The 57,671-nt window shown below is 70.0% G+C and carries 48 protein-coding genes and 1 pseudogene (1 of these 49 running past the window's edge); 23 read left to right on the top strand and 26 right to left on the bottom strand.

The features are described from left to right. The 6 genes from QM641_RS03140 to QM641_RS03115 form a co-directional block, all read right to left on the bottom strand. A protein-coding gene (locus QM641_RS03140; protein WP_415113342.1) for a heavy metal translocating P-type ATPase crosses the window boundary here: on the bottom strand, nt 1–1,632 show its 5' portion. It extends 576 nt beyond the left edge of the window; the window shows 1,632 of its 2,208 coding nt (coding positions 1–1,632); it begins with the start codon at nt 1,630–1,632; its stop codon lies beyond the left edge, outside the window. Further along, the gene (locus tag QM641_RS03135; RefSeq protein WP_415113340.1) at nt 1,629–2,777 is read right to left on the bottom strand and encodes an FAD-dependent oxidoreductase; all 1,149 of its coding nucleotides are present in this window, start codon (nt 2,775–2,777) and stop codon (nt 1,629–1,631) included. Before QM641_RS03135 ends, QM641_RS03140 begins: the two co-directional genes overlap by 4 nt. A gap of 64 nt (nt 2,778–2,841) precedes the next feature. Further along, the gene (locus QM641_RS03130; protein ID WP_415113338.1) at nt 2,842–3,309 is read right to left on the bottom strand and encodes a hypothetical protein; all 468 of its coding nucleotides are present in this window, start codon (nt 3,307–3,309) and stop codon (nt 2,842–2,844) included. A 47-nt stretch (nt 3,310–3,356) separates the two neighbouring features. Then, on the bottom strand, nt 3,357–5,621 hold the full coding sequence (locus tag QM641_RS03125; RefSeq protein WP_415113336.1) for a heavy metal translocating P-type ATPase: 2,265 nt from the start codon (nt 5,619–5,621) through the stop codon (nt 3,357–3,359). Between the two features lie 31 nt (nt 5,622–5,652). Beyond that, on the bottom strand, nt 5,653–6,606 hold the full coding sequence (locus QM641_RS03120) for a hypothetical protein (RefSeq protein WP_415113334.1): 954 nt from the start codon (nt 6,604–6,606) through the stop codon (nt 5,653–5,655). Beyond that, complete coding sequence (locus QM641_RS03115; protein WP_415113332.1) at nt 6,606–6,815, bottom strand: heavy-metal-associated domain-containing protein; 210 nt, start codon at nt 6,813–6,815, stop codon at nt 6,606–6,608. The genes QM641_RS03120 and QM641_RS03115 overlap by 1 nt, the downstream gene beginning before the upstream one ends. A 407-nt stretch (nt 6,816–7,222) precedes the next feature. Here QM641_RS03115 and truA point away from each other — a divergent pair, with 407 nt between their 5' ends. Next, entirely contained in the window at nt 7,223–8,053 is an 831-nt protein-coding gene (gene truA / locus QM641_RS03110; RefSeq protein ID WP_415113330.1) for a tRNA pseudouridine(38-40) synthase TruA, read from the top strand. Between the two features lie 68 nt (nt 8,054–8,121). Next, nucleotides 8,122–8,811, top strand: coding sequence for an endonuclease/exonuclease/phosphatase family protein (locus QM641_RS03105; protein WP_415113328.1), 690 nt, complete (start codon nt 8,122–8,124; stop codon nt 8,809–8,811). A gap of 153 nt (nt 8,812–8,964) precedes the next feature. Here QM641_RS03105 and tatC read toward each other — a convergent pair whose 3' ends face one another. The 4 genes from tatC to QM641_RS03085 all read right to left on the bottom strand — a co-directional run bounded on the left by tatC (nt 8,965) and on the right by QM641_RS03085 (nt 11,875). Continuing rightward, complete coding sequence (gene tatC, locus QM641_RS03100) at nt 8,965–9,720, bottom strand: twin-arginine translocase subunit TatC (protein ID WP_415113369.1); 756 nt, start codon at nt 9,718–9,720, stop codon at nt 8,965–8,967. A 68-nt stretch (nt 9,721–9,788) separates the two neighbouring features. After that, entirely contained in the window at nt 9,789–10,070 is a 282-nt protein-coding gene (gene tatA / locus QM641_RS03095) for a Sec-independent protein translocase subunit TatA (RefSeq protein ID WP_415113326.1), read from the bottom strand. A gap of 54 nt (nt 10,071–10,124) precedes the next feature. Beyond that, on the bottom strand, nt 10,125–11,651 hold the full coding sequence (locus QM641_RS03090; RefSeq protein WP_415113324.1) for a sugar transferase: 1,527 nt from the start codon (nt 11,649–11,651) through the stop codon (nt 10,125–10,127). Continuing rightward, nucleotides 11,645–11,875 (bottom strand): hypothetical protein, encoded by a 231-nt coding sequence (locus tag QM641_RS03085; RefSeq protein ID WP_415113322.1) that lies wholly within the window; start codon nt 11,873–11,875, stop codon nt 11,645–11,647. Before QM641_RS03085 ends, QM641_RS03090 begins: the two co-directional genes overlap by 7 nt. Nucleotides 11,876–12,195: 320 nt before the next feature. Here QM641_RS03085 and QM641_RS03080 point away from each other — a divergent pair, with 320 nt between their 5' ends. Continuing rightward, entirely contained in the window at nt 12,196–13,221 is a 1,026-nt protein-coding gene (locus tag QM641_RS03080) for a DUF3800 domain-containing protein (protein WP_415113320.1), read from the top strand. A 56-nt stretch (nt 13,222–13,277) separates the two neighbouring features. Here the strand turns inward: QM641_RS03080 and lepB are convergent, their stop codons facing one another. Next, entirely contained in the window at nt 13,278–13,979 is a 702-nt protein-coding gene (gene lepB, locus QM641_RS03075; protein WP_415113317.1) for a signal peptidase I, read from the bottom strand. Between the two features lie 132 nt (nt 13,980–14,111). Here lepB and QM641_RS03070 point away from each other — a divergent pair, with 132 nt between their 5' ends. Next, nucleotides 14,112–15,173, top strand: coding sequence for a DUF418 domain-containing protein (locus QM641_RS03070; protein ID WP_415113315.1), 1,062 nt, complete (start codon nt 14,112–14,114; stop codon nt 15,171–15,173). 66 nt (nt 15,174–15,239) lie between these two features. Here the strand turns inward: QM641_RS03070 and QM641_RS03065 are convergent, their stop codons facing one another. Both QM641_RS03065 and QM641_RS03060 read right to left on the bottom strand, forming a co-directional pair. Then, nucleotides 15,240–15,707, bottom strand: a complete 468-nt coding sequence (locus tag QM641_RS03065) for a hypothetical protein (RefSeq protein WP_415113313.1) — start codon at nt 15,705–15,707, stop codon at nt 15,240–15,242. 200 nt (nt 15,708–15,907) lie between these two features. Beyond that, nucleotides 15,908–16,714 carry a helix-turn-helix domain-containing protein gene (locus QM641_RS03060; RefSeq protein WP_415113311.1) on the bottom strand — a complete coding sequence of 269 codons (807 nt, stop codon included), beginning with the start codon at nt 16,712–16,714 and terminating at the stop codon, nt 15,908–15,910. A 108-nt stretch (nt 16,715–16,822) separates the two neighbouring features. Here QM641_RS03060 and QM641_RS03055 point away from each other — a divergent pair, with 108 nt between their 5' ends. The 3 genes from QM641_RS03055 to QM641_RS03045 are packed head-to-tail and all read left to right on the top strand — an operon-like array spanning nt 16,823 to nt 20,587. Further along, a complete protein-coding gene (locus QM641_RS03055; protein WP_415113309.1) occupies nt 16,823–18,310 on the top strand; it encodes a polysaccharide biosynthesis tyrosine autokinase in 1,488 nt (495 codons plus the stop codon). A 7-nt stretch (nt 18,311–18,317) separates the two neighbouring features. Beyond that, the gene (locus tag QM641_RS03050; protein ID WP_415113307.1) at nt 18,318–19,388 is read left to right on the top strand and encodes a hypothetical protein; all 1,071 of its coding nucleotides are present in this window, start codon (nt 18,318–18,320) and stop codon (nt 19,386–19,388) included. Between the two features lie 50 nt (nt 19,389–19,438). After that, a complete protein-coding gene (locus QM641_RS03045; protein ID WP_415113305.1) occupies nt 19,439–20,587 on the top strand; it encodes a nucleotidyltransferase family protein in 1,149 nt (382 codons plus the stop codon). Between the two features lie 51 nt (nt 20,588–20,638). On the opposite strand, the gene QM641_RS03040 is transcribed toward QM641_RS03045, so the two are convergent. Both QM641_RS03040 and QM641_RS03035 read right to left on the bottom strand, forming a co-directional pair. Further along, nucleotides 20,639–21,427, bottom strand: a complete 789-nt coding sequence (locus tag QM641_RS03040; protein WP_415113303.1) for a hypothetical protein — start codon at nt 21,425–21,427, stop codon at nt 20,639–20,641. Nucleotides 21,428–21,680: 253 nt separating this feature from the next. Continuing rightward, complete coding sequence (locus QM641_RS03035) at nt 21,681–22,778, bottom strand: glycosyltransferase (protein ID WP_415113301.1); 1,098 nt, start codon at nt 22,776–22,778, stop codon at nt 21,681–21,683. A gap of 291 nt (nt 22,779–23,069) precedes the next feature. Here QM641_RS03035 and QM641_RS03030 point away from each other — a divergent pair, with 291 nt between their 5' ends. Continuing rightward, a complete protein-coding gene (locus QM641_RS03030; protein WP_415113299.1) occupies nt 23,070–28,019 on the top strand; it encodes a DNRLRE domain-containing protein in 4,950 nt (1,649 codons plus the stop codon). A gap of 23 nt (nt 28,020–28,042) precedes the next feature. On the opposite strand, the gene QM641_RS03025 is transcribed toward QM641_RS03030, so the two are convergent. The 3 genes from QM641_RS03025 to QM641_RS03015 form a co-directional block, all read right to left on the bottom strand. Continuing rightward, complete coding sequence (locus QM641_RS03025) at nt 28,043–28,870, bottom strand: polysaccharide pyruvyl transferase family protein (RefSeq protein WP_415113297.1); 828 nt, start codon at nt 28,868–28,870, stop codon at nt 28,043–28,045. Beyond that, on the bottom strand, nt 28,867–30,309 hold the full coding sequence (locus tag QM641_RS03020; RefSeq protein WP_415113295.1) for a lipopolysaccharide biosynthesis protein: 1,443 nt from the start codon (nt 30,307–30,309) through the stop codon (nt 28,867–28,869). Before QM641_RS03020 ends, QM641_RS03025 begins: the two co-directional genes overlap by 4 nt. Nucleotides 30,310–30,373: 64 nt before the next feature. Next, the gene (locus QM641_RS03015; RefSeq protein WP_415113293.1) at nt 30,374–31,753 is read right to left on the bottom strand and encodes an O-antigen ligase family protein; all 1,380 of its coding nucleotides are present in this window, start codon (nt 31,751–31,753) and stop codon (nt 30,374–30,376) included. 207 nt (nt 31,754–31,960) lie between these two features. Between QM641_RS03015 and QM641_RS03010 the strand changes: the two genes are divergently transcribed. Both QM641_RS03010 and QM641_RS03005 read left to right on the top strand, forming a co-directional pair. After that, nucleotides 31,961–33,964 (top strand): acyltransferase family protein, encoded by a 2,004-nt coding sequence (locus tag QM641_RS03010; RefSeq protein ID WP_415113291.1) that lies wholly within the window; start codon nt 31,961–31,963, stop codon nt 33,962–33,964. Continuing rightward, nucleotides 33,852–35,189 (top strand): acyltransferase family protein, encoded by a 1,338-nt coding sequence (locus QM641_RS03005; RefSeq protein WP_415113289.1) that lies wholly within the window; start codon nt 33,852–33,854, stop codon nt 35,187–35,189. Before QM641_RS03010 ends, QM641_RS03005 begins: the two co-directional genes overlap by 113 nt. A gap of 7 nt (nt 35,190–35,196) precedes the next feature. Here QM641_RS03005 and QM641_RS03000 read toward each other — a convergent pair whose 3' ends face one another. From QM641_RS03000 to QM641_RS02990, 3 genes are all read right to left on the bottom strand, one after another. Beyond that, nucleotides 35,197–35,994, bottom strand: coding sequence for a glycosyltransferase (locus tag QM641_RS03000; RefSeq protein WP_415113287.1), 798 nt, complete (start codon nt 35,992–35,994; stop codon nt 35,197–35,199). A gap of 244 nt (nt 35,995–36,238) precedes the next feature. Continuing rightward, nucleotides 36,239–37,381 (bottom strand): glycosyltransferase family 4 protein, encoded by a 1,143-nt coding sequence (locus tag QM641_RS02995; RefSeq protein ID WP_415113285.1) that lies wholly within the window; start codon nt 37,379–37,381, stop codon nt 36,239–36,241. A gap of 237 nt (nt 37,382–37,618) precedes the next feature. Next, a complete protein-coding gene (locus QM641_RS02990) occupies nt 37,619–38,212 on the bottom strand; it encodes a low molecular weight phosphatase family protein (protein WP_415113283.1) in 594 nt (197 codons plus the stop codon). An 80-nt stretch (nt 38,213–38,292) separates the two neighbouring features. Here QM641_RS02990 and QM641_RS02985 point away from each other — a divergent pair, with 80 nt between their 5' ends. Next, on the top strand, nt 38,293–39,501 hold the full coding sequence (locus tag QM641_RS02985) for a hypothetical protein (protein WP_415113281.1): 1,209 nt from the start codon (nt 38,293–38,295) through the stop codon (nt 39,499–39,501). Between the two features lie 73 nt (nt 39,502–39,574). On the opposite strand, the gene QM641_RS02980 is transcribed toward QM641_RS02985, so the two are convergent. Further along, complete coding sequence (locus tag QM641_RS02980) at nt 39,575–40,099, bottom strand: VanZ family protein (RefSeq protein ID WP_415113279.1); 525 nt, start codon at nt 40,097–40,099, stop codon at nt 39,575–39,577. A gap of 41 nt (nt 40,100–40,140) precedes the next feature. Further along, on the bottom strand, nt 40,141–41,004 hold the full coding sequence (locus QM641_RS02975) for a nucleoside-diphosphate sugar epimerase/dehydratase (RefSeq protein ID WP_415113277.1): 864 nt from the start codon (nt 41,002–41,004) through the stop codon (nt 40,141–40,143). Nucleotides 41,005–41,297: 293 nt separating this feature from the next. Here QM641_RS02975 and rplM point away from each other — a divergent pair, with 293 nt between their 5' ends. Genes rplM through glmM form a run of 3 tightly spaced genes read left to right on the top strand, consistent with a single transcriptional unit; the run spans nt 41,298 to nt 43,606 of the window. Further along, on the top strand, nt 41,298–41,744 hold the full coding sequence (rplM, locus tag QM641_RS02970; RefSeq protein ID WP_415113275.1) for a 50S ribosomal protein L13: 447 nt from the start codon (nt 41,298–41,300) through the stop codon (nt 41,742–41,744). A 30-nt stretch (nt 41,745–41,774) separates the two neighbouring features. Continuing rightward, the gene (gene rpsI / locus QM641_RS02965) at nt 41,775–42,263 is read left to right on the top strand and encodes a 30S ribosomal protein S9 (RefSeq protein ID WP_415113273.1); all 489 of its coding nucleotides are present in this window, start codon (nt 41,775–41,777) and stop codon (nt 42,261–42,263) included. Beyond that, nucleotides 42,263–43,606, top strand: a complete 1,344-nt coding sequence (glmM, locus tag QM641_RS02960) for a phosphoglucosamine mutase (protein WP_415113271.1) — start codon at nt 42,263–42,265, stop codon at nt 43,604–43,606. Before rpsI ends, glmM begins: the two co-directional genes overlap by 1 nt. Nucleotides 43,607–43,766: 160 nt before the next feature. Here glmM and QM641_RS02955 read toward each other — a convergent pair whose 3' ends face one another. Beyond that, a complete protein-coding gene (locus tag QM641_RS02955; protein ID WP_415113269.1) occupies nt 43,767–44,702 on the bottom strand; it encodes a hypothetical protein in 936 nt (311 codons plus the stop codon). After that, a complete protein-coding gene (locus tag QM641_RS02950) occupies nt 44,689–47,400 on the bottom strand; it encodes an ATP-binding protein (RefSeq protein ID WP_415113267.1) in 2,712 nt (903 codons plus the stop codon). The genes QM641_RS02955 and QM641_RS02950 overlap by 14 nt, the downstream gene beginning before the upstream one ends. 534 nt (nt 47,401–47,934) lie before the next feature. On the opposite strand from QM641_RS02950, the gene coaA reads away from it, so the two are divergent. The 9 genes and pseudogenes from coaA (at nt 47,935) to QM641_RS02905 (ending at nt 56,180) form a co-directional block, all read left to right on the top strand. Then, nucleotides 47,935–48,879, top strand: a complete 945-nt coding sequence (gene coaA, locus QM641_RS02945; RefSeq protein ID WP_415113265.1) for a type I pantothenate kinase — start codon at nt 47,935–47,937, stop codon at nt 48,877–48,879. A 273-nt stretch (nt 48,880–49,152) separates the two neighbouring features. Then, nucleotides 49,153–51,003 carry a glutamine--fructose-6-phosphate transaminase (isomerizing) gene (gene glmS / locus QM641_RS02940; RefSeq protein ID WP_415113263.1) on the top strand — a complete coding sequence of 617 codons (1,851 nt, stop codon included), beginning with the start codon at nt 49,153–49,155 and terminating at the stop codon, nt 51,001–51,003. A gap of 71 nt (nt 51,004–51,074) precedes the next feature. Continuing rightward, nucleotides 51,075–51,464 carry a holo-ACP synthase gene (locus tag QM641_RS02935; protein WP_415113261.1) on the top strand — a complete coding sequence of 130 codons (390 nt, stop codon included), beginning with the start codon at nt 51,075–51,077 and terminating at the stop codon, nt 51,462–51,464. Further along, nucleotides 51,461–52,585 (top strand): alanine racemase, encoded by a 1,125-nt coding sequence (alr, locus tag QM641_RS02930; RefSeq protein ID WP_415113259.1) that lies wholly within the window; start codon nt 51,461–51,463, stop codon nt 52,583–52,585. Before QM641_RS02935 ends, alr begins: the two co-directional genes overlap by 4 nt. Before the next feature lie 171 nt (nt 52,586–52,756). Continuing rightward, nucleotides 52,757–53,236, top strand: a complete 480-nt coding sequence (tsaE, locus tag QM641_RS02925) for a tRNA (adenosine(37)-N6)-threonylcarbamoyltransferase complex ATPase subunit type 1 TsaE (RefSeq protein ID WP_415113367.1) — start codon at nt 52,757–52,759, stop codon at nt 53,234–53,236. 137 nt (nt 53,237–53,373) lie between these two features. Beyond that, a complete protein-coding gene (tsaB, locus tag QM641_RS02920) occupies nt 53,374–53,994 on the top strand; it encodes a tRNA (adenosine(37)-N6)-threonylcarbamoyltransferase complex dimerization subunit type 1 TsaB (RefSeq protein ID WP_415113257.1) in 621 nt (206 codons plus the stop codon). Then, nucleotides 53,991–54,446, top strand: a pseudogene (rimI, locus tag QM641_RS02915) (ribosomal protein S18-alanine N-acetyltransferase); the annotation flags it as partial. The gene tsaB and the pseudogene rimI, both read left to right, overlap by 4 nt. Nucleotides 54,447–54,657: 211 nt before the next feature. Beyond that, on the top strand, nt 54,658–55,713 hold the full coding sequence (tsaD, locus tag QM641_RS02910; RefSeq protein ID WP_415113255.1) for a tRNA (adenosine(37)-N6)-threonylcarbamoyltransferase complex transferase subunit TsaD: 1,056 nt from the start codon (nt 54,658–54,660) through the stop codon (nt 55,711–55,713). Beyond that, the gene (locus QM641_RS02905; protein ID WP_415113253.1) at nt 55,710–56,180 is read left to right on the top strand and encodes a hypothetical protein; all 471 of its coding nucleotides are present in this window, start codon (nt 55,710–55,712) and stop codon (nt 56,178–56,180) included. Before tsaD ends, QM641_RS02905 begins: the two co-directional genes overlap by 4 nt. Before the next feature lie 189 nt (nt 56,181–56,369). Here QM641_RS02905 and QM641_RS02900 read toward each other — a convergent pair whose 3' ends face one another. Continuing rightward, nucleotides 56,370–57,557, bottom strand: a complete 1,188-nt coding sequence (locus QM641_RS02900) for a THUMP-like domain-containing protein (RefSeq protein WP_415113251.1) — start codon at nt 57,555–57,557, stop codon at nt 56,370–56,372. Between the last annotated feature and the right edge of the window lie 114 nt (nt 57,558–57,671).

Raw genomic sequence — 57,671 nt, 5'->3', positions numbered from 1 at the left:
GTCGACGGCCTCGCGCGACTCGGGACGGATCTCGTCGGCGAGCCTGAGGCCGCCGATCACCCGCCCATCCGCGATGACGTGCAGGATGATCGCACCCTGCGCGCGCCACTGGTCGGCGCTCGCCGTCTCGCCCGCGCCGACCTCTTCGAGGAGGCGCGGTCCGCCGACCCGGATCTCGCGCCCGTCGACGGTCGCGGTCACGCCGACGGCGGGGGACGACGTGAAGCCGGTCGCTCGAGTCGGCGCGAGCCCCCTCTCCTGCGCGGCGCGGACGATCGCCTTGGCGAGCGGATGCTCGCTGTCGGCCTCTGCAGCGGCGGCTGCAGCCAGCACGTCGTCGGCATCGGTGCCTTCGGCGGGCTCGACGGCGGTGACGGTGGGCTCGCCCCTGGTGAGGGTGCCCGTCTTGTCGAACAGCACGGCATCCACCGTGCGCATGCTCTCCAGCGCGAGCCGGTCCTTCACCAGCACCCCTCCGCGCGCGGCCCGCTCGGTCGCGATCGACACGACCAGCGGGATCGCGAGCCCCAGCGCGTGCGGGCACGCGATCACCAGCACCGTGATGCTGCGGACGACGGCCGAGTCGGGGTCGCCGGCGACCGTCCAGGTCACGGCGGTGATCGCCGCGGCGATCAGGGCGAACCAGAACAGCAGCGCGGCCGCCCGGTCGGCGATCCGCTGCGCGCGCGAGGACGAGTTCTGCGCCTCGGTCACGAGACGCTGGATGCCGGCGAGCATCGTGTCGTCGCCGGCCGCGGTGATCCGCACGCGCAGCCCGGAGTCGGTGGCGACGGTGCCGGCGGTGACGGCGTCGCCCACGCCTCGCGCGACGGGACGGGACTCGCCGGTGACCATGGACTCGTCCAGGTCGGCCCGGCCGTCGACGATCGTGCCGTCCGCGGGCACGCTGCCACCGGGGCGCACGACGACGACGTCGCCCACGCGCAGTTCGGTCGGCGACAGCATGACGATCCGGTCGCCCTCCACGCGCTCCGCCTCGTCGGGCAGCAGTGCCGCGAGGGAGTCGAGCGCCGAGGTCGTCTGCGCGAGCGAGCGCAGCTCGATCCAGTGGCCGAGCAGCATGATCACGATCAGCAGCGCCAGCTCCCACCAGAACTCCAGCTCGTGATGGAGGATGCCGAGGGTCGCGCCCCAGGAGGCGAAGAACGCCACAGTGATCGCCAGGCCGATCAGCATCATCATCCCGGGCTTGCGCGAGCGCAGCTCGCCGAGCGCGCCGGTGAGGAACGGCCAGCCGCCCCAGACGTACATCACCGTGCCGAGCACGGGCGAGACATAGCGGGCCCATGCGGGCACGTCGTAGCCGAGGAGCATCGCGAACATCGGCGAGAACGCCACCGCCGGAACGGCGATGACGAGGTTGATCCAGAAGAGCCGCCGGAACTGGCCGGCGTGGTCGCCGTGCCCGGCGTGACCCATGTGTCCGCCGGGGGCTGCGTGGTCGGTGTGGGCGTCGTGTCCGGTGGGGGCATGGTGTCCGCCGTGTCCGGCGTGTTCCGCGGGGGCGTTGAGCTCCGCGTGGGTGGCGTGCTGGCCGTGGTCGTGCGCGTGCCCGCCGTGGTCGTGCGCGTGCCCGCCGTGATCGTGGCTGTGCTGGTGCGGCGTGGTCATCGTGCGGTCTCGCTCTGCGGGCGGTGCAGCCGGTCCATCCACGAGAACACGGCCGGCACGGCATCCACTCCCGACGCTCCCCGCGCAACGCCGTCGTGCTCGTGGACCACGACGAGCGGATCGGTCGACACGAGCGTGCCGTCTGCGCCGGTGCGTCCGACTGCGGCGACGACGGAGCCGTGGATGTTCGCGGTGTACGGACTGCGCGGAAGGTACGGGCCGGGATCGGCGGCCAGGCCCAGGTCGTGCAGCACGGTGCGGGCGGCGTGCTCGCCCTGGGCCGCGGCGTCGGCCCAGTGGTCGATGCGCCAGGGGGCCGATCCGTCGTCGTGGTGGACGGCGACGCCGCCGGCGGCGTAGACGCCGGGGGAGCTCGCACGCAGTCGGGCGTCGACGACGACGCCGTCGGCGAACGGGGCGGGGGCGATCGGCCTCGTGCCGTGCGCGACGATCGCGAGGTCGGCCCGCAGCGAGCTGCCGTCATCGAGCGTGACGACCAGCTCGTCGCCCTCGAGCGCGATGGAGGTCGGGGTGCGCCCGAACCGCGTCGTCACCGTCTGCCGGTGACGCTCGGCGAGGCGGATCGCGACCGCGACGCCGAACGCGGAGGCGCCCGGGACGTCGGCGCGCGCAACCATCGTGACGCGGTGGCCGCGTTCGTGCAGGAGCGACGCGGTCTCGGCGGCGACCAGGCCCGCCCCGAGCACGACGACGCGCGCTGACGCGCGCCCCGCCAGCACGTCGCGCACCCGCACCGCGTCGTCGAGCGAGTGCAGCGTGGTCAACCGCCCCGCCGCCGCGGCGCCCGCCGCACCGGGCACGGCGTCGCTGAGCCGACGCGGCGCGCTGCCGGTGGCGACCAGCAGGGCGTCGTATCGGAGCACCGCCCCGGACTCGAGCGTCACCGCCCGCGCGTCGAGGTCGATCCGTTCGGCCGAGTCGCTGCGCACGACGACGCCGGGAAGAGCGGCCTGCTCGGGCTGCAGCATCCCGATGGCGACACCCTTGTTGACGAGCGTGCGGTTGTAGGGGGTCTCGGAGGTGCGGCCCACGAGCGCGACCTCGACGCCGTCGGCGCCCGCCAGCACGCGCGCGGCGGCGGTGCCGGCCGCGCCGGCGCCCAGGATGGCGACGTGGGTGGTCATCGGGGGTGTCCTCCGGGTGTGGTGCTCGGGGGCCGGCGACGATGTCGACGGCCCCCGAAGCGGATCACGCCGCGTCGGCGTACTTGTCGGGGTCGGCGTCCCAGAGCGGGCCGCAGGCGGCGCAGCAGAACCAGTAGCGCTTGCCCTTGTAGTCGCGGAACAGGCCCTGGGCCTCGGCGACGCTCTTGACCACGGGGCTGCCGGCCATCACGGGGCACATGGCGATGTCGTCGCCGGAGGCCGTTGCCGCGGGAGCCGCGTGGTGGTGACCGTGGCTGCCGTGGTCGTGACCGCCGTGTCCGTGGTCGTGTCCGTGGCTGTGGGCCTCGGTCGCCGGCGCCTCGGCGTGGCACGACGCGCCGGCCGGCTCGGCCGCCGCCTCGGTGCTGCAGCACGAATCGGTCGCCGGCTCGGCCGCCGCCTCGGTGCTGCAGCACGACGACGTGCTGTCGCTGGAGGCCGTCGTGCTGCAACAGCTGCCGGACTCGGCCAGGGGCAGCTCGGTGCGCTCGGGGGTCGTTTCGGTGCTCATCTCTTGTTCTCCTTGTTGTGTGCGAGTGGGTTGTGGGTGGGCAGGGATCAGGCGGTGATGCTCTTGAAGCCGCGCAGGCGCAGGCTGTTGCCGACGACGAACACACTGGACAGGGCCATTGCGGCACCGGCGAGCATCGGGTTGAGCAGGCCCAGGGCCGCGACCGGAATGGCCGCGGAGTTGTAGGCGAACGCCCAGAACAGGTTCGTCTTGATGGTGCCGAGCGTCTTGCGCGACAGGCGGATCGCGTCGACCGCGCTGCGCAGGTCGCCGCGGACCAGGGTGATGTCGGATGCCTCGATCGCCACATCGGTGCCGGTGCCCATCGCCAGGCCCAGATCCGCCTGAGCCAGTGCGGGGGCGTCGTTGACGCCGTCGCCGACCATCGCGACGATCTTGCCCTCGCCCTGCAGGCGCTTGACGACATCGACCTTGTCCTTCGGCAGCACCTCGGCGTACACCTGGTCGATGCCGACCTCGGCGGCGATCTGGCGGGCCACGGCCTCGTTGTCGCCGGTGAGGAGCACCGGGGTCAGTCCGAGGGCGCGCAGCTCGCGGATGGCCTCGGCGCTCGTGGGCTTGACGGTGTCGGCGATCACGAGGATGCCGCGCGCCAGGCCGTCCCAGCCGACGGCGACGACCGTCTTGCCCTCGCCCTCGGCCTGCGCCTTCGCGGCGGAGATCTCGGGGCTCAGGTGCTGCGACCAGTCGGCCAGCAGAGATTCGCGTCCGACCAGCACGGCGTGCCCGTCGACGATGCCCTGGACCCCCTTGCCCTCGATGTTCGCGAAGTCCTCCGGCACGACGAGCGCACCGGTCTCCTGCACGGCGGCCTTGGCGACCGCCTGCGCGATGGGGTGCTCGGAGGCGTCCTCCAGCGCACCGGCCAGTCGCAGCAGCTCGTCGCGGTCGGTGCCAGGCTCGGTGATCACGTCGACGAGGGTCATCTTGCCGCTCGTGACGGTTCCGGTCTTGTCCAGCACCACGGTGTCGACCTTGCGCGTGGACTCGAGCACCTCGGGTCCCTTGATGAGGATGCCGAGCTGAGCGCCGCGACCGGTGCCGACCAGGAGCGCCGTGGGAGTCGCCAGCCCGAGCGCGCACGGGCACGCGATGACGAGCACCGCGACGGCGGCGGTGAACGCGGCCGAGACGGGGAATCCCGCGCCCAGCCAGGCGCCCAGCGCGATGACCGCGATCATGATGGCGATCGGCACGAACACGCCCGAGATCTGGTCGGCCAGGCGCTGCACCTCGGCCTTGCCGGTCTGCGCGTCTTCGACGAGCTTGGCCATCTGGGCGAGCTGCGTGTCCGATCCGACCCGGCTGGCGCGCACGACCAGGCGCCCGCCCGCGTTCACGGTGGCGCCGGTCACCGGGTCGCCTTCGCCCACCTCGACGGGCACGGACTCGCCGGTGAGCATCGAGGCATCCACCGCCGAGGTGCCGGAGACGACGATGCCGTCGGTGGCGATCTTCTCGCCGGGGCGCACGACGAACTCGTCGCCGACCTGCAGGTCTTCGACCGGGATCTTGGTCTCGACGCCGCCGCGCAGCACCGACACCTCCTTCGCGCCCAGCTCCAGCAGTGCCCGCAGGGCCGCTCCCGCCTGGCGCTTGGACCGCTTCTCGAAGTAGCGGCCGGCGAGGATGAAGGTCGTCACTCCCGCGGCCACCTCGAGGTAGATGTTCGCCGCGCCGTCCGAGGGCGCGAGGGTGAGCTCGAAGGGGTGGGTCATGCCGGGCACCCCGGCGGTGCCGAAGAACAGCGCGTACAGCGACCACAGGAACGCGGCGGTGGTGCCCATCGAGATGAGGGTGTCCATCGTGGCGGTGCCGTGACGCAGGTTCATCCACGCGGCGCGGTGGAACGGCCACGCGCCCCACACGATCACCGGCGCGGCAAGAGCCAGCGACGCCCACTGCCAGTACGTGAACTGCAGCGCCGGGATCATCGCCATCGCGATGACCGGGACGGCCAGCACGATCGAGATGCGGAGGCGATCGCGCAGCGAGGTCAGCTCGGGGTCGGCATCGTCGTCGCCGGATGCCGCGGCATCCCGTTCCGCCTTCTTCGGCGCCGGCAGCGCCGCCGTGTAGCCGGTCTTCTCGACCTCGGCGATCAGCAGCTGCGGGTCGTAGCCGGCGGGGACGGTCACCTTCGCCTTCTCGGTGGCGTAGTTCACCGTCGCGGCCACGCCGTCGAGCTTGTTGAGCTTGCGCTCGATGCGGTTCGCGCAGGAGGCGCAGGTCATCCCTCCGATCTCCAGCTCGTAGCTCGGGCCCGATGTGGCGGGCACGGAAGTGCTCATCAGAATCCTTGTCCTTGTCGCGCGACCGGGGTCAGTGGTCGTCGTCCGTCGTCGAATCGTCGTGGGTGTCGCTGCTCGTGCCGTCGCCGTGGACGGCGTCGAGCACGAACTCGGCGGTGTGCACCTGTCCGTCGACCTGGAAGTCGAGGTACAGGAGGTAGCGGCCGGCGGTGGGCGCTTCGGCGCCGAACTGGATCTGCGGGCCGCCCGTGTCGCCCTCCTGCGGCTCATCGCCGAGCGGGTGCACGTGCAGGTAGGCGAGGTCGCCGTCGCGCAGCGTCACCAGGTGCCCGAACGCCCCGAGATAGGGCTCCAGGGTCGTGACCGGGGTGCCGTCGCGGCTGACGGTGATCGTCAGGTCGCTGGTCGACCCGGCCACCAGTGTGCCTTCGATCGAGACGTCGAACCCGTCGACCTCGTCGCTCGTCGAGGTGTGCGTCGCGGGCGCGGGCGTGACCTCGCCGGCGAGCTCGACCGCGCGGGTCAGGGTCACCTTGTCGGGGCCGTCCTCCACGTCCGGCACGAAGTCGGTGTACACGCGGTAAGTGCCGGCGGCATCCCACGTCCACGGCGTCGACCAGGTGCCGCTCGCGGAGTCGAACGTCGGGTGCACGTGCCGGAAGCCGGTGCCGTCGGTGCGCACGACGATCAGGTGCAGGTCTTTGTCGTGCTCGGTCTTGTAGGAGGCGAGGGGCTCGCCGTCGTCATCCAGGATCTGGAAGCTCAGCGTGCCCTGCTCGCCGACCGTGGTCGGAGCCTCGATCGGAGACAACGCGTAGCCGTACGCCGACAGCGACAGCCCGGGGAGGGCCTCCGTCGTGGATGTCTCCTCCGCCATGTCGGCGTGCTCGTCGCCCTGCTCGGCGCGGCTGGTCCAGTCGGCGACCGCGCTGCCGGGGACGACGACGGCCGCCACGCCGAACGCGGCGGCGAACGCCACCGCGAGCCCCGCGCCGTAGAGCCCCAGTCGTCCCGCAGCGTTCATCAGACGCGCACCGCCGAGTAGCCGGCCTCGTCGACGGCGGCGAGCACATCGGCGTCGTCGATCTCGCCGGACGCGGTGACGACCAGCTTGCCGGTCTGCGCGCTCACCTGGATGTCCTCGACACCGGCGATCTCGCTGACCTCTTCGCGGATCGACAGCTCGCAGTGCCCGCAGGTCATCCCCGTCACCTGGTACTCAGTCGTGGCCATGGCTCTTCCTTTCGCTCAGATACCCCGCCGGGGTACATCACGCACAACATCCATACCCAGGAGGGGTATTCCCGCCGCCGCGAGAAAAACTTTCCGGGGTCTCGGTCCGCGCCCGTCCGGCCCGAGTCCGTACGGCCCGAGTCCCGGCATCCGCCCGCCCGCGCGCCCGCTCACCCGCGCGCCCGCGCGCCACGAACTTCGGAGAGTCGCGCGAACTTCGGAGGATTTCGGCCAGATCCTCCGAACTTCGCGCGATACTCCGAACTTCGCGCGGCGGGTAGGGCAGTGACTCGGCGCGGCGGGCAGGGCAGTGAGTCGGCGCGGCGGGTAGGGCAGTGACGCGGCGCGGCGGGTAGGGCAGTGACTCGGCGCGGCGGCGCGGCGGGCCGAGTCGTAGACTCGCAGCCATGCGCCTGCGGCTGGACATCGCCTACGACGGCGGCGGATTCCGGGGCTGGGCGCGCCAGCCCGGGCTGCGCACCGTGCAGGGCACGCTGGAGGCCGCGATCGCGCGCATCCTCGGCGGCGACCCGCACCTGGTCGTGGCAGGCCGTACCGACGCGGGCGTGCACGCGCGCGGGCAGGTCGCCCACCTCGACCTGTCCGAGTCCCAGCGCGACCGCCTCGCGCGCGGCCGGGACCCCGATCCTGCGGCGCTCGCCGCCCGCGTGCGCGGGGTGCTCGGTCAGTACCCCGACGTGACGGTCATCCGCACCGCCGCCGCGCCGGAGGGCTTCGATGCGCGCTTCTCCGCGGTGTGGCGTCGCTACGAGTACCGCCTCGCCGACCGGGCGTCGGGCTATGACCCGCTCGAGCGGCACCGCACGACCAGCACGCCGGCGACGCTGGACGTGGCGGCGATGGATGCCGCGGCCCGCTCCCTCGTCGGACTCCACGACTTCGCCGCCTACTGCAAGCCGCGCGAGGGCGCGACCACGATCCGCACGCTGTTCGAGTTCGACTGGCGCCGCGACGACGACGGCATCCTCGTCGCGAACGTGAAGGCCGACGCCTTCTGCCACAGCATGGTGCGCGCGCTCGTCGGGGCGTGCGCCGCCGTCGGGGAGGGTCGGCTCGACCCCGAGGACGTCGCCGACATCCGTGACGAGGGCGAGCGCACGAGCGACGTGAAGGTGCTCGCCGCGCGAGGACTGACCCTGATCGAGGTCGGCTACCCCGGCGACGAGCTGCTCGCCGCGCGCGCGGAGCAGACGCGCGCGCGGCGTGCTGCGGACTGACGCCGGGTGCCGGATCGACCGCGGGATGATCCGCCGCGGACCGGTCGCGGTCGTATGCTGAGAGCGGCATGAAGCTCATCTCCTACAACCTGCGCAAGCATCGCGCTGTGGGCGAGCTCGAGGGGCTCGTCGAGACGCACGGCGCCGACGTCCTGTGCCTGCAGGAGGCCGACACCGAGGCGATCCCCGCGCAGATCGCGGGGCTGCGCCTGGCCGACTCGACCAGCCGCAACCGGCTGGGCCTGGCGATCTACTACCGCGCCAACACCTTCACCGCGCTGGAGGTGATGTCGATGGCGTTGAAGAAGTCCATGCACGACCGCGTGCTCAAGCCGGCCGAGGAGCGGATGCTGGGGGTGCGACTGCACGACATCGATCACTCCCGCGAGTTCATCGTGGCGAGCTTTCACGCCGCTCCGCTGACCGCGCTGAACTCGCTGCGCCGCCACCAGATCCGTGCCGCGCTGGCCGAGCTGAGCGCACTGGGCGATCAGCTGCCGATCCTCATGCTGGGCGACTACAACTACCCGGTGTTCAAGGAGCATCTCGGCCAGCGGGTGCGAGAGGCCGGGTTCGAGCTGAACCTGAGTGACACCCGCACCTACACGCGCTATCGGTTCTTCCGTGGTCACTACGACTTCGCGACGTCGGTCGGGTTCGACATCGACCGCATCACCACGCTCCCGCAGGGCCTGAGCGACCACCTGCCGATCCTCGTCACCGCCGACCTCACAGCCATGAACGGGCGCGCGCGATAGTCACGGCCGCCGCCCGCGGCGTCCGGTGCAGCCGGTGCGCATAACTCAGGCAAACTGCACGTGATCGCGCGTTGCGGCGCCCGTCGGCGGTGTTCTGCCTGAATTATGCGCAACCGGTCGGGGTGACGCGCCGGTGCGGGCGCCGGAGGTCGCTCAGATCGGCGCTTCGAGCAGCCGCGCCTCGCGCTTGCTGCGGCGCCGGTCGAACAGCATCGACACGCCCGCGGCGGCCAGGTACAGCACCACCAGGATGCCGGCCAGCAGCATCATACTGACGATGTCGGCCGCGGGCGTGGCCAGTCCCGAGAACAGGGCGGCGACGATGATCGCGGTGCGCCAACCCTTCAGGATCGCCCGGCCGCTCACGATGCCGGCGAGGTTGAGCGCGACGAGGAAGACGGGCAGCACGAAGGAGACGCCGACGACCAGCAGCAGCTTGAAGACGAAGTCGTAGTAGTAGTTCGCGGTGAACATGTTCGAGCCGCCCTCGGGCGTGAACGAGGCCATCAGCTCGACGATGTGCGGCATGATCAGCCAGCCGACGTAGACGCCCCCGGCGAACAGCGGGATCGCGGCGGCGACGAACCCTATCGTGTAGTGGATCTCCTTGCGGGTGAGCCCGGGCATGAGGAACGCCCACAGCTGCCACAGCCACACGGGTGCGGAGATCAGGATGCCGAGGGCGAAGGCGATGCGCATGCGCAGGTCGAACGCGCTGGTGACCGTCTGGAACATCAGGCTGACCAGGGCGTCTTCGCCTCGTTCTGCTCCGACGGCACGGATGGGCTCGGTGATCGCCCAGATGACCGCGTCGGTGAGGAAGATCGCGGCGACCATGCCGAGGACGAGCGCGATCGCCGAGATGACGAGTCGTTTGCGGAACTCGCGCAGGTGCTCCACCAGCGACATGCGCTTGTCGTTGCGCGGGGTGTCGCCCTGTGCACCGCGGCGAGGCCGGTCGGTGGTGGTCACGTAGGTTACGGCTTCGGCTCCGTCGTGCCGCCGGCCTCCGCGGTCGTCGCGGACGTCTGCGGGGCGGCCGGGGTCTCGGCACGCGGTGCGGCGGTCGCATCGGCGACGGTCGAGGCCGCCGTATCGGTCGACGACTCGTCCTTCATCGACTTGATCTCGCCCTTGAAGATGCGTGCCGACTGTCCGAGGCTCCGAGCGAGCGCCGGGAGCTTGGCGGCGCCGAACAGCAGAATGATGATGAGAAGGATGATCCAGATGTGCGGACCGGCGAACAGATTGCTAGGCATAGCATCCCCTTACGCGATGTATGTGTGAAAGTCTACCTGGGCGTCGCTATGACGTCAGTGAGCGGAGTCCCCGGGAGCGAGGACGGCACCGGCGGTCTTGGCGAGGATCATCGCATCGCCCGCCAGTGACCAGTTCTCGACATAGTAGAGGTCGAGTTTGACGGCATCCTCCCAATCGAGGGTGGAACGGCCGCTCACCTGCCACAGTCCGGTGATGCCCGGGCGGGTGTAGAGGCGTCGCCGTGCGGTGTCGTTGTAGAGCGCGACCTCGGCGGCGATCTGCGGACGAGGTCCGACGAGGCTCATCGATCCGCCCAGCACGTTGAACAGCTGCGGCAGCTCGTCGAGCGAGTACTTGCGCAGCAGTCTCCCGATCGGCGTGACGCGCGGGTCGTTCTTGACCTTGAACAGCGGCTTCTCGCTCGTGCCCTGCTCTTCCAGCAGCGCCCGGAGCTCCTGCTCGGCGCCCTGGCGCATGGAACGGAACTTGAGCATGCGGAACGGGCGCCCGCCGCGTCCGATGCGCTCGTGGCTGAACAGCAGCGGACCGCGGCTGGTCGTCTTGACCAGGATCGCGACGACGAGGAACACCGGGGACAGGATCACGATGAGCAGGGTCGACACCACGAGGTCGAAGATGCGCTTGACGAAGCGCTGACCCGGTGAGAACCGCGGCGTCTCGACGTGGATGAGGGGGAGCCCTGCGACCGGCCGGGTATGGATGCGGGGCCCGGCGATGTCGATGATGCTGGGGGCGAGCACGAGGTGCTGGCGGCCGGGGCGCAGCCCCCAGGAGATCTGCTTGACCTTGTCGGGAGGGAGGTCGTCGGTGCTCGTGATCGTGACCGTGTCAGCGCCGGTGGCATCCATCGCGCGCTCGATCGCGTTGACGTTGCCCATGATCGGGATGCTGGTTCCCTCGATCGTGCCCGCGATGCGTCCGGAGGGGACGCACGCGCCGACGACGTGGTAGCCCGCCTGGGGCACGCGGGTGAGCTCCCGGGCGATCTGGCCGACGGTGGCCTCGGAGCCGACCAGCAGCACCCGGGCGGAATAGGCGCCGTGGGCGCGCTGGGCGTTGAGCCACTTGCGCCACAGCCAGCGCTCGACGACCAGCGCCAGGATGCCGACCGGAAGACTCACGAGCAGAAATCCGCGCGCGATGTCGATGCGCACGAGAAACGCGACGATCGCGAGCACGCCGAACAGGCGGAAGCTGGCGTTCGCGATGCGGATGTACTCGGTGGTCCCGGTGCCGATCACGCGATCGCTGCGGGTGTCGGCGAAGGCGAGGACGCTCATCCAGAGCAGGACGAGGATGCCGGAGAACGTCCAATACGTGAACTCGTCGAAGCGATGGTCCTGGCGCATCGCGACCTGCACCGATCCGAGGCCCAGCAGCATGACCTGGGTGCCGTAGACGACCCAGACGAGCACGAGGAAGTCGCTCAGCCACAGCCGGCGCGCGTACGCATGCCGCCAGTTGGCCGGTCCACGGCGCACGAACGTCGTGGTGGCCGGGGTGGGAGCGTCGACGGCCGATCGCGGGGGGATCGTGTCGGGGACGCGGTCGGTCAGCACGCGACCCGGCGTGCTCTGCGCACGCTGCGCGCGACGGCGAGGCCACCGCCGGCGAACGCGAGGAGACCCCCCGCGATCCAGGCGCTGAGGAACACCACCGTGTCGGGGGTCATCGTCTCGCTCGCGGCGTCGAGCAGGGTGTCACCGTCTGCGGCGTAGGCGCCCGTCGAACCGAGCAGGGTGAGCGCCGCCACTGCGATGATCGTGACCAGAGTCTTTCGCATGCTGCATCTTTCGTTGTTCCCCAGATGCTGAACCGTGCGACACAACGCGGCTTTTTCCCGACAAGTCGGGACCCTCGTCGGCCTTTTCCCCGCGGTCAGCTTACTCCTTGGGGCTGGGTGCTGACAAACCGGCCGGGGCTGGAGTTGGTACGCGTTGCGGTGAGCTACTAGGCGGACGTAGACTTGCTCTGTCGACAGGACTGCCAACGCGGTTCCGGTCAGCCGGTGAGACTGCCAACGCGGTGCTCACAAAGCGCTGAGTCGAACGCATACGAAGCCATGGACCAGCTCCATGGCTTCGTTCTTTGCCGGGAGGCCTCGTGTACTTGCTGTTCGTGGATGAGTCAGGTACTCACGGAGGGTCGCACCCGTTCGTGCTCGGTGGTGTCGCAGTTCACGAGGATGACGCCGCGCAGCTTCAGAAGGAGCTGGATCAGATCGTGATCGACCAGCTTGGGCGTGTTCCTCCAAATCTCGATGAGTACGAAGTCCACGCTTCTGAGATGCGAAACGCGCGCAAGCCGAAGACCAACGACCCACAGAAGCGAGTGAGCATCTGGGTCAACGTCGATAGATCGGTGCGCCTCGCGATCCTCACGGCCGTATACAAGCACCTGGTGGAGTTCACTCCGCGAAATCCTCACCTTCCTGTCGTTCTGTTCGGTGTCGCCGTCGAGCGCAACTTCCACCCCGGCTGGAGCCCCATCGAACGTGAGCGGTGGGCTTATGAGGTGCTCCTTGGCAAGTTCGATGTGATGCTCAAGGGCCTGCGGACACGGAAGAGCCTGCCTAACCGCGGACTGGTGATCCACGACCGCCGAGTTGTGGCGGAGCGCGATATCCAGGTCTGGACCGCGCAATGGAGATCGACGGCCGAGCGGATCGGTCAGCTCCGGAATCTCGCCGACGTTCCCTTGTTCGGCGACTCGAGAGCGACGCGGCTGCTGCAGGCTGCCGATGTCGTGTCGTATGCGGTCTTCCGTCGCTATAACCGCGGCGCCATGAGCAGTGAGTACTTCGACATCGTCTGGCCAGCGTTTCACTCTGAGGGGGACGTGGTGCATGGAGTCGTCCACTACACGCCGGAGTACGGGACTGGGTCGTGCGACTGCGAACCGTGTGATCAGCGACTCAGGGCCGAAGCGGCGAAGACGACGAAGTATGGCTCGACGCCATACGGAGATCACGACCGTCGCTCGCATGTGCTCATGACGGCGGCGGGGTCCGACAGACCTCCTGGTGAACGGGAACTCGCGGGTGATCGGCTGTGGGCACACGGCACCGATCAGATCGAGTTGGAACTGCCGGAGCGCCGGGTGGAAGTGCCGCGCGAGCAGGAGCTCTGAGGCGGCTGCTCGATCCTTGGGGGTCGTGACGACGGGTCGAGAGGTCGGCGCGCGGGTCAGAGACCGCGCCAGCGGTCGATCGGCCACAGGACCGCCACCGCCGCGCCGACGATGCCCGCGCGTGAGGCCCACCGCCAGCACGCGTCCGGCGCGTCCGCGACGCGGCACTGCGCGGCGGAGTCGGACGAGTTCGACCGGTGGTCGCCGAGCACGAGGTACGAGTCCGGCGGGACCGTGACCTGGTCGAAGCACCGCGTCGAGCGCGGCGTCGACGCGCAGTCCAGCTGTCCGGGGACGAACGGGAAGTCCTCGTAGACGTAGGGCTCGTCGAGGGGCTCTCCGTCGACGATCACCGCGCCGTCGGCACTGCAGCAGCTCGCGGTCTGGCCGGGGGCGGCGACGATGCGCTTGACGAGGGTGTGCGGGCCCGACGCCCCGAAGCCGCTGACCTCGCCGATCCAGCGCAGCGCGGCCTTGAGCGGGTTGGTCTCGGCGGCGCGCTCGCCGTCCCACGCGGCATCCGCGTCGAAGACCACCACGTCGCCGGTCGAGGGCTCTGCGGCGAGGTAGGCGAGACGGTTGACGAGGATGCGGTCGCCGACCCGCAGGGTCTGTGCCATTGACTCGGAGGGCACGACGTACGGCTTTGCGACGAAGGACAGGATGAGCCCGACGATCACGAACGCGGCGACGAGGTGGAACCACGCCGAGCCGGTGATGCGGCGCCAGCGGGGCCGCGGGCTCGTGGTCGTGCTCATGGTGGTCCACGCTACCGCCGCCGCGCGGCCGTCATGTGCCGTGAAGGGGGCTGCCCACGGCGACGCCCCTGTGGCATCCTGGCATCGGACGGTGTCGCACCCCCAGAGCGGCGCCGAGGGGAGGGGTCTCCGATGGTCTCTGCGTTGCCGCGCGTCGAGCATCAGGTCGTGCCGGAGGCGCCGCGGATCGAGCGCCAGCTGGTGCCGGACGTGCTGCGCGGCGCCGCGATCGTCGCGATGCTCGTGGCTCACGCCGCGCCGGCCTGGGGCAGCATGCCCGGGATCGTCCGTACCGTGACCGGGAACATCAGCAACCTCGCCTCACCCCTGTTCGCGCTGGTCATGGGTGTCTCGGCGCACCTGCTGCTCACGCGCACTCCGCCCGACCGGCGCGGGCTCGCGACGGTGCAGCAGGCGGCGCGCGGTGTGGTGCTGATCGTGCTGGGCGTGTGGATGCACTCCTGGGGCACGTGGGTGGCGGTCGTGCTTCAGTACCTGGGCGTGCTGCTGATCGTGGGAGCCCCGTTGGCGCTGCTGGCGACGCGCTGGGTGGCCGTCGCCGCCGTCGTCGCGCTCGTGCTGTCCGACCCGGTGAACGCGTGGGCGCGTGAGCACCTCTTCCCGACGGGACCTCTCGGCGAGCCGTTGCAGTGGATCGTGCTGGGGCAGAGCTATCGGCTCACGAACCTGCTGCCGTTCTTCCTCGTCGGAGTGCTGCTGGCGCGGCACGGCTTCCGACGCGACCGCGTGCTGTGGGCCATGCTGGTCGTCGCCCCGGTCGCCTACCTGACGCGTCCGCTCGGCGAGCGCCTGCTGGGGTGGCCCGACGCGCTGTCGGGCAGCTACGCGGACACGCTCCACGACGTCGGGCTGGTGTTCGCGGTCTATGCCGCGGTGGTGCTGCTGGCGACGGTGGATGCCGCACCCGGGCGGCGCGCGTTGCGCCCGGTGTTCGGGTTCCTGCAGGCGGTGGGACAGGTGGCGCTGAGCCTGTATCTGTTCCACATCGGCGTGCTGTGGGTCTGGGACGTCGCGGGGTGGCACCGGTATCCGAACGATCCGGTGCTGTGGGCGACCGTCGTGCTGCTGTCGCTCGCGGTGGCGTGGGCGTGGTGGCGGTTCGTCGGCACCGGGCCGGTGGAATGGCTGATGGGGGTGGTCACGGGCAGGCGCAGGCGGCTGCGGTCACGGTGACGAACACGAGAGGCCCGTTCCGGATGGGAATCCGGAACGGGCCTCTCGCAACTGATGAGATGTCGGTCAGGCAGGCTCGATGACGGAGCCACCCCACGAGGTGCCGCTGCTGACGGGGCCGTTGCTGACGAGGGTGTACGAGCCCGCGACCGAGCTCGTGAACCGGATGTCCACGGCGACGACATCGGCAGCGGGGGTGATGATCCACGTGCCGGTGCCGGTCTTGGTGACCGTGCCGCCGGTGATCGAGGTGATGATCGAGTCGAAGTCGAGCTCAGCCGAGGTCAGCGTGAAGGTCTGGCCGGCCGGGAACTTGCCGTCGTCGCCGTTGGCGTCGATCCCGAACGGGCGGATGCGGCCGACCTGGTTCACGATCGGGCTCGTGGTGGTCGCGCCGATCGAGGTCGCAACCAGGACCACGGTGGCAGCGGCAAGCGGCGCGGCCACGGCGACGGCGATCACGGGTGCGGCCCACGCCGCGCCCTTCACGACGGTGCGGCGCGAGATGTTCTTCTGTTCGGTCGGTTCGGTCATGGTTCCCCCGTATGTCTCTCTGTTGATGGCGGCAGCTGGGGCTGCCGTACGGAAATGCGGCGACGCCGATGCGAGGTTGCGCCCGACGTCGAATGCTGCACGTCCGAGTCTGGCAATCGCGGGGAGAAGATCGCACGTCCAGCCCAAGCATGTCGTGAATCGATTAGATGATGTCGCAAATCGGCGCGAAACGCCGATCGTCAGTGGCGGCGCCAGTGGCGCGGTGGCTCTAAGCGCTCGGCGCGGAAGGCGCGGGCGAGACTGGAGCCGGTGCCGAAGCCGACGAGCCGCGCGATCTGGTCCACCGTGAGCTGCCGGCCGTCGCCGCGCTGGAGAAGGGTGAGGGCCTGGCGCACGCGTGCCCGGCGCAGCTCGGCGACGATGGTCGTGCCGTGCGCGCGGAAGGAGCGTTCCAGCTGGCGCAGCGAGATCGACAGCTCGTGTGCGACGTCCTCGGCGCGCAGGTGCGGGTCGGCGCAGCGCGCGGCCATGATCGCCCCGGCCTGGAGGAACGGGTCTGTCGCGGGAGAGTCGGCGGCGCCGAACGGCTGCGGAGTGATCGCGCCGACCATGGCGACCACGAGAGTCTCGGCCTGCTGGCGCGTCGCGCTGTCGAGCTCTTCGGCATCGAGCCCGATGAGCCGGGAGACGAACGCGAACACCGGGGAGGCCAGCGGTACGGCGCCGCGCATGACATAGAAGGTGTATCCGTCGCGCTGACGGTCGGGGGAGAGCAGTGGCACGGACACGGTCAGGACGACGCAGCCGCCGCGCGCGGTCATCTCAAGACGTCGGTCGCCGACGCTGAGGAACGCCTGTCCGCGCCCGATCAGCCGTACCTCCGAGCCGCCGTGACCGTCGTCCTCGGCGTACTGCATGCCACCGCCGACCACGAAGCTCAGGTGGAGCTGGCCGGTGCGGGCATCGGGGGGGTAGAGAACAGGGCCGTCCGGGATCGCGCGCTCGGCGACCGTGACCGCTCCGAAGGTGCGGATCGTGCTCTTCATGCTGGTAATGTTCCAACGGGTTGCGGCCGGTTCGGGCCAGCAGGGGGATTTTCACGCTTGTAGAATCGGAAGAACGTGCGTGAGAGGCCAGGAGAGGGACCGAGTCTAATGGATGTCGCGCAGTATCTACGGGTGTTCCGCGCCCACTGGCTCGGAATCGTCCTCCTGACGCTGGCCGGTGTCGTCCTGGCCTACGGATGGGCGCTGCTGCAGCCGCAGGTGTACTCCGCAGACTCGACGGCGATCGTGCGGGCCAAGGCGGTCGACGAGTCCGAGATCGGCATGGTGTCAGTCGCCAACAGCATCGCCGCGGGGCGGGTGAAGACGTACGCCGAGATCGGCACGTCGCGCTCGGTGGCCCAGCGCGTGATCGACGAGCTCGGTCTGCACACGACCCCGGACGTGCTGATCCAGTCGGTGACCATCACGAATCCGCTCGAGACCGTGTCGTTGCACGTCACGGCCAACGGCGACTCTCCGCGGTCGGCGCGCGACATCGCCGAGGCCTGGGTCGAGGCCATGGCGCTGGAGGTCAACCAGCTCGAGTCCGGCGATCAGAACGTGCAGGGCGTGACGTATCTCACCCCGCTCGACTCGGCACGGCTGCCCTCGTCGCCGTCGTCGCCCAACGTGCGGCTCGCGCTCGCGATCGGTGGCCTGCTGGGTCTTGCCGCCGGCATCGCCTACGGACTGCTGCGCTACACGCTCGATCGACGGATCCGCTCCGTCGAGGGCGTCGAGAAGGCGACCGGCGTCGCCGTGGTCGGCACGATCCCGCTGGAGAAGACCTTCACCGCCGAGAGCCGCCTCATCCCGTTCGAGGGCGGCAATGCGACGGGCAGCGCCAACGCGCATCTGTTCGGTGTCGCCGAGGCGCTGCGCGAGCTGCGCACCAACATCCAGTTCATGGACGTCGATCACCCACCGCGCGTCATCGTCGTGACCAGTCCGCTCCCCGGCGACGGCAAGTCGACGACGGCATCCAATCTGGCCATCACGCTCGCCGCTGCCGGTCAGCATACGATCCTCATCGACGGCGACCTGCGCCGACCCATGATCAGCACGATCTTCGGGCTCGTCGAGGGCGCCGGGCTCACCGACGTGCTCGCCGGTCGCGCAGAGCTCGCCGACGTGGCCCAGCCCGTCGGGCGCGACCGCAACCTCGTCGTCGTGAGCGCAGGGAAGATCCCGCCGAACCCGAGCGAGGTGCTCGGGTCGGAGCGCATGCGCGAACTGCTCGCTGCGCTGGCCGAGCAGGCGACGGTGATCGTCGACGCGCCGCCGCTCATCCCCGTGACCGACGCGGCGATTCTCGCGAACCGCGCCGACGGCGCGGTCGTGGTGTCCACCGTCGGCAAGACCACGTACGACGCGCTCGGCAAGGCGCTCGGCAACCTCGAACGTGCCGGAGCCCGCGCCCTCGGGGTGGTGCTCAACCGTGTGCCGCGCAAGGGCAGCGGCGCCGCGTACTACGGCTACCAGTACCACGGTGAGTATTACCGCCCGGAGGGCGAGGCTGTGCCCGCGCAGGACGCTCCCGCCGCCGACGGGTCGACCGCCGTCGGCACGGAGTCGCGTCGAGCCGCGCGGAGGTGACGCGCCGGTGACGCACTCGTTCGATGTGTGCGCGCTCGGGCTGAGAGTGCGCGTGAGCTTCGACTCGGCGGCATCCGACGCCTTCGTAGAGCGGGCCCGCCGTGCCTGGGTCGACGCCCTGGCAGACGGCGACGGCGAGGCCGATGCGCAGGTCGCGGTCACGATGGCCGACGAGGACCGCGCGCTGGAGCGGCTCTCGGTAGACGTGACGCTGGCAGCGCTGGCCGCACGCAAGGGGTCGCTGGTCATGTTCCACGCGGCAGGTGTCGCCGCACCCGACGGACGCGTCGTCACCTTCGTCGGGCCGTCGGGCAGGGGCAAGACCACTCTGACCCGGGTGCTGGCGCGCGAGTACGGCTACGTCTCGGACGAGACGATCTCGATCGCGGAGGACCTTCGCGTCTTCCCGCACCGCAAACCGCTGTCGCTCGTGCGGCCCGGCATGCCGAAGGAGCAGGTGCCCGCCTCGTCGCTCGGACTGCGCGAGCTGCCGGCCGCGCCTCTTCGCCTGGCGGGACTGGTCGTGCTCGATCGCGTCGATCACGACATCGAGCCCACCGTCGAGCGCGTCGCGCTCGTCGAGGTGATCGACGAGCTCGTCGCGCAGCTGAGCTATCTGCCCGAGCTCGACCGCCCGCTCCAGCGCCTCGCCGCCCTCGCGGCGTCGGTAGGAGGCGTGCTGCGCCTCACTTACAGCGAGGCCGCGACGGTGCCGCCGCTGGTGCAGAGGATCTTCGACGGCGAGATCTCCGAGTCGGCGGACGTGGCGAGCCGTCCCGTGCTGCCGGGCGAGATCGCCCTCGACTCGGCGATCGTGGCGAGCGACGTCGTCGACGCCATCGAGGACGGCGAGTCAACGATCGTGCTCTCCGACCGCACCGTGTGCGTGCTCAGCGGCATCGCCCCGCAGATCTGGCGCGCGGCGGTCTCCGGGTGCTCCCGGGCAGACGTCGTGGATGCGGTGGTGGACCGCTACGGAGCCCCCGCGGAGGGCGATGCCGACGAGCTCGTCGCCGCCGCGATCGAGCACCTCGCCGTGTCCGGCTTGATCAGACGGACTTCGGGCGCGAAGCTGTAGTGGTTGTGAGCGAAATCAGCGAGGATCGAACCGCGGCGGACGCGGGCTGGGTGGCGATCGCCTTCGGTGTGCTCGACGTCTCGGACTGCGACGACTTCGGCGACGACGCCGACATTCTCGTGGTGCCGGCCCGCCCCGGCGTACCGCTCGCGCTGCACGCCACGGGGGCCGGTCTGTGGCGGCGGCTGGTCGCCGCCTCTGTGCCCGACGAAGAGCTCGACGAGGACGAGCGCGTCGTGGTGCGCGAGATGGCCGAGGCGGGGCTGGCCACCACCAGGCACGATCACCCGGCCCGGGTTCGGGTGATCGCGAAGCCGTGGCTGGTGTCGCCGATGCACGAGCTGGTCTACGCGCTCGTGCAGAGCGTAGCCCGGGAGCACGGCATCCGCTCGGTGTTCATCAAAGGACCTGTCCTCCATCGCCAGGGGCTGCGAGATCGAGAGCATTCCGGGGACGTCGACGTCTGGGTGGAGCCAGGCTCTGAAGGCGCACTTGCCGAGGCGATGGCAGCGTGGGGGTGGACTGTCGTCCCGTTCGATTTCGCGTCGGTGATGTACCACTCTCTGACGCTCGAATCGCCCGGGTGGGGCTGCGAGATCGACGTGCACTTCCGCTACCCCGGTGTCGGGGCTGACACCGACAAGGCGTTCGCGCTGCTCAGCGAGACGGCTGAGACGTATGAGTTCGGCGGTGTCCGGGCACTGGCTCCTGCACCGACGTTCGGTGCGATCATCTCCGCCCTGCACGCGGTGCGCCCCGATCCGAAGTGGGACCGGGGTGAGAGCGGCCGCTCGGCCGCTGTGCTCGTCCTGCAGCGGGCGGGCGAGGGCTGCATCGACGATGCGGCGCGCTGGGGCGCACTGCCGGCGTTGGTCGATGTCATGGCAGCCGCCTTCCCCGACACACGCCTCCCCGAGGATGTCGGGCCGCTTCCTGCGGATTGGATTCGGCGTCAGGCGCCGAGCGCGATCGCCTACCACCTGGCAGTCCTCCGCAGCCTTCCGTGGCGCGAACGACCGCTGGCGGTCTTCCGGACGATCTGGCCCAGCGCGCGTACCGCGCAATTGTCCAGCGCCACCCGAGGTAAACCAGTCAAATCTCCGCTGAAGGCGCGCCTGAGCAGGCTTGGCTACGGGGTGAAGCTGATCTGGGAAGACTCTGCGCGGTCCGTCGCGCGGAGGCGCCGCAATAGGGAATGAATGCCGCGACGACAGAGGCGCCTTCCGTGCGCGACTCTTCTCGCTCGAGCGCTAGGCCAGGCGATCGCTGATCGCCGATTCATACACCTCGACGTAGCGCAGACCCAGGACCGCCCAGTCCCGATCCCCGAGTCCGAGTGGTCGGCGCGCGGGCGCACCCGCCAGATATCGGCGATAGCCGTCTTCGAGGGTTGCGGCATCCAGGTCTCCCGAGTACGTGATCACCCACGTCTCACCGAACTCGCGTTGCAGCTCTCTCGTCGCCGCACAGTCCGGCACGAGAACCGGGCGGTCCAGAGACAGTGCGAGGATCACGGCTCCGGAGTTATACATCCGCCTGTACGGGAGCACGATCAATCCCGCATCCAGGATCTCTCGGTGCAACTCGGTCTCGCGGAGGGCTTCGAGCCGGAAGGAGGCGGTCGCTCGCGCGTCTTGCACGGCCGACTCCACTGCCTGGCGTTGGTCTTCATCCCAGGGTGCGCCGATCACGCGCAGAGTGACTGCTTCGTCGCTCAACGACGTCTGCGCGTACGCGCGCACAAGCTGGGGGACGTTCTTGTAGGCGCGGATGACACCGAAATAGAGGAGCGCCTCGGGGTGAGGCGCGGGGAAGACCCGATGTGCGATCAGAGAGCGGTAGCTTCCATGAGGGATGACGCTGACCCGTTCCGCTGGAAGGGGCAAGGTCTCCGAGCCGTTCAGCAGGATCCATCGGTCGATCGACCGATCCAGAGCCTTCAGGCATCGCCGAGCTCCCCGTGGGAGTGACTCGTGGGGGGTCAGGTTGTGGACGGTGACGACGATCGCGGTACGACGGTGGTGGGCGAGCCGCAGCATGAGGCGGAACATGTAGCGCTTGAGCACAGCGCGGAGGCGGGAGTCATCCGTGACGAGCCGCTCGGGCCACTGGAAGTGGATGACGTCGTAGCGCGTCCTGAGTGCTCGTGCCCATGAGAACCTGTGCGATGTCACGGAAGGAGGCAGAGCGCGGATCATCAGCGAGCCGAACGGGTTTCCTCTGTCGTCAGTGGAACCGGCGGTGTGGAGCACCCTCATGACGGCATGCCTCTCTCGGGGGTGACGGCCCGAATCATCGGACAAAGGACTGGATCTGATCCTGGAAGACAGCCCTGCTGAAACGAGCGGTCGTCTCCACGCCGTCGAACTCGGGCAGAGTCATAGCGCGGTGCGCGGCATGCGCAAGATCGATCGGCTCGGTGGATTCGGCCACGATTCCGCTCTTGCCGGGGATGTAGGTCTCCAACTGGCCGCCGACGGGCCCCGTCACGATCGGCGTTCCCAGAGCCTGGGCCTCCACCGGAACGATGCCGAAGTCCTCGATAGCGGGGAAGACCAGGACTTTCGCGCGCTGGTAAAGAGCCCACAGGAGCGGATCCGAGGGCGAGCTGATGATCCGCACGGGAACAGAGGCATCGGCTGCTTGCGCGCGCAGCATGTCCTCGTCGGGCCCGCGGCCCGCGAGGACGGCCGGAACCCCGGCCGCTTCGGCCGCTTCGATCACAAGATCGAGTCGCTTATAGGGGATGAATCGGGATGCGCCCAGGATGAACACGTCGGGCAGGTCGTCCAGCTGCCTGCGCTCCTGCTCGTTCAGTCGCGCAGACCACGTGGCGGTGTCCGCAATCCGTTGGACGTCCACAGGGGGGTGGATGACCGCGGCGTCTCGATCCCAGGCCTGCTGAACCCGCTTGCGGACGAACTCGCTGTTCGCGGCGATCGCGATCGGCTCGCGCGCCCGAGCGCGATCGATGCGCTTGAAGAGCGGGGCAACGGCTTTGATCGCAGGATTGGCGCCCCGCTGGTCGAACTCGGGCGTCCAGATGTAGCGAGCCGGACTATGGACATACACGTACTTGGGAATGTCCGCGTTCCGCACCTTGGCATGATGCGCGAACAGATGGGAGCTGACGAGCATCCAGTCGTATGCGCGGTCGGCGCGAAGTCTGCGCCACGTCGGGATCGTGAACGGAAGAGCGAGAGCCTTGCTTCGCCGAAGGGGCGTGCCGGCCATCCAGGTCTCGCGAAGTACACGTCCCGCGAGACGCTCCGGTGCATCGGTCCACAAGCACTGGATGTCGGCATCCGGGAACGCGTCGGCCATCGCTTCGAGGACGTTCTCAGAGCCGCCTGACCGGGCTATCCACTCATGTACGAGCAGGCCCGTCAATGCGCGTCCTGCCCTCGTCCGCTGGGCGACTCATCCGGTCTCACGTGATGGCTTCCTCGTGGGTTGCGATCGGGGGACCCGTGCACCCCGGGCTGCCGTCTGGGTCGCCCCCAGCGCGACCGCGCTTCTCAGAACGCACTGAGTATATCCCCGAAGCCCGATGTGCTCTGACGGGTCTCGCACGGGTATGATGGTCGCACTGCAAGTCTGGGGCAGATGTCTGGGGAGACGTGGAGATCGCCCCTGATGGCTCTTGTAGCGCGCAGGAACAGGCCCAGCGTTGCCCCTCTGATGGGGGTCATCGTCGTTGCCCTCGCCCTTGGGATTCTTCCCCCGCCGCCCGCTGCGCAGGCGGCGACTCTTGTCTCCACCGCGGTCAGCGTCCAATCCGGGCACCCACGATTGCTTGTCAGCAATGCCGCCGCGTTCGACACCCTGCAGACGCAGATCCTCACCGACACGACATCGGCGCGACTGGCGATGCAATCGCGTGGAACCGCCACTGCTCAGCTCACGGCGGACGTGATCTCCTACTCGTTCCAGGATGCGACGCGGATGACGACAACGGCGAAGACGCTCGTGGATCGGGCGTACGCGCTCACTCTCGCATGGCGGCTCACCGGCGACAGTCAGTACATGGAACGACTCTGGCAGGATCTGGCCGCTGCGAGCAGCTTTACAGACTGGAACCCGACCCACTTCATCGACACCGCGGAGATCGCGAACGCGTTCGCGATCTCCTACGACTGGGGCTACCAGTACTGGTCGACGGCGCGACGCACGACCCTGCGCACCGCCATGCTGGACAAGGCGATTCGGCCGGCCCTCGCGATCTATAACGCGACGGAGGGCTCGAGCTCCTATCAGGCATGGGTCGCCGAGACGAACAATCGAAACGTCGTCGGCAACAGCGGAATCGGGCTGGCCGCCCTGGCGATCCTCGACGAGGATTCCAGCGGCGATGCGCAGTCCGCGCTGGCGAAGGCGATGGCATCGCTCCAGAACGGGCTGAGCGGCTTCGCGGCCGACGGCAGCTACCCCGAGGGGCCCATGTACTGGGAGTACGCCAGCGACTACGCGGTCATGTTCCTCAACGCCTTGCAGACCGCGACGGGTTCCACCCACGGCCTGCTGGAGATCGGGGGGCTGGTCCGAAGCGGCGAGTTCATGCTCGATATGATGACCGCCAGCGGCGACACCTACACCTACTCCGACAGCGATACCGACATCTATCCGGCACTGGGATTGAGCGGCCTTCATCGCTTGGCGAACAAGCCGGCGTACGAAGCCGTCGCAGCCGCGAAGGAAGACAGCCGTCGGTCCGCGCAGCGCCTCGTGCTTCGTGACCCGGCGGTGGCGCCCGCCGCAGTCCCGACCGCAGGGCGACCGTCTCTCAGCAACTACGCGGACAGCGGTGTGGTCACGTTACGTGCCGACGATATCGACGCGGGCGCTACGTTCGCCGCGCTGCGGTACGGCGGAAGCCCCGCAGCCGGCCACCGGCAGCTCGACGCCGGTGACTTCATGATCTCGGCGGGCGGCACGGTCTGGGCGGAGCCCCTAGGCCTCGACCGGGTGCAGTACGCCAGCTCGGGCGAGGACGATGCGCTGTCGAAGTGGTCGTACTACCGCTATCGGGCCGAGGGCCACAACTCGCTCGTGCTCGATCGCACCAACCCGGACGCCTACGACACGACGGCGACCGGGTCCTTGCAGCGCAGCGGATCGGGCGCTGACGGGTCATTTGCGATCTCGGATCTCTCCACGATCTACGGCCAGTCCTGGTTGCGAGGAGTGCGTGTCGCGTCGACCAATCGTCAGGTCGTGATCCAGGACGAGGTCACCGCGAACGCGGGCACCACGACGCGATGGGGCATGCACACGTCCGCCGCGGTCGAGCTCATCGACGGCGGGTCCGCTGCGGTGCTGCGCATCGGCGACCAGCGGATGCTCGTACAGCTCGCGACCTCGACAGCGGCGCGTTTCAAGCTCACCTCCGCCACCCCCTCAGCGACCTCCCCCAATCCCGATCAGGAATCGAACTCGGGCGTCACCAAACTGTTCGTCGATCTGCCAGGAGGCGCGTCCGCGACCGTGGCCGTCACCTTCACGTTGCTCACACAGGACGCGAGCGCGCAGCAAGCAGTGCCGACGACGCAGGCCCTGTCAGCCTGGTCGACGTCGAACCCCGCCGCGGTGACCTTGTCGACGATCATGATCGACGGTCAGCAGGTCACCGGCTTCGCCGCGTCGCGTCGTTCCTACACGGTTCCTCGCGACCCCGCGCTGGGCACCCCCGTCGTGACGGCCACGGCAACCAGCGGTGCCACCGTTCCCGTCGTGCCGATCGACGGTCTGCCGGGGTCCTTCCTCGTCGTGACATCGACCAACGCGGCGATCCGCACCGGAGTCGTGGTCTCCGTCAGGCCCGCGGAGAGCGTGATCGCCGGGGCTGTGGCCAGCCTGACCACGCGCGGCTCGACTGGCGCCACCTATGACCAGAACCAGTCGACCGGCTGGGCGACCACCGGGACCCAGAACATCGTGTACGAACTTCGTGGTGACATCCCGTTGTATCAGCTGCGCGTGCTCTGGACGGCCAACCAGACCCGCCGCACCGAGTTCAGCGTCGATGTGCGCAGTAGCACTGGGAGCTGGCAACAGATCTCCGTCGGCGCATACACCGATGCATCGGGGTGGATGACGCTCTCATTCGCTTCGCCCTCGACCGCGCGCTACATCCGGCTGAACGTCAACGGCGACCCCGGGGGCGATCGTGTTTCCGTGGTCCGCGAAGTCCAAGTCTTCGGCTACGACCCCACCCCCACGCCGCCCGACTCCGATGCCCCCGTCCTCGGCGAGATCTCGCTTGCCATGAGCAACTCTTCCGTGGACATCGGCGAACGCACGCTCGTGGATGTCGTCGGAACGGGCGTGACGGAGGACACGCAGTACGAGCTCGTCTCCAGCGCACCGGCTGTCGCCCAGATCGATGGTGACGGGGTGATAGGGGTGAGCGCCGGCAGTGCGTATATCGGCGCGGTTGTGAGCACGGACGATTGGGAGGTCTCCGGGCGCAGCGCCGAGATCGCGGTCGGGTCGGCGCCGAGCACTGTTTTCCAGGCGGTGGCCGACACCTATGTCGAAGGCGGCACCAACGCGTCGGTCAACTTCGGGTCGTCGAAGCGGCTCGATGTGAAGCCGGTCATCCCGAGCACGTCGGCCGATGGCACTCGTGTGCGCACCAGCCTCATCGGCTTCGACCTCTCTTCGATCGATCCGGCCGATGTGGAGTCGGCCACTCTGGTTGCCACCGGCGCCATCGCCGACAGCGGCACGGGCGATGGAGAGCGTATCGACGCCTACGAAGTGACGGGGAGCTGGACGGAGAGCGCGGCCACCTACCAGAACAAGCCCGCATTGGGTGCTCTGATCGGAAGCGCGATCGTCGCGCGGACCTCGGGCGAGGTCCGCATGGATGTCACAGAGGCGATCCAACGCGCCTCCGCCGGGTCGCTGAGCTCGTTCTCGATCGGGCTCGGCGGATCGACAGACTATGCGAGTGTGCTCATGGCGCGGCTGGACAGCCGTGAGTCAGGAAGCGGGCCCCGCATCGAGGTCACCCTGAAGCAGACCACGCACGGAATCGATGCCGCGACAGCGGTGGGAACGATTCGTGGGAGCGCAGCGAACACCCACGACGGCTCGTCGTCCACCGGGTGGGCTGCGAGCGTGGACGGCACGATCACATGGGACTTGTCGAACGACTCATTGATCAAGACGATCAACATCGATTGGTCGACGGATGCCTCTCGCCTGGTCCGCTATCGAGTGCTCATCTCGCGCGATGACTCACAGTGGTTCACCCTGGGTGACTTCGAGTACCGAGGAAGCGCCGGCCGGGCCGCGATCGACCTCGCTCATCCGACACGAGCAGAGCACGTTCGGCTCGTGCTGCTCGGCGGATCCGGTGGTAGCTGGCAGGGCATCGTCCGTGAGGTCGGGTTCGTATCGCCAGCCCCGGCCTCAGTGGTCAGGGCGGCTCACGTCTTCGCCTCGTTCAGCGTCGCGGGCCCGACCGATCTGGATCTGAATGAAGTCGCCCAGCTCACGACAACCGCCGTGGACCTGGCGGGAGCAGCCGTCGCCGAGGCGACCGCCGCTTACAGCAGCAGCGACGCGGCAGTCGTCGAGGTGGCATCCGACGGGACCATGAGCGGCAAGTCCACGGGCACCGCCACGATCACGGTCACCGTCTCGCAGGGTCCGTTGAGTCGTACCTCGACGATCGACATCACTGTGACAGATCCCTCGAACTTCAGGCGGCTCGCCTCCGCGGACACCTATGTCGAAGGCGGGACCTCCGCATCGAGCGTGCTCGGCACGTCGAAGCGGCTCGATGTGAAGCCGAGCTATCCGACGTCGCCGTCCGACGGCACCCGCGTGCGCCACACGCTCATCGAGTTCGACCTCTCGGATGTGACGTCCACGGAGGTCAGGGAGGCGATTCTGAGCCTGCAGGGGAGCCTGATCGATGACCCGCAGTACCTGGAGACCACCGTCTCGGTGCGCAAAGTCGTTGGCACTTGGTCTGAGGCAAGCACGACCTACCAGAACAAACCAGAGCTCGGCGACGAGATCACGAGCTTCGTGGTCACGCGGACAGCTGCCGAGCACCGTATCGACCTCACCTCATACCTGCAGTCCTTCCCGGCCGGGTCGATCGGCAAGGTGTCGATCGCTCTGGGCGGGTCGGTCGCTTCGGCGTCGCAGGCGCTGATGACGAGGTTCCAGAGCCGCGAGGCGGGAGACACCGTCGCGCCGGCGCTCGATCTGAAGATCGGTCCGGCGCCCGTCGAGATCGGCGTGACAGCCGCGCAAGCGACGTCGACCCTGCGGGGCACGGTCGCGGCCACGTTCGACGGGAACGAATCGAGCGGGTGGGCAACGACCGGGGACCAGAGCATCACCTGGTCGCTGAGCCGCTCCACCCAGCTGGTCAGTGCCCGACTTCTGTGGACGGCGAACACGACCCGGCGCACCAAGTTCGAACTGACCGGCTCCAGTGACGGTACGACGTGGGTCCCGCTCTATGACGGAGAGTGGACCGGGGCGTCGGGCTGGCAGGACATTTCCATCACGGCCACGGCTCAGGTCACACAGGTCCGGTTGACCGTCCATGGCGATCCGACGGGCGACCGACAGACCGTCCTGAGGGAGGTCAAGCTCACGGGCTACTGATGCTCAGCACGCCCGAATCGATGTCACGGGGCGGCAGGTGTGAAGATGTCGACCGGAAACGCGTCCATCAGGGGACGTGGCGACCACTCGGCGAGCGGCTCGTCACGGTCGGCACCCGGGCGAGTCGCGTGCCGCAGGGCGACGTCGAAATCGTCGAAGACGGCGACGTCGGTCCTCCCCGTGCCGCGGACATAGTCCTCGTACTTGAACATCGTCTCGGCGGCGGGCCGCAATAGGGCGACGGGAACGCCGATCAGCTCCGCGAGGACCAGCCCGTGAAGCGATGACGTCACCAGGTGGTCGCTGGCAGCGATCCGGGCCACGACTTCATTCAGCGGTCGACGCGGGCTGATCTGCTGTTCTCGAGGAAGCGGGGTGGCGCGATCGTTGAGGTTCGGGAGAAAGCTGACGTTGTGCCTCGATGATCGCTCGGGCCGCGGATAGCCCAGTTCGAACAGAAGAAGGGCCGGATCGCCATAGATCTCTGGGACCTCGAGCCCACGCTGCTCCCGTAACCAGCGCCTGGTGAGAGGCCCGCGCACAGCGCGGATGTCCAAGCGCGTCCACGCATGCGCTGCGGGCTCCATCTTCCCGTTCACACCAGTACCCCAGATGACGTCGTCGTCTTGGGCGAAATGCAGCACCGATCCGACCGTGAAGAGCGTGTGCGGCTTCCCATCGCGTGATCGCTCGCTGAGGCCCGACCTTGCGCGCATGCGCTCCACGATGTCTGGTCCGAGGAGATCGCCGAAGTTGCGAGTCCGTGGCCCCCAGCGCAGGCGCCAGAGGCCCGGCCCCGGGAGCCCCCGCCGTGGATTCCAGGAGTAGGCCCGAATCGTCGGTTCCGTCATGAGCGTCTCCTTGCTGCTCGCACGATTGCGATCGCATCTTTCCGAAGCGGCGGGACCAGCCATACGAGGGCGGCGTACAGGAGCGCGGCGAGCGTCAGCCCGATTCCGATGCGCAAGAAGGGATTGAGAGCACCGAGCACGAAGACGTCCGTGACCCACACGGCGCCTGCCACGGCTGCGTTGACCCCTGTTGCGCGAAGACCTGTACGAACGATCGCCTGGACGTCGAGGCCGGTCTTGCGCATCGGGAACGCCGAAAGCACTGCCCAGTTGACGGCGAGCCCGACCGAGACCGCTGCAGCCATTCCCATCGCACCGCCGAAGGCGCCGACCACGATGAGGAGGATCATGAGCGCCCGAGTGACGATCGAGTAGCGCAGCTGCAGTCCCGTCAACCCGCAGGCGAGAAAGGACCAGTAGTACACGTACCCCATCACCTGGAAGACTCCGCCGAGGGCGAGGACGGCGAAGATGGGCGCGGCCGAGGTCCAATTCGGGCCGAGGGCGATCTCGATGATCGGAGACGCCAGCGCGGCACCCAGGCAGAACGCGGCGCCGAGGACGTAGGCCACTGCGCGCTGTGCGCTCACGACGTAGCGGCTCATCTTCGTCCGGTCGCCCTGCTGGCGCGAGAGTATCGGGAGCGCGACGCGCGTGAGCGGGGCCGCGATCTGCTGGATCGGGATCTTGAACAGCTGATAGGCGCGATCGTAGAGGCCGAGCGCGTCGGCACCGCCGACTTTGCCCAATGCGACCGAGTCCGCATTCCCGCTCGCGTAAGAGAGCGCCTGCACGCCGAATGAATTAGCGGCGAACTGGAGAAGACCCTTCATCGGTGCGCGTGACGGCAGGCCGGGCACCCACCTCGCGAAGACGATGCTCATAAGAAGGACGACTGCCGTGACCGCAAGCTGCTGTCCGACCAGTGCCCAGTACCCGGCTCCGTCAAGGGCGAGAAGGAGCGCGGCGACGAGCCCGCACACTTGAGCGGTGATATCCACGATGGCGAGCCGGCCGAACTGCAGGCTGCGGGTCAGCTGCGCGGTGAACTGCGAGGTCATCGAGGCGAGCAGAAAGCTGACCGCCATCACTCGGATCACCTCGGTGATGCCGGAGGTCGCGTAGAACGACTCGATCAGCGGCGCACCCGCGAAGAAGACCGCGAAGAGGGTGAGACCGATGCCGGCGCTGATCCAGAACAGATTGGCACGCTGGGCACGGGACAGACTCGTCGCCTGTATCGCCGCGGTCGACAGCCCGAAGTCGCTCAGGAGCGCGGCGAATCCGGTGACAGCGGCGGCCATCGCGAACGTCCCGAAGTCGCCAGGCCCGAGCAGTCGAGCCAACAGCACGGTGGACAGCAGTTGGACGGTGAATTTGATCGCCTGCCCGCCGAGGGTCAGCCGTGCTCCACGTGCGCCTCGGGCGCCGTCGCTCACTCGTCGACCTCGACGTGGCGACGATCCGCCCTCTGGGGCGATTGCATACCGGGTATCAGGTGCCTCACGTGGGTGTAGTCCTTGCGAGGCGATCCGTGCCGAGCGGGGCTGGATTCGCCTGGAGGGCGGCGTCGGGCAGGAGCATCGAATCGCTGATGCCGATCCGGGCCGAAGACAGGAGTCCGAAGACGAACATGACGAGGCCGATGAGCAGCGAGGAGGCCATCCCCCATCCGGTCCAGAAGATGATGCCCAACCCCGGCAGCGCGTAGGTGACAGCGCGCGGCACGTAAAGGTGACGACGTGCCGACGGGAATGTGCGCAGCGCCCACCACACCAGGCCCGCGACCGGGAGCATGAAGCACATCGCGATCGGCAGTCCGAGTTCGGCGATGAGAAGGAGCGGAGTGTTGTGAATCGGGAGCCCGGTAGCGGTCGCGCTGTCTACCTGGCCGACCACGGCGATATAGGCGTTCGGGCCGGTGCCGGTCCACAGATTTGCGTTGAGCTGACGCATGCCCGCTTCGAAGAGCTGGGGCCTCAGCCCCCCTGCCGCATCGTCTTCGAAGCGTTCCAGGACCATGGGCGCGAACGCAGCCGTTGCGCCGGCCAGCGCGATGCCCCCGAGCGCGCGCGTGCCTACTCGAGCCCGGCCCGGGTACGTCAGGATCCAGAGCGACAACAGGATGAACGTCGCGACGAGGTTCGCCCTGCTGATGGTGAATCCGCCTACGACGACGCACGCGATGGTGACGAGGAAGGCCAGTCGGCGGGTGCGCCGATCGGCGGACGTCGTGAACGGAAGGGCCAGAATCGTCAGCATGAACGTGATCTTCGAGAGATTCGCGGGGTGCCCGACAGTCCCGGAAGCACGACCCGTGGTCTGTTCCAGCGTGCGGTCGGAGCCTGCCAGCCATTCGGGCAATTGGACGTTGGAGAGCTGGAGCACCACGATCGTGAGCTGGATCACGACGATCACGAGACAGACGATCATGAGGTAGCGGGCCAGGCGGACGTTCGTGAACACTTCGCGGCCGACCGCCCACCCCACGCCCCAGGCGGCGACAGCCGACAGCAGCACGAAATACCCGGACCACTGCGGCACCGTGCCCTCCCACAGCAGGAACATACCGGCGGTGAGTGCGAGGGCGAAGACGACCAGTGAGAAAGGCAGCCGGAACTGGCCTCGATTCGTCAAGATGATCACCAGGGCGATCAGATAGGCCAGCGGCCCGGTCATCATTGTCAGCGACGCGGTCGAGATGTCGTTGGGGACGCCTTCGGGGGCGGGCACGATCGTGAGAAACGAGCGGGGGAGCAGTGTCGCCGCGAGCAGCACGCCCGTCAGGGCGATGGCCGCATATCCCACACGCCGGCTGACGGAGCTGAAGACAAGCGGGGTGATGAGGACGACGACTGCGAGCCCGATCGCGAGATCAAACACGGTGCTCCTCGTGCGACGAGGAGCACGGCATGTGCGGCATCCGACCGATAGGGTCGGCGTACACACTGATGATCTCGAACATGCCCACCCCTCACGCACCGCGTCCATCCAATGGTAGGCGATGCGGGCCGACGAGCCCCGTGCGCGGCAATGGCAGCGCGACCGCCCCCATCCGATATCCGCGGAGCATCACCGAAGGGACTCCACATGACTACCGAACCCTCCCGGTTCCGAGGCGATATCCAAGGGCTGCGGGCGGTCGCCGTGAGTGCGGTCGTCCTCTATCACGCCGGCGTCCCGTTCGTTGCGGGAGGCTATGTCGGCGTGGACGTGTTCTTCGTCATCTCGGGCTTTCTGATCACGTCGCATCTCATCTCCGGCCTGCGCCGTGACGGGCGGATCTCGTTCGCCGATTTCTACGCTCGCCGAGCTCGACGGATTCTGCCGGCCTCGTTCGTCGTCCTGACGGTGTCTGTCATTGCGGCGGTCGTCTGGTACCCACCTCTGCTCATGCGCGAAGTATGGGCGGGTGCCGTCTCGACGGCGTTCTACGTTCCCAATATTGTATTTGCGGTCCAGGGCACTGACTACCTCGCGGAGACGACGCCATCTCTCTTCCAGCACTATTGGTCGCTCGGCATCGAGGAGCAGTTCTACCTGTTGTGGCCTTTGGTGCTCGTCATCGGATACCGCTTCGCCCGACGGACCAGATGGCTCTTCGCTGTCGTTCTCGTCCTTGTCGTGCTGTCACTGAGCGCATGCCTTCTTCTCACGCTGCGATCGCAGCCGTGGGCCTTCTTCTCGTTGCCGACCAGGGCGTGGGAATTGGGCGTCGGAGGTCTCGTCGCTTTTCTGCTCAGCTATCGCCCGGGTATCGTCGCCGATCCGGCGAGAAGCGTGGTCGGTTGGGCGGGGCTCGGCGGAATCCTCGCCTCCGTGCTGTTCTTCTCGGAATCGACGCCGTTTCCTGGCCCCTGGGCGATTCTCCCGGTGCTGTCGACTGCCGCCGTGATTGTCGCTGGGGGCGGGCACTGGGGGCCGACCAGAATGCTGTCGACGCGCCCGATGCTGTTCGTCGGGCTGATCTCGTACTCCCTCTACCTCGTGCACTGGCCCCTGCTCATGATCCCCCAGGCCGCCGTCGGGTTCGAGCACCCGCTGCCGTTGTGGGCGACGATCGCGCTGGGGCTCGCGAGCGTCCCGGTCGCATGGTTGCTCTACCGGTTCGTCGAGGAGCCCGGGAGGCGCGGCTCATGGCTTTCGCGGGCGAGGGCCCGGCGGACGCTGGTTGCTGCGGGCGCGGCGTCGGTGCTCGCCGCCGCCGTCGCCACAGGTTCGTTCGCCTACTCGAACTCCCTCCCGCTTCACAGCGATCGATCGGCCACGCCGCCCGATCTCTCGCTCCTGCCGCAGGGGACGGACTTCGTCCCGCAGAACCTGAAGCCGGCTCTGCGCGATGCGTCTGGCGACCAGCCGGTGATCTATCGGGACGGGTGCCATCTCGACTTCGCGGCTGACACGCCTGCCGAGTGCGTCTTCGGTGACGGCAACGCACGGCGGATCGTGCTCTTCGGCGACTCGCATGCGGCTCAGTGGTTTCCCGCGCTGCTTCGGGTCGCGAACGAGCACGGGTACGCGCTGGAGACGCATACGAAGAGCTCCTGCCCATCGATCTCTGCTGAGATCGAACGCGACGGGAGCCGATATGAGCAGTGTCAGCGCTGGCGCGACGCGGTCATCGACCGCATCAATTCCCAGCATCCTGCGCTCGTGGTCCTGGCCAATTACGGTGTCGCGAAGTTCCACACCCCTGAGGCTGACTACGGTGACCAATGGGCTGCGGCGCTCGCGAAGACGATGACCGAGATCGACGCGCCCAAGGTCGTCCTCGCTGACTCGCCCGATCTCCGAACGACCCCCTCCGTGTGCTTGTCGGCCAATCTCGAATCCGCGAACCGGTGCGCCGTTGATCGCGCGCTGGCGTTGAGCAGGCCGGCCAGAGCCGCCGAGAAGCGAGCCGCAGCGACTGCTGACGTGCTCTATGTCGACCTGACCGATCGCCTCTGCGGACGGGAGGTCTGCGCTCCGATCCTGGGGGATGCTCTCGTCTACCGCGACGCGCACCACATCACGGCGACGTTCAGTGCCCTGCTCGCGAGTCCCCTCGGTGACGCATTGGGGCCGCTTCTCGACGACCCCGGCTCGCCGTAGACCGGACCCATGTCAGAGGCGGCGTCCGCCCATCGCCCAGGCTCCGCCGTCGGCTACGATCGACCGCATGCGGGGCTACGAACAAGAGGCCGATGAGGCCTTTCGTGAGTTCAAAGGCGCGAGACGATTCCCGGCACTCGACGGACTCCGAGCCCTCAGCATCCTTATGGTTCTCACCGTCCACATGCACGACCCGTTCATGTGGGACTTCTTCAACGGGTCGTTCGGTGTGACCATGTTCTTCTGCATCAGCGGCTTCCTGATCACCACTCTCCTGCTCCGGGAGGAGGACGCGAACGGCAGGGTCTCGCTCCGCGGCTTCTATATCCGCCGCGTGTTCCGCATCCTCCCGCTCTACCTCTTGGCGCTCGTCCTCGCCACTGTCCTCGTGCTCGGATTCGGCCTCGGCTCGGGCGGGGATACGTTCCTGCAGCGGCTGCCGCTCCTGGCCACATTCAACGGCGAGTTCGCCGGCTCCGGTACCTTCTCGCATTCGTGGTCGTTGGGAATCGAGGAGAAGTTCTACATCCTGTGGCCGTTGCTCGCCTTCGGCGTGCCGTTCGTCAGAAGTCATATCGGCGCAGTCCTCGGAGTCCTTCTGCCCGCAGCGCTTGCGGCGGCTTTCATCGAGCCCGTCGCCTATTTCGGCATCTACATGCCGATCATCGGCGGGTGCGCCTTGGCCGTGGCGATGCACCATCGACGTTCATTCGGCGTGGTCTTCGCGCTCGCGCGGCCGTGGATCGGCGCTTCGCTGTTCGTCGTCATGCTCATCATGAGCGAGCTCAGCGGCTCGCTTCCATGGAAGGAGGCCATCGGGTACGCACATGTCACGTTCGCCGTGGCAGTCCTGCTCGCCCTCCCCGGCACTCTCATCGGCAAGGCATGGCCGCGTCGGCTTCTCAGCCTTCGACCGGTGGTGTTCTACGGACAACTCGCCTACGGCATCTATCTGTTCCACCCGTTCGTCGGCGAAGTCGTCGACATGTTCGCCGCGCCCGGTTCCGAGTCAGTACCGCAGATACTGGCCCGGTTCATTGCCATGTTCGTCGGATCGTTCGCGCTCGCATGGGTGCTCAAGATCAGCGTCGAAGACCCGATGATCTCCCTCGGTCGTCGCCTCGCCCGTGCTTCTCGTTCTCGCGCACCTGTTCCGGCAGCCGCCGCTTCGATCCTCGATCAGGGCGCTGGGCGAGAGAATCCCCAAACCAGCGGCCAGGGGTGACGAGCGTTCATGTCAGCGCGTGGAGTCTCTGTCGCACGGCCATGGCGGATGCCTCGATCGTCAGCGCCGCCGAGGACGTCACGAGGTGCTGGGAGTATGCCCGGCGGAGGTCTTGGTCGCTGCGCAGCAGCGCAAGCGCGTCACGCCACTTCTGCGGGTCATCCGTGTCCATGATGAACAGTCGTGCGAACTCGTCGTCCTGCACGAGCAACTCGGCACAGCCGAACTCGCGCGAGAGGAGCACCGGCACACCGTTCATCGCGGCCTCGACGGCGCTTCTGCCAAAGGCTTCGCGTGACGAGGTACCGACGTAGGCGAGGGCGTTGCTCCACAGCTCTGAGGGATCGGACCAGCCGCGTACTTCGATATTCGAGGGCGCGCGGGAGCGGATCTGTTCGATCAGAGGACCGGACCCGTACATGACCCCGTGGAACTCGCTGGAACGGAGCACGTCGACGAACAGGCCCGGCCGCTTGTCGACATCGAATCGTGCAGCCCAGACCACGTGCGCGCGGTCGCCCTCCCCGGTCCACGTGCGGGGCTGGGGAGCGACCCCGGCAGGAACGAGCTGGATGCCGGGGAGATCTATCTGATCGCGCAGCACCGGGGTCGTGGCCCACACCGCATCGGCCTTCCGGAGCGCGTTTCGTTCCAGGGCGCGCCAGAGCAGTCGCTTTCCGGTAGGCGACTCGCCTGCTGCGGGCCACGGCAAGCCTCGGGTGAATGCCACCCAGCGGCGATCGAGTCTGGCCAGCGCCATGTCGGTCTGCGGGATCAAGCTGACGATGAGGTCGCTGTCGATCACCTGCGGATGGTTGTCGAGGACACGCGACAACTCGTGCACACCACGAGCGCCCGCGGGCTCGGCAAGGCTTTCGTGAATCCAGTCCGGGTCGTCGAGAGGCGAGGCGCCCGCAGCTCGGTGGGACACTCCGAGGATCAACGACCAGTCCTCACCGAGCCGGCGCCCCGCGGCGACGAGTTCTCGCGCAGACCTGTAGACGCCCGAGCGCGCAGTCAGCGGAGATGCGACAAAGCACACGCGCACGTCAGAGCCCTCGTTTTCGGTCATGGACGAGGGTGAAGAATGCCGCGTGGTCTCGGGCGGCGTCGTCGTCGCTGCGAAGCCCAGGCGTTCGGGAGGCGTTTTCGGCGAGTCGGGCGCGTAGTGCTCGGTCCGCGCCGACCTCCGTCAATGCTGCGGCGAGCGCACCCTCGTCGCGAGGCGCGAACAGCACGCCGTTCTGGCGGTGAACGACCCACTCGGTCGGCCCGCCCTCATTCGAGGCGATGACCACCGCGCCGCGCGAGAGGTACTGCAGCACGTTCTGGCCGAGCGGCTCAGGGCGTGTCGAACACTGGACGCAGACGTCCATCTCGTCGATGAACCCAGGAACATCATCGACATGGCCCCGGAACTCCACGGCGTCGGCGACACCGAGCCTCTGCGTCAACGCTCTGAGCTGCTCCAGGTAGGGTTCCATCCCGAAGGGCGTACCGCCGGCAAGAACCAGCCGAGCCTCCTCTCGGAGGGCTGATCGGGCGAAGGCGCGAATCAGGAGATCCTGACCCTTCCAATGGTCGATGCGGGCGACCATGCCCACCGTGCGAACAGCGGCCGGCGTGCTGCGACTCGGTCGGATCGCGCCGATTCCGGCAGCGCTCGGGAGGACGGTGCTGGCCGCCTCTTCGCGCAGATACGGGCTCGCAGAGGCCAGGGTCGCCGCAGAGTTGGCGATGACGCCGTCGGCCCGTCGAAGCGCAACCTCCGTGAACAGTCTGAATCCGACGCGGCCGAGACTCTCCGGGGAGATCAGGTCGCGAAGATGAACGACATAAGGGATGCGGCTGCCCGTGAGCGCCATGGCACCATAGAGCGCCGCTCGCGTGGAGTTCGCGTGAACGACATCCGCGCTGCGCACGAGGCGACTCGTCCGCAGGACAACCGCCTGGCCCGCGAGGCGGACGCCGAGTGTTGCGGCGGGCACAGGCCCCACAGCCTTGGTTGCTCCGGCCGGCTGGTGTGGGCCGCGCCGACGAACGGTTCCTGCGGGGAGGCCTGCGAAGACGTCGATCTCGTTCACCCCCATCTTCGGGAGCAGAACCCGATAGTTCCAGGGCGCGGGGGCCTGAAGCATGCGGAGCAGCGCATACTCGGCGCCGCCGTTGCTGCTGGTGTGATCGAGGTGCACGACGCGAAGCGCAGTCGGAGATGTCACGATGCCTCGCCCGCAGTGCGTGCGACGGTCATGGCTGATGCCACCGATGAGACGTGTGGGCTCCGGGTCCCGACGCTGTCATGGCGACTCCACATAGTGATCCCCCTGGGCGCGAGCGGTCGTGGAGTGCGGTGGTCCCCCCCCAACACACTTGATGGTCAATTGTCCCACACGGATGAGCGCGACCGCGCCCGAGGCAAGCAGCGGGCATCACCCGGCAGCGAGGCGGAGGATGCGCTCGATCTCGTCGATGCCGGGCATGAGCTGGGCGGCCGAACGCTGATAGGTGTCCCACGAGCGCCGGTAGGGGTCGACGACATCGTCGTCGGCGGGGTCGGCGGGGAGCGCAATCGCGCCCCGCATGGCCGCGACGGCGCTCACCGCCGCGCGCATCCTGGCGGCGTCGTCGGAGCCGCCCGCCGCAGCCGCCGCCCGCACGTCGTCGTCGCCGAGTCCCGCGGCGAGCCGCGCGAACTCACGGGCCGTGAACGTGCGGCGCATGCGCGCGGGCGCCAGCTCGATGATCCTCCGGCGATGTTCACGGCTGAGGGCGACGACCAGATCCGGGGAGCGGAGGTCCCGCTCGGTGAGATAGCGCGACCGATGCGCGTCGGCGTCGGCGGCATCCGCCCCCAGCTCCACCGCGAGTCGTCGCGCCTCCGCCGTCATCGGTGCGGCATCGAGCCCCTGCGTCCCCGCGCTGTGCACGCGAACCTCCAGCGGTGCCAGCCGCGCGCGCAGCAGCACCTCGGCCAGCGGAGACCGGCAGATGTTGCCGGTGCATACCGTCATGATCTCGAACATGGCATCCCCTCCACTGGGCCCTTTCGATCGTAGGCGATGGCCTGCTCGCGCCCCGGCCGATACACTGCTGGCTGATCCGGATGACGGGGGACACGGTGAACGGCATAGGGAACCTCTTCGGCGACGCGCCCGCCGAAGAGCGGCAGCGCCAGCGGGAGCTTCCGCCGATCGACGCCGCAGCGGTCAGGATGCTGTTCGGCGATGCCGAGCCGCCCGCTGCTGCTTCCACGTCCGTCGAGCCGGAGCAGAACCCGCTGTTCGACGACGTGCGCGCAGACCTCCAGGCCGCCGAGGCGTATGTGGCGGGCACCGTGAGCGTCGACGCGCTCTTCGGCGCCGAGTCCCGAGCCGCCGCGGCCGTCGTCGTCGAGCCGCCGCGCAGTACGCCGTCGGCGGCGCCGCCGGAACGGCGCGGCAAGACCTCTCGATGGCTCGTGATCGTCTCCGCCGTCGCCGCGGTGACCCTCGTCGCCGGCGGCGTCGCACTCGCGTTCGTGCTCGCCCCGCCGTCGACCGACGAGGCGGTCGCGGCGCTGGAGGACCAGGAGCGCACGGTCTCCGGACAGGTCGAACGGCTGAACGCCGCCATCGCGACGTTGACCACCACCCGAGACGCCGAGCTCGCGACCGCTCAAGCCTTCGCCCAGCCGCTGGTCGCGATGACCGCAGCCAGCGACGAGGCGGCGCGCGCCGGCGCCGAGAACGCGCGCCTGGCCTACATCGCCGCGCTGGAGCAGATCGAGGTGCCCGCCACGGTGCCTGCCCACGAGCGCGCCGCGGTCGACACCGGGGTGCTCAGCGAGGTCGAGGCCGAGCGCAAGGCCGCGGAGCAGGAGTCCGCGAAGCTGTCGAAGCACGCGCGGTCGGTCGCCGCGGCCAGTGCTGAGCTCGCTGCCGCGAAGACGACGTTCCGCGCCGCGATCGCGGCCTTCGTGGGCACGATCCCCGCGTACGCGCAGACGCTGACCACGGAGGCGAGCGACACCGACGAGGCGATCCGTGCCGCCGTCACGCAGCAGGCGGATGCGGTCGCCACGACCGACGCGTTCGCCGACGGGGGACTGGCGACCTGGGATGCCTACGTCGCAGCGGTTGTCGCCCTCCAGGCCGACGCGGAACGTGTCGCGGCGGAGCAGGCAGAGCGGTCGCAGTACTACTACTGGTCTCCCTCCACGTCCACGACCGAGTCCACGACGACCGAATCCACGACGACGGAGTCGGCGACGACGGAGCCTTCGGCCGAGCCGACGGCGGAGACGACGGATCCGACGACGTCGGTCACCCCGTAGCCTCTCGCGAGGCATCCATTTCTCGCCCGAGATCACTCTCCCTTCCCTCGCGAAACCTCCCGTCTGCAACGTTCTAGGCGGAAAAGCGGTGCAGACGAGAGGTTTCGCGAGGCGGGGGAGCGGTGAGGCGGCGGTGGGCGGCGGCGACGGCGGCGGTGACGGCGGCCTCGACGGCGGCAACGGCCAGGAGGCCGGCGCAGCCGCCGGCGGTGTTGGCGACCATGTCCACGATGCTCGGCGTGCGCTCGGGCAGCACGAGCGCCTGTGTGCACTCGATCAGGAACGTCGTGAGGAAGACCGTGGGCAGCACGAGGTGGCGCGCGCGGGCGAACACGACCGCGAGCAGGATGCCCAGGGGCACGAACAGCGCGATGTTGGCGAGGAACTCGATGCGCTGGTAGGTCAGCACCGGCACCATGCGCGTGATGGCGCGAAGCATCCGGCCCAGGTCGGCGTCGACCGGCGTGGGCCAGAACGCGACCGCCGCCAGGACCACCGCATAGACGGCGAGCAGGATCAGCGCGAGCGGCGAGCGGTTGCGCGCGACGGCGCCTGCCGCCGCGGCGGGGCCGGGGACGAGGGAAGCAGAACCGCGCATGGGTGGTCCATCGTAGCCGCGTTCTCCACGCCCGCGGCCTGTCACCGCGGCTGCGCCCCGCGGGCTCGCGCCCGCCGCGGCGGGTCCACGCGCACGAGCGGCAGCTCCGGCACCCGGCGCACGCGCACGCCCGGCCCCGGCACGCCCGCGATGCTCGTCGCGAGCACGAGCAGGCGGTCGCGCGGGCCCAGCTCCGCGGCGACGCGCTGGATCTCGGACACCGTCAGCTCATCGGTGAGCGCCACCGTGTCGGCGCCGGACGCGTCGAGACCGGGCGCGACGGCGTCGAGGCCTCCGACGATCGGGATGCCGGCATCCGCGACCTGCTCGGACGCCCCGGCCGGCACGCACGCCGCCACGACCCGGTAGCCCGCCTGCGGGCGGCGCGCGAGAGCACGCGCGATGCGCGTCACGGACGCGGCGGAGCCCACCAGCAGCACGCGGGCCGCGCACTCGCCCGCCGCGCGCCGGCGGTTCAACCAGCGGCGCCAGAGCACGCGCTCGAGGCACACGGCGGCCAGGGCCAGGGGCAGCCCGAGCAGCAGCTGCCCCCGGGCGAGGTCGAGCTGCAGCGACAGCGCGACCATGCACAGCACGGCGTAGACGCCGAAGCCGGCCTGCGCGACCCGGCGCAGCTCGGTCGCGCCGTGCCCGACGATGTCCTCGCCGCGCGTGTCGCGCAGCGCGAGCGCGCACATCCACAGGAGCACCAGCGCCACGGCGACCAGCGCATGGACCGGCACGCCGAGTCGGTCGTCCGGGCGCAGCGCGTCGCGCACCGGCCCGGCCACGGCCAGCGCGATCTCGGCCGCCGCCGTGGCGCACACGACCGCGATCAGGTCGCTCGCCCAGAGCCGGCGGGCGTGGGCGCGGTGCCAGCCCGCCCCGCGGGCGGCGTCGTTCACGCGCGACACAGTGCCTCTGCTCTCCCCCCGAGTCACGCAATCCGCCCCACGGCATCCGTCCGATGCGACGGCAGCGGGCTCCACCGTCCACAGTACCCACCACCGGTCGGATGCCGCGCGTTTGGGGCGCGGCATCCGCATGCCGTAAGCTGGACCCTTGGTGCGCGGCTCTTGCTGACCCGGCACCGCGAACGTGAGCCCTCCACTGGCGTGTTCCTGGCCCTTCGGGCACGGAACCACCCCGGAGCGGGATTCACGAGCCTCTCCGTTCGAATCAAGAAAGCAGCACTACTGTGACGCGTACTTACACCCCCAAGGCAGGCGAAGTCCAGCGCGAATGGCTGGTCATCGACGCGACCGACGTCGTCCTCGGCCGTCTCGCCTCGCACGCCGCCGCGCTCCTGCGCGGCAAGCACAAGGCCACCTTCGCCAACCACCTCGACACCGGCGACTTCGTCGTGATCGTCAACGCCGACAAGGTGGCGCTGACCGGTCAGAAGCTCCAGCAGAAGAAGGCCTACCGCCACTCCGGCTACCCGGGCGGCCTCAGCTCCGTCACCTACGCCGAGCTGCTGGAGCGCAACCCGGTGCGCGCGGTCGAGAAGGCCGTGCGCGGCATGCTCCCCAAGAACAGCCTGGGTCGCCAGCAGCTGTCCAAGCTCAAGGTCTACGCGGGCGCCGAGCACCCGCACACGGCCCAGCAGCCCAAGACGTACACCTTCGACCAGGTCGCCCAGTAAGCGCCGCCGAACAGAACTGAGGACACCCTGATGGCGAAGATCGCAGACTCCATCGAGCAGACCCCCGAGAACTACACCACCGAGACGCCGGCCGCCGAGGCCGTCGCCGCAACCCCCCGCCCCGTGCTGTCGGTGCCCGGCGCCGCCGTGGGCCGCCGCAAGCAGGCCATCGCGCGCGTCCGCCTGGTCCCCGGCTCGGGCACGATCACGGTCAACGACCGTGCGTTCGAGGACTACTTCCCGAACAAGCTCCACCAGCAGCTGGTCACCGACCCGTTCACCGTGCTCGACCTCGCCGGCGCCTACGACGTCATCGCCCGCATCTCCGGCGGCGGCCCGTCGGGGCAGGCCGGCGCGCTGCGCCTGGGCATCGCCCGCGCGCTCAACGAGATCGACGCCGAGAACAACCGCCCGACCCTCAAGAAGGCCGGCTTCCTCTCGCGCGACGCGCGCGTGAAGGAGCGCAAGAAGGCCGGTCTCAAGAAGGCGCGCAAGGCTCCTCAGTACTCCAAGCGCTGATGGCGCTGTTCGGCACCGACGGGGTGCGGGGGCTGGCCAACGGCCCCCTCACCGCCGAGCTCGCCCTCACCCTGGCCCAGGCGACCGCGGTCGTGCTGGGCCGGGGCCGTATCGCCGAGGCGCGCATGGCCGCCGGCAAGCGGCTCACCGCGGTCGTCGCGCGCGATCCGCGCGTGTCGGGGGAGTTCCTCTCCGCCGCGGTGGCTGCGGGGCTCGCGTCGTCCGGTGTCGACGTGCTGGACGCCGGGGTGCTCCCCACCCCGGCGACGGCCTTTCTCATCGCCGACATCGACGCCGACTTCGGCGTGATGATCTCGGCATCCCACAACCCCGCCCCCGATAACGGCATCAAGATCTTCGCCCGGGGCGGCGTGAAGCTGCCCGACGTGGTCGAGGAGCGCATCGAGGCCGCCATGAGCGGTCCGAAGCTCCAGCCGACCGGGGGCGACGTCGGCCGGGTGCGCCGGTTCGCGGATGCCGAGGACCGCTACGTCGTGCACCTGCTGGCGTCGCTCCCGCATCGGCTCGACGGACTGCACGTGGTGATCGACTGCGCGCACGGCGCGGCATCCGGTGTCTCGCCGGAGACCTTCCGCGATGCCGGGGCGAAGGTCACCGTCATCGGCGCCGACCCCGACGGCATCAACATCAACGACGGCGTCGGCTCCACCCACCTCGACCTCATCGCGGCCGAGGTCGTGCGGGTCGGCGCTGACATCGGCATCGCGCACGACGGCGACGCCGACCGGTGCCTGGCCGTCGACGCCGACGGCAACGTCGTCGACGGCGACCAGATCATGGCGATCCTGGCCGTGGCCATGCACGAGCGCGGACGGCTCCGCGGCGGCACGCTCGTGACCACGGTGATGAGCAACCTGGGCCTGCATCGCGCGATGCAGGCACACGGCATCCGCGTCGAGACGACCAACGTCGGCGACAGGTACGTGCTCGAGCGCATGACCGAGGGCGGGTTCAGCCTCGGCGGCGAGCAGAGCGGCCACGTCATCATGAGCGACCACGCGACCACCGGAGACGGGCTGCTCACCGGCCTGCACCTGTGCGCCGAGCTGGCGCGCCAGCGGCGGTCGCTGGCGGAGCTGGCCGCGGTCATGACCGTGTTCCCGCAGGTGCTCGTCAACGTCCGCGGCGTCGAGCGCTCGCGCGCCACGGACCCGGACGTGCTGGCTGCGGTCGCCGCGGCCGAGGAGGCGCTCGGCGACTCCGGTCGCGTGCTGCTGCGCCCCTCGGGCACCGAGCCGATGGTGCGCGTGATGGTCGAGGCCGCCTCCGAGGACGAGGCGCGGAGCGTCGCGGACGCGCTCGCCGCCGTCGTGCGCGGCTAGGGGCTGCTCGGGCTGGGGCTCGGGCTGGGGCTCGTCGGCTCGGTTCGCGCTGCGGTTCGTCGGAGATCGGCCGTTGGTCGGAGGGATCCGCCGCGGATCGTCCGACGTTGTGCAGATCTCCGACGTTGTGCCGTGGCCCGGGGAGGCGGCCCGGCGGGAGTCAGCGCGCGGCGCGCGCTCGCGCGCGCGAGGCGGCCCAGATCAGGAGCGCCGCGTAGGCGACGATCGCCACACCCACGAGCCCGACGAACAGCGGGGTCGCCCACCGCTCGGGGTCGAGGTCGTCGCGGTGCACGAGCAGCGACACCGTCATCGCGGCGAGGCTGATCAACTGCGCCTGGACGGGCACGCGGAACGCGCTCCAGCGGTCATCGCGCAGCAGGGCGAGGGCCACCACGCCGGGGAGAGTGAGCACGGCCCCGGTGACCTGCGCCGTCAAAGGGGTCAGGTCCCACGCCCAGACCGTCGCCGCCGCTCCCGGCGCGAGGAAGAGCCCGGCTCCGGTGGCCGTGGCGGCAAGCCCGATCGCGATCAGTCCGAACCGCACCGGCCGCGGCAGCGTCAGCTCGGCGGGCGGCGGAATGCCGGGGCCGCGCTCGCGTGCATCGGCGGGCGCCGGGATGCCGCGCTCGCGCGCATCGGCGGGAGCAGGGATGCCGGGGCCGCGCTCATCGACGGGAGCAGGGATGCCGCGCTCGCGCCGCCGTTGGAGTACCACGAGCGCCGCGACGACGAACGGCGTCGTCGCGTACAGCGCCATCCAGGCCGCGAACGACAGGTTCGACGAGAAGCGGTCCAGGTGCAGCAGCGTGGCGATCAGCACGGCACCCGCGAACACCGCGACGGCGGGGAAGCCGTGGCGCACCTCGTGCCAGCCCCCGCGAGGCACGCGGGCGAAGAACCAGACCCCGCCGACATAGGCGGATGCCAGGACCGCGGCCGACAGGGGCGGGTCGATCTGCCACGCGAACAGTTCCCCGGATCGCTCCGGCAACGCGAACAGGAGCACCGCCGCGACCACCAGGATCGGCACGAGCGCGACGGCGACCACGCGCGTGACCGGCAGGATGGTGTCGCCCACCTCAGCCGCGGACATGCTGCAGCGCCTCGGCCACCGTCAGTCGCTCGCCCTCGACGACGGCGGCATCCAGCGCATCGCCCGACCCGGCGGCCCGCAGCGCACCGAGCGGCACGAGGGCGAACTCGTACGCCCCCGGGTTGATGATGCCCTTCTGCCTGCGCAGCGCCTGCGCCGCGCCGAGCAGCAACCCCGCCGCGCGCACGTCGCCCTGCGCGGCTCGAAGCCCCACGAAGCCCTCCAGCCCGTAGGCGATGCCCTCGTCGTGACCGAGCGCCAGCGAGAGATCGAGCGCGCGGGCGAAGTCGTCACCGGCGCCGTCCGCGTCGCCGCCGAAGAAGCGGACCCAGCCGCGGTGGTTCAGGGCGATGACGATCCCGAGACGCTCTCCCTGCGTCTCGGCGAGCGACAGGCTCTCCTCGAAGCGGGTCTGCGCGGCGGACAGGTCGCCGCCCAGCAGTGCGAGCCGTCCCAGCGTGACCAGTGCCATGGCCTGACCCCACGCGTCGCCGACCTCGCGGAAGCCGGCGAGGCTGTCCTCGAGGGTCGAGACGGCGGCGACGACCTCGGCGGGCGGGGCGGGCGGATGCCGCGGGGTCGGCGGCGCGGCATCCGCCCGCGCGGCCCGCGACCTGGCGGCATCCGTCGATCCGGCGCCTTCCGGTGCGGCATCCGCCGCCGCGGCGCCCGCCTGCGCCAGCAGAGCGAGCCCGATCGAGACCCCCGTCAGTGCGGCACCGGCGACGTCGCCGACCCCCGCGAACAGGTCGCGACCGGCCCGCAACTGCGGCACCGGATCGAACGACGGGTCCTGCCAGAACCGGTTGGCGTTGATGTAGTAGAGCGCGATCGCCCGCGTCCGCGCCGCGAGCTCGACGCGCTCGCGGTCGGCGATCTGAAGCAGCTCGGTCATCCAGCCCGGCACGAAACCGAGGTAGCCGCCGATCCACAGGTAGAGGTAGAGCGACCACAGGTAATCGGCGGCACCGTCGAGCTCACGGCGGTCCAGGAGCGCGCGGCCCACGCCCAGGAGGTTCTCCGCCTCGCGCTCCAATGCCGCCAGCCACTCCAGCTGCACGTCGCCGCGCAATCCCTCGGCCGCATCCGTCGCCATCGTCCGGTAGTGGGCGATCCAGGCGCGCGTCGCCTGCTCGCGCGCAGTCGCCGCGCCGAGCTCCCCGGCGTAGGCGCGCACGAGCGACAGGAGCCGGAAGACGGGCACGCCGTCGCGGTCGGCGCGCGCGACGAGGCTCGCGTCGACCAGGGCCTCCAGCGCCGCGAGGGGGTCTGTGACACCCGCCCCGCTCAGCACGCTCTCGGCCGCGTCGAACACGAACGAGCCGGTGAACGTCGCGAGTGCGGCCAACGCCGCACGCGGCTCGTCGTCGAGCAGGCCCACGCTCCACTCCAGCGTCGCGCGCAGCGTCCGTTGCCGTTCCGGCAGGTCACGCGACCCGCTCACGAGCAGAGCAAGTACGGAGTCGAGCCGCTTCAGGATCTGCGCGCACGACAGCGAACGCACGCGGGAGGCGGCGAGCTCCAGCGCCAGCGGCACCCCGTCCAGCGCCCGACAGATCGCAACGACCTCGGGCAGGTTCTGCGCGGTGAGCCGGAAGCCCGGCCGCGCGACCGAGGCGCGCTGCACGAACAGCACGACGGCGGCCGCCTCCGCGGCATCCGTCGGCAGGTCGGCGGCCGCGGCGCGGCGCCGCGTTCCATCGGCACCGGGCACGGCGAGCGGGCCCACCTCCACGATGCGCTCGGCCCGCAGGCGCAGCGGCGAGCGGCTCGTCACGAGCAGCTGCAGCCGGGAGGTCCCCGCGATCAGTCGCACCAGCAGGGGAGCGGCGGCCAGCAGGTGCTCCATGTTGTCGATGACGAGCAGGATGGCGCGATCCGCGACGCCGGCGATCACCGCCTCCTCCAGCGAGGCCTGGCCGGCGGCGTCCTGCACGCCGAGCGCGCGGGCGATCGTCGGCAGCACGCGGTCGGGCGCCGAGACCGACTCCAGCAGGGCGAAGGCCACCTCGCGGCCGGTACGGGCGGCATCCGTCGCGATCTCGATCGCCAGCCGCGACTTGCCGATGCCTCCCGCGCCGGTGATCGTCACCAGGCGTGTCTCCGGATGCTCGAGCAGGTCGAGCACCGCGCGCCGCTCGGGCTCGCGGCCGACCAGCGCGTTGTAGGGGGCGGGGATGCCGCCGACCGCGTGCGCGGCGGAGGACGGGGTGGATTGACCGGTGTCGAAGCGCTCCGCGAGGAGGGTCGCGATGTCGTCGGCGAGGAGTGCGGCGAGCTCGTCAGCGTCGCGGAACGACTTGTACGAGCTGCGGTCGTCGGCGCGGATGCGCTCCAGCAGTGCGTCGAGGCGATCGTCGCGCTGCGGGGCCGGGTCCTTCACGTAGATGAGGCTCGGCAGCGACCCCGACAGACGGTACTCGTCCTCGAGCCCGGAGACATCCTCACCCGGGGCGACCCAGCCGTAGCTGGAGCCGTAGATGCCCACGAAGATGTCGCTCTGCGCGAGGTACGCGCGGTAGAGCTCGCGCGGCGGATGGGGTCGGGCGCCCAGCTCGAACATGACCGGTGCCATGCGCAGCCGCTCGATCACGGCGCGCGCCGCCAAGCGCTCCGGCTCCAGCTCCCGCAGAGTGGAGCTGACGAAGACCCGGATGCGCTGGTCGGGTGTGCGGATCGGTGCGCGGCGCGCGGCCATGAGGAAATCCTGCGCCCCCGGCACGCCTGGCGTCTACCCTTTGCCTCTGGGTCCCTGGTGTTGGGTCCCTGGTCTTGGGTCCCTGGTGTTGGGTCCCTGGTTTTGGGTCCCTGGTTTTGACTGCCAGTCGGCTGCGGTTCGTCGGAGATCGGCCGTTTGTCGGAGGGATCTGCCGCGGATCGTCCGACGTTGTGCAGATCTCCGACGAACCGCTGCCGGGTCGGAGCGCGCGCTGCGCGTGTCCGCGGCTCGAGGGCGCTCGATCTGCGCGGCTGGAGGCTTCGGGAGGCGCGGAACCTGCGCGGCTGGACCTTCCGGGAGCCGCGGAACCTGCGCGGCTGGACCCTCCGGGAGCCGCGGAATCCGTCCCGCTTACAGGGCGAAACGGCCCATACCGGCGTCCAGGCCCCCGTAGAGGCACTTTCGCCCTGTAAGCGGGACGCCGACGACCGCTGCCGGGCCTCGTCAGGGGCTCGCGGGGCGAACGGGTACCGGTGAGCCAGGGCAGCGGCATCCGCCGATACGATGGGCGCGATGTCTCCCGACGACGCCGTACCGGTCGACTCGCTGTACCGCGAGATCGACCGCGCGGCGTGGGCGCGGCTGGCGGAGGGCGAGCAGCAGCCGCTCACCGAGACCGAGATCGTGCAGCTGCGCGGGCTCGGCGACCGGCTCGACCTCGCCGAGGTGCGCGAGGTCTACCTGCCGCTGAGCCGGCTGCTCTCCCTCTACGCCGGTGCGACGAAGCGGCTCGGCGCCGACACCGCGGACTTCCTCGGCGAGACCGACACGACGACCCCGTTCGTGGTGGGTGTCGCCGGTTCGGTGGCGGTGGGAAAGTCCACGATCGCGCGGCTGCTGCGCGAGCTGATGAGCCGGTGGCCGGGCACCCCGCGGGTGGAGATCGTCACGACCGACGGATTCCTCTACCCCAACGCGGAGCTCGAGCGGCGCGGACTCATGGAACGCAAGGGTTTTCCGGAGTCGTACGACCGCAGGGCGCTCGTGCAGTTCCTCACCGAGCTCAAGAGCGGCGCTCACGTCGTGCAGGCGCCCTTCTACTCGCACGTGCGCTACGACATCGTGCCCGACGCGCACGTGACGGTGCGCCGCCCCGACGTCGTGATCGTCGAGGGACTCAATGTCCTCACCCCGCCGCCGACGCCGAACGACGTGGCCGTGAGCGACCTGTTCGACTTCTCCGTGTATGTGGATGCCGAAGTCGAGCACATCGAGTCGTGGTTCGTGAACCGGTTCCTCGCGCTGCGGCAGGGCGCGTTCAGCAATCCGAACTCGTTCTTCACGGTCTTCGCGCAGCTCTCCGACCAGGAGGCCGTGCGCACCGCCCTCGGGTTCTGGAACGAGATCAACCTGCCCAATCTGCGCGAGAACGTCGAGCCGACCAAGCACCGGGCGACGCTCGTGCTCAAGAAGGCCGCCGACCACACGGTCGAGACGGTGCGCCTGCGCAAGCTCTGACTTCCCGCGGCTGTCCGCCCGCCCGCCCGCGAGGGTGCTCGTTCTTTCCGCGAGGGTGCTCGCTCTTCCCGCGAGGGTGCTCGTTCTTTCCGCGCGGGTGCTCGTTCCGCGCAACGTCGGCGCAGCGGGTGGCACCCTCGCGCACGGAACTGGCACCCTCGCGCGGGGAAGTAGCACCCTCGCGCGGGGAAGTGGCACCCTCGCGGGAGGGAGGGGCACGCGCACGCAGAAGCGGTGAGCCTTCTCGCACCGCCGCCCCATACGATGGATCGCATGTGTGGAATCGTGGGGTACGTCGGGTCGCGCCCGAGTCAGGGCATCCTTCTCTCCGGCCTGTCGCGGCTGGAATACCGCGGATACGACTCGGCGGGCGTCGCCGTCATCGGCGACGACGGCACGCTGGGCATGCGCAAGCGCGCGGGCAAGCTGGCCGTGCTGCGCGACGACCTCGCCGCGCACCCCCTTGCCGACGGGACCACCGGCATCGGGCACACGCGCTGGGCCACCCACGGCGGCCCCACCGACGCCAACGCGCACCCGCACCTGGCCGACGACGACAAGTTGGCCGTCATCCACAACGGCATCATCGAGAACTTCGCCGAGCTGAAGGACGAGCTCCTCGCCGAGGGCTACACGTTCCGCAGCGAGACCGACACCGAGGTCGCCGCAGTCCTGCTGGGCCGCGAGTACCGGGCATCCGGCGACCTCGTCACCGCCTTCCGCACTGTCGTCGCCCGCCTCGAAGGCGCGTTCACCCTGCTCGCGATGCACGAGGACGCGCCCGGGCTCGTCGTCGGCGCGCGCCGCAACTCGCCGCTGGTGATCGGCCTGGGGGAGGGGGAGAACTTCCTCGGCTCCGACGTGGCGGCCTTCGTCGAGCACACCCGCAACGCCCTCGCGATCGGCCAGGACGAGATCGTCGCGATCCGTCCCGGCTCGGTCGAGGTGACGAACTTCGACGGCGAGGACGTCGAGGTCGAGCCGTTCGAGGTCGTATGGGACGCTGCCGCCGCCGAGAAGGGCGGCTGGTCGTCGTTCATGGCGAAGGAGGTCTCGGAAGAGCCCGATGCGGTCGCCAACACCATCCGCGGTCGCGTGCGCGACGGCGCCGTCGTGATCCCCGAGCTGGAGGGGCTCGACGAGCTGTTCCTGGGCATCGACCGCATCGTCGTGATCGCGTGCGGCACCGCGGCCTATGCCGGACAGGTCGGCAAGTACGCGCTGGAGCAGTGGACCCGCATCCCCGTCGACGTCGAGCTCGCGCACGAGTTCCGCTACCGCGACCCGGTGCTGACCCCGCGTACGCTCGTGGTGTCGATCAGCCAGTCCGGCGAGACGATGGACACGCTCATGGCCGTCAAGTACGCGCGCGAGCGCGGCGCGAAGACCGTGTCGATCTGTAACACGCAAGGGGCCACGATCCCGCGCGAGTCGGATGCCATCGTCTACACCCACGCCGGTCCCGAGGTCGCCGTGGCATCCACCAAGGCGTTCGTCGCCCAGATCACCGCGCTGTACCTGCTCGCTCTGCACGTGGCGCGCCTGCGCGGGTCGCTCGCCGCCGAGGTCGCCGCCGAGCAGGTGCACGAGCTCGAAGCAGTGCCCGCCAAGATCGCCCAGGTGCTGGAGGCCGAGCAGGCGCACGTCGAGCAGTTCGCGCGCTGGATGGCCGACACCCACTCGGTGCTGTTCCTCGGCCGTCACGTCGGATACCCGATCGCCCTGGAGGGTGCGCTCAAGCTCAAGGAGATCTCCTACATCCACGCCGAGGGCTTCGCCGCGGGCGAGCTCAAGCACGGCCCCATCGCGCTCATCGAGCCCGGCCAGCCGGTGTTCGTGATCGTGCCGTCGCCGCGCGAGTCTGCCGAGCTGCACAAGAAGGTCGTCTCCAACATCCAGGAGATCCGTGCCCGCGGCGCTCGCGTGATCGTCGTGGCCGAGGAGGGGGATGCCGCGGTGCTCCCCTTCGCCGACGAGGTGCTGCGCATCCCGCTCGCCGCGCCCTTCTTCGAGCCGCTGCTGGCGGTCGTGCCGCTGCACATCTTCGCGATGGGCCTGGCCACCGCCAAGGGCCTGGACGTCGACCAGCCCCGCAACCTCGCGAAGTCCGTCACGGTCGAGTAGGGCCACGGCCTCCGGGGGCGGGGCGGGTAGTCTGGCGGATGCCGCGGGCGCGGCACGAGGGGAGGACTGAGGTGATCGTCGGCATCGGCGTCGACCTGGTCGACATCCCCCGGTTCGAACGGGCGATCGTGCGCACCCCGGCGCTCATGAGGAGGCTGTTCGCACCCGCGGAGCGCACGCTGAGGCCGCATTCGCTGGCCGCCCGCTACGCCGCCAAGGAGGCGCTCATCAAAGCGCTCGGCGGATCGGACGGGGTGCGCTGGACCGACATCGAGGTCGTGTCGGAACCGTCGGGCCGTCCCGTGTTCGCCCTGGCGGGCACGACCGCCGCGGTGGTCGAAGGCCGCGGCATCGCCCGCCTTCACCTCTCGCTCTCGCACGATGCGGGGCTGGCCATCGCCTACGTCGTGGCCGAGTCCGCTCCAGCGCCCGGATCGGATGGATCAGGGGATGCCGGATGACTGAACCGGGAAGCGGCCTGCTGCGCGAGGCCGTCATCGACACTGCGGCGATCGCGGCGAACGTCCGGCATCTGCGGAGGCTGACCGCATCCGAGGTCATCGCGGTCGTCAAAGCCGACGGGTACGGGCATGGCGCGGAGCGCGCCGCGCGCGCCGCCCTCGAGGGCGGCGCCTCCCGGCTCGGCGTCGCCGACATCGGGGAGGGGCTGGCCCTGCGGCGCGCCGGCATCCGTGCGCCGATCGTCGCCTGGCTGCACGCGCCCGGCGTCTCGTTCGCCGAGGCGGCCGGGCACGACCTGGAGCTCGGCATCTCGCGGTTCGACCAGCTGCTCGCAGCGGAGGCCGCGGCATCCGCCGATCGACCCGTGCGCGTGCACCTGAAGCTGGAGACCGGGCTCGGGCGCAACGGCATCGCGCCGGAGGACTACGCGCGCGTGCTCGCCGAGGCCGCGCGGCTCGAGCGCATCGGGCGGCTCGACGTCGTCGCCATCTTCAGTCACCTCTCCAACACGAGCGAGGCCGACGACCGGGCCGCGCTCGCCCGGTTCCACGACGCGCTCGCGCTGGCGTCTGCGCACGGACTCACGCCGCCGCTGCGGCACCTGGCCGCCTCGCACGCGGCGATCGCGCTGCCGGAGGCGCGGCTCGGCTGCGTCCGACTCGGCATCGCGATCTACGGGCTCTCGCCCTTCGACGACCGCACGTCGGCCGACCTCGGGCTGCAGCCGGCGATGACGCTGCGCGGAGCCGTCGCGGCGGTGCGGCGCGTGCCCGCGGGTCAGGGCGTCTCCTACGGATACGTGCACCGCACGACGACCGAGACCACGCTCGCCCTCATACCGCTCGGCTATGCCGACGGCGTTCCACGGCAGGCGTCCGGTGCCGGGCCGGTGCGCATCGGTGGACGGCGGTTCCCCGTCGCCGGCCGCATCGCGATGGACCAGTTCGTCGTCGACGTGGGCGATCACCCGGTCGCGGTCGGAGACGAGGTCGTGCTGTTCGGCGACCCGACCCTCGGTGATCCCGCCGTGGAGGAGTGGGCCGCGGCGGCGGGCACGATCAACTACGAGATCGTGACGCGCATCGGGCCGCGCGTGCCGCGCCGGACGGAGTCGCGGTGAGCATCGGGGGGCGTTCGGGGGCACGTGTCACCGCCGTGCCGTTCATAATTCAGGCAGAATGCCGTCGGCGGAGGTCCCGGGCCCCGGAATCACGCGGTTCCGGCGTGCTCGCCGCACCGTCCAGCCTGAGTTGTGAACAGGGGAGCCCACGTGACCTCGATCGATGACCTCATGGGGCGGCGCACGATCGGCTCGCCCGAGGGCATGGAGGCGTTCGGGCGCGACCTCGGCACGCGGCTGCGCGCCGGCGACCTCGTGGTGCTCACCGGCCCGCTCGGGGCCGGGAAGACCACGCTGACCCGCGGGATCGCCGCCGGCCTGGGCGTGCGCGGGCCGGTGCAGAGCCCTACGTTCGTGATCGCCCGGACGCATCCGTCGCTGGTGGGCGGGCCGGCGTTGATCCACGTGGATGCCTATCGCCTCGGCTCGCCGGCTGAGCTCGACGACCTCGACCTCGATCTGGACCGGGCTGTCGTCGTCGTGGAATGGGGGCGCGGGATGGTGGACGGGCTCCGCGACCGGTGGTGGGAGATCGAGCTCGACCGGGAATGGCACGGCCGCGGCGTCGACACCGCGTGCGGCACGACCGCGCGTGCGGCCGAGCTCGACGCCGACGCCCCCCGCGTGGTCGCCGTGTCGCGGCATCCGTAGCCCTTCTCCCCGTGCCCGGGCGCGCGAGACCTCCCGTTTGCAACGTTTTTCGGCGAAAAACGTTGCAAACGGGAGGTCTCGCGAGGGTTGTCGGCCGTGCCGGCACGGCTGCTCCGGCCCCGGTTACCCTGGAAGGCGTGATCCTCGGCATCGACACCTCGATCGGCACCGCCGTCGCCGTCGTCGACCTCGACGGCGCGGTGCGCGCCGAGGCGGCCAGCGCCGACCCGCGCGGACACGCCGAGGTCATCGGCACGCTCATCGCCGACGCGCTCGCCACGGCCGGGGTGACGCCGGCGGAGATCACCCACGTCGCGGTCGGGATGGGCCCGGGTCCCTTCACGGGCCTGCGGGTCGGGATCGCGGCCGCGCGGGCCTTCGCGCTCGGCCGTGGCATCCCGGTCGTCCCCGTGGTCAGCCACGATGCCGCGGCGCTCGCCCGCGGCGACGCGGCGGAGCCGTTCGCCGTCGTGACCGACGCGCGCCGCCGCGAGGTCGCCTTCTCGGTCTACGCGCCGGGTTCGCAACCGCGACGGATGCGCGGTCCGGAGCTGGCCGCGCGAAGCGGCGAGGTCGCGATCGATGGCCTGGTGCTCGCCGAGGAGGAGCTGACGACGGCGATCAGCGCCGCCGACCTCGCGCGCGTCGCTGCGGGCCGCATCGCGGCGGGTGAGCAGGATGCCGCGGCATCCGAGCCGCTGTATCTCCGTGCCCCCGACGTCACGATCCCGGCCGCGCGGAAGAAGGTCGGCGCATGACGTTGCGCACGGCCGGCCCCGGCGATCTCGGTGCGATCATGGCGCTGGAGCGCGCCTCGTTCCCCACCGACGCCTGGAGCGAGGCGATGATGCGCGAGGAGCTGCACTCGCCGTACGGGCGGTATCTGGTCGTGGAGGAGCACGGCCGGCTGCTCGGCTACGGCGGCGTGCGGGCCGTGCGCGGTGCCGCCGACGCCGACATCCAGACGCTTGCGGTCGCGGACGACGCACGGGGGCGGGGGCGCGGGCGTGCGCTGCTGCTCGCGCTGCTGGAGCTGGCGCGGGAGCGCGGGGCCCGCACCGTCTTCCTGGAGGTGCGGGCCGACAACCCCGTCGCCGAGGCGCTGTACCGCTCGGTCGGCTTCGTCGAGCTCGGCCGCCGGGCGCGGTACTACCAGCCCGACGACGTCGATGCGGTCGTGATGAAGCTCGACCTGCGCGGCTGGGCGGCCCGGCCGCGGCAGGAAGCGTCCCGCTTACAGGGTGAACCGGGTGCTTCGGCCCCGCGGGTGCCCGCTGGCGCCGTTTCGCCCTGTACGCGGGACGGGGAAGGCCGCAGCCCGGCCCCGGCGGACCACGCGCTCGCCGCCGACGGCGGGTGGTGCTCGTGACCGGCCCCGGCGCGCGACCCTGCGAAGCCCGTGAACGTCGGGGGAGCGGCGCATGAACCGCGACCAGCCCCTCGTGCTCGGGATCGAGACCAGCTGCGACGAGACCGGGATCGGCATCGTCCGGGGCCGGACGCTCCTGAGCAACACGATCGCCTCATCCATGGATGAGCACGCCCGATACGGCGGCGTGATCCCGGAGATCGCGGCACGGGCGCACCTGGAAGCGTTGCAGCCGGCGATCGAGGCGGCGCTGGCCGAGGCATCCGTGCGTCTCGACGACCTGGATGCGATCGCGGTGACGAGCGGGCCGGGGTTGGCCGGTGCTCTCATGGTCGGGGTCGGTGCGGCGAAGGCGCTCGCGGTCTCCCTTGGCACGCCCCTGTACGCAGTCAACCATCTCGTCGGACACATCGCCGCCGACCTCCTCACCGGAGACGAGGTCGAGTACCCCACGGTCGCCCTGCTCGTCAGCGGCGGGCACACCTCGCTCCTGCTCGTGCGCGACCTCGTCTCCGACGTGGAACTGCTGGGCGAGACGATGGACGATGCCGCGGGCGAGGCCTTCGACAAGATCGCGCGCATCCTGGGGCTGCCCTATCCCGGCGGCCCGGAGATCGATCGCGCTGCCGCGGGCGGTGACCCGGAGGCGATCCGATTCCCGCGCGGGCTGTCCCGCGCGTCCGACCTGGACCGCCACCGCTACGACTTCTCGTTCTCGGGCTTGAAGACCGCGGTCGCGCGCTGGGTGGAGCAGCGCGAGGCAGCGGGGGAGTCGGTCGACGTCGCCGATGTGGCCGCCTCGTTCCGCGAGGCGGTCGTCGACGTGCTCGTGACCAAGGCGCTCGACGCGTGCGCGCGGCTCGACGTGCCGCGGCTGCTCCTCGGCGGCGGAGTGATCGCGAACCGGAGGCTCCGCGAGGTCGCTCGCGAGCGCGCTGCGGCCGCCGGCGTCGCGGTGCGGATTCCGCCGCTGAGCCTGTGCACCGACAACGGCGCGATGATCGCGGTGCTCGCCGCGGAGCTCATCGCGGCCGGGCGAGCGCCTTCGGCGCTGACCTTCGGCGCTGACTCGACGCTGCCGGTGTCCGAGATCCAGGTGAGGGCATGAGCGCCGCGCGCCGGCTGGGGGGGTCGGCGGATCGTCCGGATGCCGCGGGCGCGGGCGCGGACGCTGTTGGGCCCCGTGCGGCTGAGCTGGAACCCGCGGAGGCGGGCGCAGCCGGACCGGACCGTGCGCAGGCGGGCGCGGCCCAGGCTGCGGCCGTGGAGGTCGGCGCGGCCGGGGCGTCGGAGCCGCAGGCACCGACCGCCGGGTCCGACCGCGTGGTCGGCCCGCCTGCCAGGCCGCGACGGGCCGCGTGGGCCCTGACCTTCGCGGTGACCGCGCTGATCATGTCGCTCGCGGTGGGATGGGCGATGCCGGTCGGCATCTTGGCGCTGGTGTTGGCGATCGTCGCGCTGCGCCGGGGTGAGAGCCGGGGTGTCGCGGTATGGGCCGTGTGCTTGAGTCTGCTCTCGCTCGTGTACAGCGCCGGATGGCTGTGGTGGGCGGCCGTGCAGGCCGGCCTGCTCTGATCCCCCGAGGGCCGATCGGCGCCGCTGCTGAGCACAACCCGGTGAGGCTCCGCGGGAATGTGTCCCGCTTACAGGCTGAATGTGACCACCGATCTGCGGCTCCCGCGTAATTACGCGGTTCGGGCCCGGGGCCCTGTCGATCCACCCTGTAAGCGGGACGCGGTCGGCACGTGCCGGGCATCCGCCGGCTCAGACGCGCTCGACGAGCAGGGTGAGGCGGCGCTCCCCGACGCGGGTGAGGATGAGCGTGGCCGACTCCGGGCCGCGCAGCTTCAGTCGCGGGCGGAGCACCGCGGGGTCGACATCGACCCCGCGCTTCTTGATCTCTAGCGTGCCGATGCCGCGCTCGCGCAGCGCCCGACTCAGCCGCCCGATGTCGTTCGGCAGCTGCTCGCGCACGCGGAACGTCGAGACGAACGGGGTCTCGGCCGGGGCGTCCGAGGTGAGGTAGGCGATATTGGGCGCGAGCATGCCCGCTCCGATCCTGCGCGCGACCTCCCCGATCAGCCGCGCGCGGATCACCGCTCCCGCCGGCTCGTGGACGTAGGCGCCGAGTGCGCGCACGGGCTCGTCCGCGGTGTCCGTCGCGGCCGTCAGCTCGTGTGCGACCTCACCGCGCACGAGCAGCGCAGCGCGCCCCACCCCGGGTCGGGCGAGTGCTCCCGACCACAGCACGAGCTCGACAGTGGCGCCGCCCACGCCGATCCACTGCGCTTCGACGCCGTCGGGGATGCGGGTGCGGTCGAACCCCGGTCCGAGCTTGATGCCCGCGGGCAGGCGCGAGGCGAGCGCGAACGCCCACGGCAGCGGCGGCGAGTAGTCCGCCGCCCGTACGCGCGCGGTCTCGGAGTGCCCCGCCGTCCGTCGCGCCGGGTCGAGCCACACCGCCTCGACACCGGCGAGGTCGACGTCCTCGGCGCGCGCGTGCCGAACGGCGACCCGGTCGCCGAAGTCCGCGAGGTTGTGTGCGGCGATGGCCGCGGTCACCTCGTCGGCGTCGACGGCGAGCACGTCGAGGCCGCACGTGGCGAAGCCGAGCGCGTCGCCGCCGATGCCGCAGCCGAGATCGGCGACCCGCCGCAGCCCGGCGGCGCTCAAGCGCTCGGCGTGCCGGAGGGCGACCGTCAGCCGCGTTGCCTGTTCCAGGCCGGCTCGGGTGAACAGCATCCGGGACGCGTCGTCGCCGAACTTGGCCCGCGCCCGCTCGCGCAGCCTGGCCTGCTCGACGACCGCGGCGACCGCCTCGGGGGCGTGGCCGGCGCGGCGCAGCCGCGTGATGGCGGATGCCGCGTCCGCCGTGGATGCGATCTGTCCCAGCTCCTCGACCAGGCGTGTGCCATCGGGGCTCAGGAGCGCCTCGAGCGCGCTGCGGTCCACCGGGCCAGCCTAGCTGTTGTGTCCCGTGAGGTTGGTGACGGTCGGCGGGTCGGTGGGTGAGGGGTGAGGTCCTCCGGGTGGGATGTGAATCGACCAAGAATCGCATCTCGCCAA

It is taken from the genome of Microbacterium sp. (assembly GCF_047605725.1).
Taxonomy (GTDB): Bacteria; Actinomycetota; Actinomycetes; order Actinomycetales; family Microbacteriaceae; genus Microbacterium.
This window is presented reverse-complemented; position numbering and strand designations above follow the sequence as displayed.

What these genes read in the sequence shown, in the direction of transcription:
- QM641_RS03135 (WP_415113340.1), bottom strand. Translation starts at nt 2,777, where the DNA reads ATGACCACCCACGTCGCCATCCTGGGCGCCGGCGCGGCCGGCACCGCC.
- QM641_RS03130 (WP_415113338.1), bottom strand. Translation starts at nt 3,309, where the DNA reads ATGAGCACCGAAACGACCCCCGAGCGCACCGAGCTGCCCCTGGCCGAG.
- QM641_RS03125 (WP_415113336.1), bottom strand. Translation starts at nt 5,621, where the DNA reads ATGAGCACTTCCGTGCCCGCCACATCGGGCCCGAGCTACGAGCTGGAG.
- QM641_RS03120 (WP_415113334.1), bottom strand. Translation starts at nt 6,606, where the DNA reads ATGAACGCTGCGGGACGACTGGGGCTCTACGGCGCGGGGCTCGCGGTG.
- QM641_RS03115 (WP_415113332.1), bottom strand. Translation starts at nt 6,815, where the DNA reads ATGGCCACGACTGAGTACCAGGTGACGGGGATGACCTGCGGGCACTGC.
- truA (WP_415113330.1), top strand. Translation starts at nt 7,223, where the DNA reads ATGCGCCTGCGGCTGGACATCGCCTACGACGGCGGCGGATTCCGGGGC.
- QM641_RS03105 (WP_415113328.1), top strand. Translation starts at nt 8,122, where the DNA reads ATGAAGCTCATCTCCTACAACCTGCGCAAGCATCGCGCTGTGGGCGAG.
- tatC (WP_415113369.1), bottom strand. Translation starts at nt 9,720, where the DNA reads ATGTCGCTGGTGGAGCACCTGCGCGAGTTCCGCAAACGACTCGTCATC.
- tatA (WP_415113326.1), bottom strand. Translation starts at nt 10,070, where the DNA reads ATGCCTAGCAATCTGTTCGCCGGTCCGCACATCTGGATCATCCTTCTC.
- QM641_RS03085 (WP_415113322.1), bottom strand. Translation starts at nt 11,875, where the DNA reads ATGCGAAAGACTCTGGTCACGATCATCGCAGTGGCGGCGCTCACCCTG.
- lepB (WP_415113317.1), bottom strand. Translation starts at nt 13,979, where the DNA reads ATGAGCACGACCACGAGCCCGCGGCCCCGCTGGCGCCGCATCACCGGC.
- QM641_RS03070 (WP_415113315.1), top strand. Translation starts at nt 14,112, where the DNA reads ATGGTCTCTGCGTTGCCGCGCGTCGAGCATCAGGTCGTGCCGGAGGCG.
- QM641_RS03065 (WP_415113313.1), bottom strand. Translation starts at nt 15,707, where the DNA reads ATGACCGAACCGACCGAACAGAAGAACATCTCGCGCCGCACCGTCGTG.
- QM641_RS03060 (WP_415113311.1), bottom strand. Translation starts at nt 16,714, where the DNA reads ATGAAGAGCACGATCCGCACCTTCGGAGCGGTCACGGTCGCCGAGCGC.
- QM641_RS03055 (WP_415113309.1), top strand. Translation starts at nt 16,823, where the DNA reads ATGGATGTCGCGCAGTATCTACGGGTGTTCCGCGCCCACTGGCTCGGA.
- QM641_RS03040 (WP_415113303.1), bottom strand. Translation starts at nt 21,427, where the DNA reads ATGCTGCGGCTCGCCCACCACCGTCGTACCGCGATCGTCGTCACCGTC.
- QM641_RS03030 (WP_415113299.1), top strand. Translation starts at nt 23,070, where the DNA reads ATGGGGGTCATCGTCGTTGCCCTCGCCCTTGGGATTCTTCCCCCGCCG.
- QM641_RS03025 (WP_415113297.1), bottom strand. Translation starts at nt 28,870, where the DNA reads ATGACGGAACCGACGATTCGGGCCTACTCCTGGAATCCACGGCGGGGG.
- QM641_RS03010 (WP_415113291.1), top strand. Translation starts at nt 31,961, where the DNA reads ATGACTACCGAACCCTCCCGGTTCCGAGGCGATATCCAAGGGCTGCGG.
- QM641_RS03005 (WP_415113289.1), top strand. Translation starts at nt 33,852, where the DNA reads ATGCTCTCGTCTACCGCGACGCGCACCACATCACGGCGACGTTCAGTG.
- QM641_RS02990 (WP_415113283.1), bottom strand. Translation starts at nt 38,212, where the DNA reads ATGTTCGAGATCATGACGGTATGCACCGGCAACATCTGCCGGTCTCCG.
- QM641_RS02985 (WP_415113281.1), top strand. Translation starts at nt 38,293, where the DNA reads ATGACGGGGGACACGGTGAACGGCATAGGGAACCTCTTCGGCGACGCG.
- QM641_RS02980 (WP_415113279.1), bottom strand. Translation starts at nt 40,099, where the DNA reads ATGCGCGGTTCTGCTTCCCTCGTCCCCGGCCCCGCCGCGGCGGCAGGC.
- rpsI (WP_415113273.1), top strand. Translation starts at nt 41,775, where the DNA reads ATGGCGAAGATCGCAGACTCCATCGAGCAGACCCCCGAGAACTACACC.
- glmM (WP_415113271.1), top strand. Translation starts at nt 42,263, where the DNA reads ATGGCGCTGTTCGGCACCGACGGGGTGCGGGGGCTGGCCAACGGCCCC.
- QM641_RS02955 (WP_415113269.1), bottom strand. Translation starts at nt 44,702, where the DNA reads ATGTCCGCGGCTGAGGTGGGCGACACCATCCTGCCGGTCACGCGCGTG.
- QM641_RS02950 (WP_415113267.1), bottom strand. Translation starts at nt 47,400, where the DNA reads ATGGCCGCGCGCCGCGCACCGATCCGCACACCCGACCAGCGCATCCGG.
- coaA (WP_415113265.1), top strand. Translation starts at nt 47,935, where the DNA reads ATGTCTCCCGACGACGCCGTACCGGTCGACTCGCTGTACCGCGAGATC.
- glmS (WP_415113263.1), top strand. Translation starts at nt 49,153, where the DNA reads ATGTGTGGAATCGTGGGGTACGTCGGGTCGCGCCCGAGTCAGGGCATC.
- alr (WP_415113259.1), top strand. Translation starts at nt 51,461, where the DNA reads ATGACTGAACCGGGAAGCGGCCTGCTGCGCGAGGCCGTCATCGACACT.
- tsaE (WP_415113367.1), top strand. Translation starts at nt 52,757, where the DNA reads ATGGGGCGGCGCACGATCGGCTCGCCCGAGGGCATGGAGGCGTTCGGG.
- tsaD (WP_415113255.1), top strand. Translation starts at nt 54,658, where the DNA reads ATGAACCGCGACCAGCCCCTCGTGCTCGGGATCGAGACCAGCTGCGAC.
- QM641_RS02905 (WP_415113253.1), top strand. Translation starts at nt 55,710, where the DNA reads ATGAGCGCCGCGCGCCGGCTGGGGGGGTCGGCGGATCGTCCGGATGCC.